57 protein-coding genes and 1 other RNA gene (2 of these 58 cut by a window edge) are annotated in these 57,671 nt (G+C 40.7%); 32 read left to right on the forward strand and 26 right to left on the reverse strand.

What is annotated here, in order from left to right:
* From rseP to lpxA, 6 genes are all read left to right on the forward strand, one after another.
* Positions 1-315 carry the final stretch of an RIP metalloprotease RseP gene (gene rseP / locus AC0KVP_RS06360; RefSeq protein WP_473339708.1) on the forward strand. 1,041 nt of this gene lie to the left of the window's left edge, so the window shows 315 of its 1,356 coding nt (coding positions 1,042-1,356); the start codon falls outside the window, past its left edge; its stop codon occupies positions 313-315.
* Between the two features lie 89 nt (positions 316-404).
* Positions 405-2,894, forward strand: a complete 2,490-nt coding sequence (gene bamA / locus AC0KVP_RS06365; protein ID WP_473340438.1) for an outer membrane protein assembly factor BamA — start codon at positions 405-407, stop codon at positions 2,892-2,894.
* Between the two features lie 33 nt (positions 2,895-2,927).
* Entirely contained in the window at positions 2,928-3,422 is a 495-nt protein-coding gene (locus AC0KVP_RS06370; protein WP_473339710.1) for an OmpH/Skp family outer membrane protein, read from the forward strand.
* 3 nt (positions 3,423-3,425) lie between these two features.
* Positions 3,426-4,493: a UDP-3-O-(3-hydroxymyristoyl)glucosamine N-acyltransferase gene (lpxD, locus tag AC0KVP_RS06375; RefSeq protein ID WP_473339712.1), complete on the forward strand. Its 1,068-nt coding sequence runs from the start codon at positions 3,426-3,428 to the stop codon at positions 4,491-4,493.
* 7 nt (positions 4,494-4,500) lie between these two features.
* Complete coding sequence (gene fabZ / locus AC0KVP_RS06380; RefSeq protein ID WP_010326983.1) at positions 4,501-4,986, forward strand: 3-hydroxyacyl-ACP dehydratase FabZ; 486 nt, start codon at positions 4,501-4,503, stop codon at positions 4,984-4,986.
* A complete protein-coding gene (gene lpxA, locus AC0KVP_RS06385; protein WP_078388772.1) occupies positions 4,983-5,771 on the forward strand; it encodes an acyl-ACP--UDP-N-acetylglucosamine O-acyltransferase in 789 nt (262 codons plus the stop codon). Before fabZ ends, lpxA begins: the two co-directional genes overlap by 4 nt.
* Positions 5,772-5,830: 59 nt before the next feature.
* Here lpxA and AC0KVP_RS06390 read toward each other — a convergent pair whose 3' ends face one another.
* Entirely contained in the window at positions 5,831-6,676 is an 846-nt protein-coding gene (locus AC0KVP_RS06390; protein WP_473339715.1) for a YbgF trimerization domain-containing protein, read from the reverse strand.
* 274 nt (positions 6,677-6,950) lie between these two features.
* Here AC0KVP_RS06390 and ffs point away from each other — a divergent pair.
* The 3 genes from ffs (at position 6,951) to AC0KVP_RS06405 (ending at position 9,343) form a co-directional block, all read left to right on the forward strand.
* Positions 6,951-7,047: signal recognition particle sRNA small type (gene ffs / locus AC0KVP_RS06395), an RNA gene on the forward strand.
* A gap of 314 nt (positions 7,048-7,361) precedes the next feature.
* Positions 7,362-8,294, forward strand: coding sequence for an IS5 family transposase (locus AC0KVP_RS06400; protein ID WP_473336427.1), 933 nt, complete (start codon positions 7,362-7,364; stop codon positions 8,292-8,294).
* Between the two features lie 53 nt (positions 8,295-8,347).
* The gene (locus AC0KVP_RS06405) at positions 8,348-9,343 is read left to right on the forward strand and encodes a hypothetical protein (protein ID WP_473339717.1); all 996 of its coding nucleotides are present in this window, start codon (positions 8,348-8,350) and stop codon (positions 9,341-9,343) included.
* Positions 9,344-9,453: 110 nt separating this feature from the next.
* On the opposite strand, the gene AC0KVP_RS06410 is transcribed toward AC0KVP_RS06405, so the two are convergent.
* The 4 genes from AC0KVP_RS06410 to AC0KVP_RS06425 form a co-directional block, all read right to left on the reverse strand.
* Positions 9,454-10,059 carry a regulatory protein RecX gene (locus tag AC0KVP_RS06410; RefSeq protein ID WP_234963751.1) on the reverse strand — a complete coding sequence of 202 codons (606 nt, stop codon included), beginning with the start codon at positions 10,057-10,059 and terminating at the stop codon, positions 9,454-9,456.
* Positions 10,060-10,165: 106 nt separating this feature from the next.
* The gene (gene recA, locus AC0KVP_RS06415) at positions 10,166-11,209 is read right to left on the reverse strand and encodes a recombinase RecA (protein ID WP_005401034.1); all 1,044 of its coding nucleotides are present in this window, start codon (positions 11,207-11,209) and stop codon (positions 10,166-10,168) included.
* Between the two features lie 114 nt (positions 11,210-11,323).
* Positions 11,324-11,767, reverse strand: a complete 444-nt coding sequence (locus tag AC0KVP_RS06420; RefSeq protein WP_004696588.1) for an RNA-binding S4 domain-containing protein — start codon at positions 11,765-11,767, stop codon at positions 11,324-11,326.
* Complete coding sequence (locus tag AC0KVP_RS06425; RefSeq protein WP_473339724.1) at positions 11,760-12,434, reverse strand: HAD-IA family hydrolase; 675 nt, start codon at positions 12,432-12,434, stop codon at positions 11,760-11,762. The genes AC0KVP_RS06420 and AC0KVP_RS06425 overlap by 8 nt, the downstream gene beginning before the upstream one ends.
* A gap of 671 nt (positions 12,435-13,105) precedes the next feature.
* Here AC0KVP_RS06425 and AC0KVP_RS06430 point away from each other — a divergent pair.
* The 5 genes from AC0KVP_RS06430 to AC0KVP_RS06450 all read left to right on the forward strand — a co-directional run bounded on the left by AC0KVP_RS06430 (position 13,106) and on the right by AC0KVP_RS06450 (position 17,110).
* Positions 13,106-14,038: an IS5 family transposase gene (locus AC0KVP_RS06430; RefSeq protein ID WP_473336427.1), complete on the forward strand. Its 933-nt coding sequence runs from the start codon at positions 13,106-13,108 to the stop codon at positions 14,036-14,038.
* Positions 14,039-14,153: 115 nt separating this feature from the next.
* Positions 14,154-14,399, forward strand: a complete 246-nt coding sequence (locus tag AC0KVP_RS06435) for a hypothetical protein (RefSeq protein WP_004696593.1) — start codon at positions 14,154-14,156, stop codon at positions 14,397-14,399.
* 320 nt (positions 14,400-14,719) lie between these two features.
* A complete protein-coding gene (locus AC0KVP_RS06440) occupies positions 14,720-14,971 on the forward strand; it encodes a hypothetical protein (protein ID WP_473339727.1) in 252 nt (83 codons plus the stop codon).
* A gap of 498 nt (positions 14,972-15,469) precedes the next feature.
* Positions 15,470-16,324, forward strand: a complete 855-nt coding sequence (locus AC0KVP_RS06445; protein ID WP_473339729.1) for a 3'(2'),5'-bisphosphate nucleotidase CysQ family protein — start codon at positions 15,470-15,472, stop codon at positions 16,322-16,324.
* Between the two features lie 54 nt (positions 16,325-16,378).
* Complete coding sequence (locus AC0KVP_RS06450) at positions 16,379-17,110, forward strand: histidine phosphatase family protein (RefSeq protein ID WP_004696597.1); 732 nt, start codon at positions 16,379-16,381, stop codon at positions 17,108-17,110.
* A gap of 139 nt (positions 17,111-17,249) precedes the next feature.
* On the opposite strand, the gene AC0KVP_RS06455 is transcribed toward AC0KVP_RS06450, so the two are convergent.
* Entirely contained in the window at positions 17,250-17,690 is a 441-nt protein-coding gene (locus AC0KVP_RS06455) for a hypothetical protein (RefSeq protein WP_473339731.1), read from the reverse strand.
* 408 nt (positions 17,691-18,098) lie between these two features.
* Between AC0KVP_RS06455 and AC0KVP_RS06460 the strand changes: the two genes are divergently transcribed.
* Positions 18,099-20,777 carry a M66 family metalloprotease gene (locus tag AC0KVP_RS06460; protein WP_473339734.1) on the forward strand — a complete coding sequence of 893 codons (2,679 nt, stop codon included), beginning with the start codon at positions 18,099-18,101 and terminating at the stop codon, positions 20,775-20,777.
* 234 nt (positions 20,778-21,011) lie between these two features.
* Here AC0KVP_RS06460 and rpsT read toward each other — a convergent pair whose 3' ends face one another.
* Entirely contained in the window at positions 21,012-21,278 is a 267-nt protein-coding gene (rpsT, locus tag AC0KVP_RS06465; RefSeq protein ID WP_004696602.1) for a 30S ribosomal protein S20, read from the reverse strand.
* Between the two features lie 213 nt (positions 21,279-21,491).
* Between rpsT and AC0KVP_RS06470 the strand changes: the two genes are divergently transcribed.
* Genes AC0KVP_RS06470 through AC0KVP_RS06480 form a run of 3 tightly spaced genes read left to right on the forward strand, consistent with a single transcriptional unit; the run spans position 21,492 to position 23,507 of the window.
* Positions 21,492-22,157: a Rossmann-fold NAD(P)-binding domain-containing protein gene (locus AC0KVP_RS06470; protein ID WP_062033114.1), complete on the forward strand. Its 666-nt coding sequence runs from the start codon at positions 21,492-21,494 to the stop codon at positions 22,155-22,157.
* Positions 22,158-22,165: 8 nt separating this feature from the next.
* Positions 22,166-22,678, forward strand: a complete 513-nt coding sequence (rraA, locus tag AC0KVP_RS06475) for a ribonuclease E activity regulator RraA (RefSeq protein ID WP_263507357.1) — start codon at positions 22,166-22,168, stop codon at positions 22,676-22,678.
* Between the two features lie 49 nt (positions 22,679-22,727).
* Positions 22,728-23,507, forward strand: coding sequence for a glutathione S-transferase N-terminal domain-containing protein (locus tag AC0KVP_RS06480; RefSeq protein ID WP_473339738.1), 780 nt, complete (start codon positions 22,728-22,730; stop codon positions 23,505-23,507).
* Positions 23,508-23,663: 156 nt separating this feature from the next.
* Here the strand turns inward: AC0KVP_RS06480 and AC0KVP_RS06485 are convergent, their stop codons facing one another.
* Positions 23,664-24,575, reverse strand: a complete 912-nt coding sequence (locus AC0KVP_RS06485; protein ID WP_473339740.1) for an alpha/beta fold hydrolase — start codon at positions 24,573-24,575, stop codon at positions 23,664-23,666.
* 22 nt (positions 24,576-24,597) lie between these two features.
* Entirely contained in the window at positions 24,598-25,137 is a 540-nt protein-coding gene (locus AC0KVP_RS06490; RefSeq protein ID WP_039890479.1) for a PadR family transcriptional regulator, read from the reverse strand.
* 169 nt (positions 25,138-25,306) lie between these two features.
* On the opposite strand from AC0KVP_RS06490, the gene AC0KVP_RS06495 reads away from it, so the two are divergent.
* The 3 genes from AC0KVP_RS06495 to AC0KVP_RS06505 all read left to right on the forward strand — a co-directional run bounded on the left by AC0KVP_RS06495 (position 25,307) and on the right by AC0KVP_RS06505 (position 29,115).
* Positions 25,307-27,331: an oxidoreductase gene (locus AC0KVP_RS06495; protein WP_473339742.1), complete on the forward strand. Its 2,025-nt coding sequence runs from the start codon at positions 25,307-25,309 to the stop codon at positions 27,329-27,331.
* Positions 27,332-27,522: 191 nt separating this feature from the next.
* Complete coding sequence (locus tag AC0KVP_RS06500; protein WP_473339744.1) at positions 27,523-27,936, forward strand: nuclear transport factor 2 family protein; 414 nt, start codon at positions 27,523-27,525, stop codon at positions 27,934-27,936.
* Between the two features lie 81 nt (positions 27,937-28,017).
* Positions 28,018-29,115 carry a YheT family hydrolase gene (locus AC0KVP_RS06505; RefSeq protein ID WP_473339746.1) on the forward strand — a complete coding sequence of 366 codons (1,098 nt, stop codon included), beginning with the start codon at positions 28,018-28,020 and terminating at the stop codon, positions 29,113-29,115.
* A gap of 59 nt (positions 29,116-29,174) precedes the next feature.
* On the opposite strand, the gene AC0KVP_RS06510 is transcribed toward AC0KVP_RS06505, so the two are convergent.
* Both AC0KVP_RS06510 and dkgB read right to left on the reverse strand, forming a co-directional pair.
* The gene (locus AC0KVP_RS06510) at positions 29,175-30,344 is read right to left on the reverse strand and encodes an MFS transporter (protein ID WP_473339748.1); all 1,170 of its coding nucleotides are present in this window, start codon (positions 30,342-30,344) and stop codon (positions 29,175-29,177) included.
* Between the two features lie 8 nt (positions 30,345-30,352).
* Positions 30,353-31,159, reverse strand: a complete 807-nt coding sequence (dkgB, locus tag AC0KVP_RS06515; protein WP_473339750.1) for a 2,5-didehydrogluconate reductase DkgB — start codon at positions 31,157-31,159, stop codon at positions 30,353-30,355.
* Between the two features lie 110 nt (positions 31,160-31,269).
* Between dkgB and AC0KVP_RS06520 the strand changes: the two genes are divergently transcribed.
* Positions 31,270-32,160, forward strand: a complete 891-nt coding sequence (locus AC0KVP_RS06520) for a LysR substrate-binding domain-containing protein (RefSeq protein WP_473339752.1) — start codon at positions 31,270-31,272, stop codon at positions 32,158-32,160.
* A 60-nt stretch (positions 32,161-32,220) separates the two neighbouring features.
* On the opposite strand, the gene AC0KVP_RS06525 is transcribed toward AC0KVP_RS06520, so the two are convergent.
* The gene (locus AC0KVP_RS06525) at positions 32,221-32,622 is read right to left on the reverse strand and encodes a hypothetical protein (protein ID WP_004696625.1); all 402 of its coding nucleotides are present in this window, start codon (positions 32,620-32,622) and stop codon (positions 32,221-32,223) included.
* A 226-nt stretch (positions 32,623-32,848) separates the two neighbouring features.
* On the opposite strand from AC0KVP_RS06525, the gene AC0KVP_RS06530 reads away from it, so the two are divergent.
* The 6 genes from AC0KVP_RS06530 to rodA all read left to right on the forward strand — a co-directional run bounded on the left by AC0KVP_RS06530 (position 32,849) and on the right by rodA (position 39,066).
* Positions 32,849-34,489, forward strand: coding sequence for a CTP synthase (locus AC0KVP_RS06530; protein ID WP_004696627.1), 1,641 nt, complete (start codon positions 32,849-32,851; stop codon positions 34,487-34,489).
* A 31-nt stretch (positions 34,490-34,520) separates the two neighbouring features.
* On the forward strand, positions 34,521-35,378 hold the full coding sequence (gene kdsA / locus AC0KVP_RS06535) for a 3-deoxy-8-phosphooctulonate synthase (protein WP_005401052.1): 858 nt from the start codon (positions 34,521-34,523) through the stop codon (positions 35,376-35,378).
* 60 nt (positions 35,379-35,438) lie between these two features.
* Positions 35,439-36,728 carry a phosphopyruvate hydratase gene (eno, locus tag AC0KVP_RS06540; RefSeq protein ID WP_004696631.1) on the forward strand — a complete coding sequence of 430 codons (1,290 nt, stop codon included), beginning with the start codon at positions 35,439-35,441 and terminating at the stop codon, positions 36,726-36,728.
* Between the two features lie 7 nt (positions 36,729-36,735).
* Complete coding sequence (locus AC0KVP_RS06545; RefSeq protein ID WP_010326966.1) at positions 36,736-37,137, forward strand: septum formation initiator family protein; 402 nt, start codon at positions 36,736-36,738, stop codon at positions 37,135-37,137.
* Positions 37,097-37,816, forward strand: a complete 720-nt coding sequence (gene ispD, locus AC0KVP_RS06550) for a 2-C-methyl-D-erythritol 4-phosphate cytidylyltransferase (RefSeq protein WP_473339755.1) — start codon at positions 37,097-37,099, stop codon at positions 37,814-37,816. The genes AC0KVP_RS06545 and ispD overlap by 41 nt, the downstream gene beginning before the upstream one ends.
* Positions 37,817-37,929: 113 nt before the next feature.
* Positions 37,930-39,066 carry a rod shape-determining protein RodA gene (gene rodA, locus AC0KVP_RS06555; protein WP_005401056.1) on the forward strand — a complete coding sequence of 379 codons (1,137 nt, stop codon included), beginning with the start codon at positions 37,930-37,932 and terminating at the stop codon, positions 39,064-39,066.
* Positions 39,067-39,145: 79 nt separating this feature from the next.
* Here rodA and AC0KVP_RS06560 read toward each other — a convergent pair whose 3' ends face one another.
* The 6 genes from AC0KVP_RS06560 to betI form a co-directional block, all read right to left on the reverse strand.
* Positions 39,146-39,631, reverse strand: a complete 486-nt coding sequence (locus AC0KVP_RS06560; protein ID WP_473339757.1) for a hypothetical protein — start codon at positions 39,629-39,631, stop codon at positions 39,146-39,148.
* A 56-nt stretch (positions 39,632-39,687) separates the two neighbouring features.
* Positions 39,688-40,962 (reverse strand): MFS transporter, encoded by a 1,275-nt coding sequence (locus tag AC0KVP_RS06565; protein WP_473339759.1) that lies wholly within the window; start codon positions 40,960-40,962, stop codon positions 39,688-39,690.
* A 73-nt stretch (positions 40,963-41,035) separates the two neighbouring features.
* The gene (mqo, locus tag AC0KVP_RS06570; RefSeq protein ID WP_348924467.1) at positions 41,036-42,670 is read right to left on the reverse strand and encodes a malate dehydrogenase (quinone); all 1,635 of its coding nucleotides are present in this window, start codon (positions 42,668-42,670) and stop codon (positions 41,036-41,038) included.
* A 496-nt stretch (positions 42,671-43,166) separates the two neighbouring features.
* The gene (gene betA, locus AC0KVP_RS06575) at positions 43,167-44,831 is read right to left on the reverse strand and encodes a choline dehydrogenase (protein ID WP_473339761.1); all 1,665 of its coding nucleotides are present in this window, start codon (positions 44,829-44,831) and stop codon (positions 43,167-43,169) included.
* A gap of 120 nt (positions 44,832-44,951) precedes the next feature.
* Positions 44,952-46,424: a betaine-aldehyde dehydrogenase gene (gene betB, locus AC0KVP_RS06580; protein WP_473339763.1), complete on the reverse strand. Its 1,473-nt coding sequence runs from the start codon at positions 46,422-46,424 to the stop codon at positions 44,952-44,954.
* A complete protein-coding gene (gene betI / locus AC0KVP_RS06585) occupies positions 46,417-47,043 on the reverse strand; it encodes a transcriptional regulator BetI (RefSeq protein WP_473339765.1) in 627 nt (208 codons plus the stop codon). Before betI ends, betB begins: the two co-directional genes overlap by 8 nt.
* Positions 47,044-47,590: 547 nt before the next feature.
* Between betI and AC0KVP_RS06590 the strand changes: the two genes are divergently transcribed.
* Positions 47,591-49,651 (forward strand): choline transporter, encoded by a 2,061-nt coding sequence (locus tag AC0KVP_RS06590; protein WP_473339767.1) that lies wholly within the window; start codon positions 47,591-47,593, stop codon positions 49,649-49,651.
* 12 nt (positions 49,652-49,663) lie between these two features.
* A complete protein-coding gene (locus AC0KVP_RS06595; protein ID WP_004981851.1) occupies positions 49,664-50,278 on the forward strand; it encodes a MarC family protein in 615 nt (204 codons plus the stop codon).
* A 54-nt stretch (positions 50,279-50,332) separates the two neighbouring features.
* On the opposite strand, the gene AC0KVP_RS06600 is transcribed toward AC0KVP_RS06595, so the two are convergent.
* The 8 genes from AC0KVP_RS06600 to AC0KVP_RS06635 all read right to left on the reverse strand — a co-directional run bounded on the left by AC0KVP_RS06600 (position 50,333) and on the right by AC0KVP_RS06635 (position 56,346).
* Entirely contained in the window at positions 50,333-50,635 is a 303-nt protein-coding gene (locus AC0KVP_RS06600) for a cyd operon YbgE family protein (RefSeq protein ID WP_004696655.1), read from the reverse strand.
* A 3-nt stretch (positions 50,636-50,638) separates the two neighbouring features.
* On the reverse strand, positions 50,639-50,740 hold the full coding sequence (gene cydX / locus AC0KVP_RS06605) for a cytochrome bd-I oxidase subunit CydX (RefSeq protein WP_002120988.1): 102 nt from the start codon (positions 50,738-50,740) through the stop codon (positions 50,639-50,641).
* A gap of 24 nt (positions 50,741-50,764) precedes the next feature.
* On the reverse strand, positions 50,765-51,910 hold the full coding sequence (gene cydB, locus AC0KVP_RS06610; RefSeq protein ID WP_234964351.1) for a cytochrome d ubiquinol oxidase subunit II: 1,146 nt from the start codon (positions 51,908-51,910) through the stop codon (positions 50,765-50,767).
* The gene (locus tag AC0KVP_RS06615; protein ID WP_004696658.1) at positions 51,907-53,487 is read right to left on the reverse strand and encodes a cytochrome ubiquinol oxidase subunit I; all 1,581 of its coding nucleotides are present in this window, start codon (positions 53,485-53,487) and stop codon (positions 51,907-51,909) included. Before AC0KVP_RS06615 ends, cydB begins: the two co-directional genes overlap by 4 nt.
* Positions 53,487-53,678, reverse strand: coding sequence for a cytochrome oxidase putative small subunit CydP (cydP, locus tag AC0KVP_RS06620; RefSeq protein ID WP_004696660.1), 192 nt, complete (start codon positions 53,676-53,678; stop codon positions 53,487-53,489). Before cydP ends, AC0KVP_RS06615 begins: the two co-directional genes overlap by 1 nt.
* A gap of 701 nt (positions 53,679-54,379) precedes the next feature.
* Positions 54,380-54,997 (reverse strand): OB-fold-containig protein, encoded by a 618-nt coding sequence (locus AC0KVP_RS06625; RefSeq protein WP_010326962.1) that lies wholly within the window; start codon positions 54,995-54,997, stop codon positions 54,380-54,382.
* 18 nt (positions 54,998-55,015) lie between these two features.
* Positions 55,016-55,327 carry a Rieske (2Fe-2S) protein gene (locus AC0KVP_RS06630; RefSeq protein WP_010326961.1) on the reverse strand — a complete coding sequence of 104 codons (312 nt, stop codon included), beginning with the start codon at positions 55,325-55,327 and terminating at the stop codon, positions 55,016-55,018.
* A 14-nt stretch (positions 55,328-55,341) separates the two neighbouring features.
* Entirely contained in the window at positions 55,342-56,346 is a 1,005-nt protein-coding gene (locus tag AC0KVP_RS06635) for an adenosine kinase (RefSeq protein WP_473339779.1), read from the reverse strand.
* A gap of 139 nt (positions 56,347-56,485) precedes the next feature.
* Between AC0KVP_RS06635 and AC0KVP_RS06640 the strand changes: the two genes are divergently transcribed.
* A complete protein-coding gene (locus AC0KVP_RS06640; RefSeq protein ID WP_004696669.1) occupies positions 56,486-56,935 on the forward strand; it encodes a GNAT family N-acetyltransferase in 450 nt (149 codons plus the stop codon).
* A 158-nt stretch (positions 56,936-57,093) separates the two neighbouring features.
* On the forward strand, positions 57,094-57,671 hold the 5' end (the start) of the coding sequence (locus AC0KVP_RS06645) for an insulinase family protein (RefSeq protein ID WP_473339781.1). Its footprint extends 2,362 nt past the window's final position; only the first 578 of its 2,940 coding nucleotides appear in the window; the start codon lies at positions 57,094-57,096; the stop codon falls past the right edge of the window.

Raw genomic sequence — 57,671 nt, forward strand, 5'->3', positions numbered from 1 at the left:
AAAATGGTGCGTGGTTTGATTGGTCTAGACAACCTATCAGGACCGATCACGATTGCCAAAGTCGCAGGACAAAGTGCGGAAATGGGTTGGCAAACTTTTATCTCATTTATGGCATTGATGAGTGTAAGTTTAGGGATATTAAATTTATTGCCTATTCCTATGCTTGATGGTGGACATTTGGTCTATTATTTTATAGAACTAATACGTGGTAAACCTGTTTCTGAACAAATACAATTGGTTGGTTTAAAAATTGGTATGGTATTGCTCGGAAGTATGATGCTTTTGGCACTATTCAATGATTTTATGCGTTTGTAAAAAAGCGTAGATACGGAATTAAATTTTACATCGGAAAAACTGGCATGCAGCACACACATTTATTTATGCCTTTGGCGCTCATCAGTGCTATGGCAACAGTACAACAAGTATATGCAGCAGAAGATTATATAGTACGTGATATTAAGGTTGATGGACTTGTTCGTTTAACGCCAGCAAATGTCTATGGAATGATTCCGTTGAATAGTGGGGATCGTGTGAGCGATGCAGCACTTGCCAATGCCATTCGTAGTTTATATGCAACAGGTTTGTTTGATGACATTAAAACAGAAAAGCAGGGTGATACGCTGGTTTTCAAAGTTGTTGAACGCCCACTAATTTCTAAAGTTGAATTTAAAGGTAATAAACTCATTCCTAAAGAGGCCTTGGAAGAAGGCTTGAAGAAGATGGGGATTACCGAAGGTGAAGTGCTGAAAAAATCAGCGCTCCAGACGGTTGAGTCTGAGCTTGAACAACAGTATATGCAGCAAGGTCGTTATGATGCTGATGTAAAAGTTGTGACAACAGCGAAGCCGAACAACCGTGTAGATCTTACTATTGAGTTTGTTGAAGGTAAGGCTGCAAAAGTTGTAGATATCAATATTATTGGTAATACGGTATTTAAAGAAAGCGAAATTGAACAAGCGTTTGCGGTAAAAGAGAGTGGTTGGACATCCATTATTTCACGTAATGACCGTTATGCACGTGAAAAGATGGCTGCAAGCTTAGAGTCTTTACGTGCGCTTTATTTAAACAAAGGCTATATCAATTTTAATATCAATCATTCAAGCTTAAATTTAAGTGAAGATAAAAAGAATATTTTTGTTGAAGTTTCGGTGGATGAAGGCGAACAGTTTAAATTTGGCGAAACCAAATTTTTGGGCGATGCTTTATATACCCCAGCAGAGCTGAAAGCTTTGCAAATTTATAAAGATGGCGATATCTATTCACAAGAAAAAGTGAATGCGGTTAAACAGTTGCTTCTACGTAAATACGGTAATGCGGGTTATTACTATGCAGAAGTGAACGTCGTGCCTCAGATTGATAAAGAAACTCATCTGGTGGATTTAAATTATTATGTGAATCCAGGTCAGCAAGTGACTGTGCGTCGTATTAACTTTACTGGCAACACGAAAACTGCGGATGAAGTATTACGTCGTGAAATGCGCCAAATGGAAGGTGCACTCGCAAGTAATGAGAAAATTGATTTATCTAAAGTTCGTTTAGAGCGTACAGGCTTCTTTAAAACTGTAGATATCAAGCCTGCACGTGTTCCGAACACAGCTGACCAAGTTGATTTAAATATTAATGTAGAAGAGCAGCACTCAGGTACCAGTACTTTAGCAGTCGGTTTCTCGCAAAGCGGTGGTATAACTTTCCAAGCGGGTCTAAGTCAAACTAATTTCATGGGTACAGGTAACTCTGTTGCCATTGATTTATCACGCTCAGAAACACAAGATTACTACAACCTAAGTGTAACAGACCCGTACTTTACGATTGATGGTGTACGTCGTGGTTATAACATGTACTACCGTAAAACCAAGTTGGATGAAGACTATAACGTCAACAACTATGTGACGGATAGTTTTGGTGGTGGTATCAATTTCGGTTATCCAATTGATGAAAACCAAAGTATTAGTGCGGGTTTAAACATCGACCAAACTGAAGTCACCACAGGTCCGTATGTATCGACCTATGTACGTGATTACTTGTTGGCGCATGGCGGTAAGGCAACTGGCAAAGCTGAAGATGTTTGTATTGGTACTATAGAAAACTTGTATGAGGATCCTGCTGATCCAACAAAAATAACTGGTACGAAATGTAATGGTCAGACTGTTGATTATGATAATGAATTTAACGGTGATTTCCTAACGTATAATTTAAACTTGGGTTGGTCATATAACACTTTAAACCGTCCGGTGTTCCCTACATCTGGTATGTCGCATCGTGTAAATGGTGAAATTGCATTACCGGGTAGTGATGTTGAATATCAGAAACTGACTTATGATGCTCAAGCTTATTTCCCATTAGGTAAAGACTTCGTACTTCGTGGCTATGGTAAGTTGGGTTATGGTAATGACTTACCATTCTATAAAAACTTCTATGCAGGTGGTTTTGGTTCGGTTCGTGGTTATGACAACAGTACCTTGGGTCCAAAATACCCTGGTGTAACCTATAGTGAATCCCATTCTAAGGATTATGATTTTGAAGAAGTCGGTGGTAACGCGCTGATTCAATTTGGTACAGAATTGGCTTTGCCTTTGCCATTTAAAGGGGATTGGACACGTCAAGTTCGTCCAGTGCTGTTTGCTGAAGGTGCGCAAGTGTTTGATACACAGTGTGATGTACCATCTGGTAAGTTGTATATGTCTGGTGAGGCAAATGACCCAGGTGTAGATGCGAAGCAATACTGTAAAGACAACTTCGGTTTTGAGCTTGATAACATGCGTTATAGTGTGGGCGTAGGCTTTACTTGGATTACGATGATTGGTCCATTGTCTCTCAGCTATGCATATCCATTGAATGATAAAGAAGGCGACGAAACAAAGAACATTCAATTTGAAATCGGTCGTACCTTCTAAGGTCGACCTTTTCTCTACATGAAAGATATAAATATGAAAAAACTTCTTACAGCTTTAACACTTACAACATTAACTACTACAGTGGTGAATGCTGCTGGTTATGGTGTGGTGGATCTTGAGCGTGTTGTTGAAAATAGCAGCTATTTAAAACAGCAAAATTCGAGTTTTCAACAGAAAATTCAACCGCAAAGTACGAAGCTTGATCAACTCAGTAAAGAGCTTCAAGACTTACAACAGCGCTTACAAACAGGTGATAAGCTGAGCGCTGCGGATAAGCAAAAAATGGTGACTCAGTATCAAACCAAAATGAACGAGTTCAATACTTTGCAGCAAACCATGCAAAGCAGTGTACAAAGCTCTATTCAGCAAGTACGTAGTGTATTTGATGGTCGTGTGAAGCAAGTTGCTGAACAATTGCGTAAAGAAAATCAATTAGATGTTGTTTTGAATAAAAACTCAGCACTTGCCTATGACGCTAAGTATGATTTAACTGATAAAATGATTCAAAAGGTTAACGCAATTAAGTAATCAATGAATCCTCAACAGTATCGCTTAGAAGATCTTGCTCGTTTAGTCCAAGGTGAGTGTGTAGGTCAAGCTGATTTAATCCTTAAGGGATTAGCAAGTCTAGATTCGGCAGAATCTAGACATCTTGCATTTGTAAATGGTGAAAAGTACTTAGAGCAAGCACAGCAGTCTAAAGCTGGAGCATTCATTGTTACAGCAGATCTGAAAGATCACTTGGTTGAACATCAAAACTTTATTGTTGTTGCCAATCCTTATTTAGCCTTTGCAATTTTAACCCATGCTTTTGAGGCTAAACACACTGAACAGGGCATTGAAAGCACTGCACAGATACATCCTTCGGCAATCATCTCAGATACTGCTTATATTGGTCATTATGTGGTCATTGGTGAAAATTGCGTTGTTGGCGATGACACGATTATCCATTCACATGTCAGCATACATGATGGGGTTGAAATTGGCCGAGGCGGTTTAATTGAATCGCATGTAAATTTGATGTCATGTAAAATTGGTGATCGTGTTCGTATTCATGCCAATACTGTGATTGGTAGTGAAGGTTTTGGATTTGCCCCTTATCAAGGGAAATGGCATCGAATTGCTCAATTGGGTTCGGTCATCATTGGAAATGATGTACGGATTGGTTCAAATTGTAGTATCGATCGCGGTGCATTGGATGACACAATTTTGGAAGATGGTGTCATTATTGATAACCTTGTGCAAATCGCCCATAACGCTAAAATTGGTGCCAATTCGGCTTTTGCTGCTAATACCGCAATTGCGGGTAGTACAACCATTGGCAAAAATTGCATAGTAGGTGGTGGGTCTGCAATTGCAGGGCACCTAAATATTGTTGATAATGTCACTTTAACTGGAATGTCAATGGTCACAAATAATATTTCTGTGGCTGGAACGTATTCTTCAGGAATTGGACTGTTTGAAAATCAAAAGTGGAAACGCACCGTTGTTCGTTTAAGACAATTAGCAGATGTGCCATTGACCCAATTGGTAAAAAAACTTGATCATATGCAGGCTCAAATCGAGTCCCTTGAATCAACAATTAAATTGCGTAAATAGAAATATGATGACTGAGTCGAATTCTACTAGTTTCACGAAACCTGAATTGCCAATGACGATTCAAACCATTCGTGAGTACTTACCACACCGCTATCCTTTTTTATTGGTCGATCGTGTTGTTGATGTGACTGAAAATGGAATTGTGGCGTATAAAAATGTGTCTATTAATGAAGAGTTCCTTCAAGGCCATTTCCCTAATTATCCAATTATGCCTGGTGTTTTGATTGTCGAAGCATTAGCGCAAGTTTCAGGTATTCTTGGTTTCATCATGAACAATGAGAAACCAAGTGAAGGTTCTTTGTTCTTGTTCGCAGGTGCAGAGAAAGTTCGCTTTAAAAAGCAAGTCGTTGCAGGCGACCAATTGGTGTTAAAATCAGAATTGGTCATGCAGAAACGTGGTATTTACAAATATAATTGTATTGCCACCGTTGACGGTGTAGTAGCAGCATCTGCGGAAATTATGGTTTCGCATCAGAAAATAGAGCAATCATGAGCAATAACGAATTTATTCACCCAACAGCAATCATCGATGCATCTGCCGTGATTGCAGCAGATGCAAAGATTGGACCGTATTGTATTATTGGTCCAAATGTCACCATTGGTGCAGGTACGCAGTTACATTCGCACGTAGTGGTCGGTGGTTATACACGTATTGGAGAGCAAAATGAAATTTTCCAATTCGCAAGCGTGGGTGAGGTCTGTCAAGATTTAAAATACGCAGGTGAAGAGACCTGGTTAGAAATTGGCGACCATAATAAAATTCGTGAACATTGTAGTTTACACCGTGGTACGGTTCAGGATCACGGTATAACCAAGATTGGTAGCCATAATCTTTTAATGGTGAATACGCATATTGCGCACGACTGCGTGGTCGGTGATCATAATATTTTTGCAAACAATGTCGGCGTGGCTGGTCATGTTCATGTAGGTGACTATGTGATTGTCGGCGGTAACTCGGGCATACACCAATTCTGTAAGATTGATTCTTATAGTATGATTGGTGGCGCATCATTGATTGTGAAAGATGTCCCTGCTTATGTGATGGTTTCTGGTAATCCTGCACATGCTTTTGCGATGAATGTTGAAGGCATGCGTCGTAAAGGTTGGTCTAAAAATGTGATTCAAGGTTTACGTACTGCATTTAAATTGATTTATAAAGAAGGCTTAACGACAGAGCAGGCTTTAGAGCGTATCCGTGCAGAAATTTTGCCTGAAGTTGCTGAAGCACAATTGCTCATCGATTCATTAGAGCAATCAGAGCGCGGTATTGTGCGTTAAGCTTATTCTAGATATAAAAAAAGACACTTCGCGTGTCTTTTTTTATATCTCTAGGAAAATTATTTTTTAAAGAAAGAGGCTTCTTCAGACTTGGGATATTGTTTAAGGAGTTTGGCTTTGTATTGATTGGCTTGAGTCGTGTTTTTATCCACTTCTTTGGCAATATTATAGAGTTGATAGACGGCTCGAGGCGCGCGCGAAGAATTAGGATATTGGTTTGCTACAATCCCGTAGTTCTTTTTCGCTTCTGCATAGTTGGTGGGTTCAATCGCTAAATTAAATTCAGCTAACCAGAAATATGCATTGCTGATGTAAACACTGTTAGGATTGTTTTTAATAAAATTTTGCATGGGTGCAATAGCTTTCTTGGCACCCCCTTGCTTATAGGCATCCAATGCGACAGTGTACGCGGCTTTTTCTAGCTCTGATGGTTCTGATGTGTTTTGAGTACTGACCACTATAGGTGCTTTGTTTACTGCGGCTGCGGTTGTGTTACTGCTGGGGTTGGTGATTGTGGTGTTACTGGGAGGAGTATCCTGTTGGTTATCCTCCGTTGTAGTACTCGCTTCGGGATCTACTTTTTGCTGAAGTAACTCTAAGCGTTGATCTAGGTCAGCGTAACGATTTTCCAACTCATGTTTGAGTTGAGCGATCTCGTTGTCTTGCTCTTCAAGTTTACCGCGTAAGCTACGCAAATCACTTTCTAATTGTTGGTTCTTTTGCATGATTTGCCAATTAATATTGGTTGCTGTTGCACTCGCACCTGTGTCTACTGCGACGCTGGTTGGATTGACACTATTGTTCGTTGCTTGGCTTAAGCCGCGAGATTCAATTGGAATATTGGCGAAAACAGGCGTTGTGCAAAGTAGGGTGAGGGCACATAGGCTATGCTTCTTTAGCATCATAAAATATCCGTGTTATAAGGCTTTGATGGGGGGCACATCAAACAAAATTCATTTACCCCATTAAAAACGGCAACGTTATGAATTGCAATAAGCTTTTACATTGTTGTCGTATATTTAGGTAAATGAATGTAGCCTAGTCGTTACCAATAATTGAGCGATTTTTCTTGAGTTTGTTTTATAAATAGTCAATTGAATGAAATGCTTATTGAAAAGTCGTTTATAGGCTTGCAACTTAGGGAAAAATCTCTATACTCTGTTCTTGCAATGGTAGCCCTGCCGGTTACTTCGCAATTGTACTCTACGAACCCCGCCAGGACCGGAAGGTAGCAACGGTAGTAGAAATATGATGTGCCGAAGGCTTGCTGGTAGGGTTACCACCAGTTTTATAAATAAAAAGAATAAAAATGAAAGACTACTATGGCATTGATGCAGGTCTAGTTGTAAGTATTGAATCCTCTGAGAAAGTGAAAAGTATTCTGCTTTTTCTTCTATTTTTTGCAATTACCATTATTTTTATCTATTTCTCAATTCTATATTTTATTTCAAATGGATTCTCAAATTATATTGTCGTAGGTATTTTTATATCTTGTCTCTGTGTTTTATTCTGTATTTTTTATTTGTTGTTGGAAAGGGCTTTGTTGCACAAACCTACCGATAAAGTCTTATTCGGCAATATAATTCGCAAATGAATAAGCCCACACCTAAAATCTATCGTACAACCAATTGGTCTTCTTATAACAGTGCATTAATAAATCGAGGAAATCTCTCAATTTGGTTCGATCCCAAGACTCAATGGTACGCTCAACCCAAAGGTAAACATGGTCGAAATCAAACTTATTCAGATACAGCCATCCAATGCTGTCTGATGATCAAATCCCTATTTCGATTGTCTTTACGCATGGTCACTGGCTTTGTGCAAAGTCTCATTCATCTTTGTAGATTAGATTGGACAGCACCAGACTATTCCACCATCTGCAGAAGACAAAAGCATATTGATATTGCAATTAACTATCAAAAAAGCAGTAATGGTCTCCAGCTACTCGTCGATTCTACTGGCTTAAAGTTTCTAGGCGAAGGTGAATGGAAGCGTAAGAAACACCAACCTGAATATCGTCGCCAATGGCGTAAACTTCATATTGGTATAGATGCTGAAACCCTTCAAATACGCGCTATTCAACTCACTACAAATAATGTGAGTGATTCACAAGTGCTTGGTGATTTACTCGATCAGATTCCACAAGATGATCAGATTGACTCTGTTTATACCGATGGAGCTTATGACACCAAGCAATGCCGTCAGGTCATTGCAGATCGGCAAGCGCATGCGGTGATTCCGCCAAGAAAAAATGCGAAACCTTGGAAAGATACAAAGATCAGCTCGCTAGAGCGAAATGAATTACTTCGAACAGTTAAACGTTTAGGCAGGACACTATGGAAAAAATGGTCAGGCTATCATCGGCGAAGTTTGGTCGAAACTAAGATGCATTGCATCAAATTATTGGGGGATAAACTCAGTTCGAGAAACTTTCAAAGCCAAGTCAATGAGATGCATGCACGTGTAGCAGTATTAAATAAATTCACAGAGTTAGGCCGACCTCACACCCAAGTTGCCACTTAAATTTGAGTAGATATGGGAAATCTTAATTTTTAAATCTTTGTGCAACAAAGCCGTTGGAAAGTATAAATACCGAAATTGTTTTTAATGAAGACCATCTTCTCTATCGTAAAGTTTTTTCAGTCAAAAAAGTACTCTATAGTGAAATAAAAGGCTACCAAATCTTACATTTTAAAAAAAGAAGTCGTCTATTGTTGGTCGATCAGCATCATCAAGTTGTCAATATTAGTTCAGATTTTGAGTCATATAAAAGAATTTGTAATATGTTTATGGCGCATTTTGAAGATATTGAGGCCGTCAATAAGCGAGAGAAAGAACAAAATTTTATACAAGAACATACAAAAAATATTTCCAGTGAACAGCAACAAAAATATTTAAAATATGCATTAAGAATTAGAAAAATTTTAGATGTATTGACGGTTATTATTTTCTTTTTAGCTACTATATTTGATTGGTCAGATTTTTTATTTCATGGTATGGCATTGGTTTATCTATATCTTAGTTATCCAAAGCATCGTAATTTTTATATTGTTTATATGCAAAAGGCTAAAATCTCTAACGAGATGCTGGCTTTTCTAATTATGCTTGCATGCAATATTTTATTTTTACGGGATATTATCCAGCACCACGATTTAGCTTTTTTATTTTATTCATTGATATGTATGAGCTTTCTGCTATCAGCTCTATATGTTGTATTTAAAAAAAAGTTTGCTCAAAAAATGAAGCGGCAAATGATCATGGTGATCGCACTTGCTCTACCTATTGTCGGTATTTATTCTGTGAGTTTGGTGGGTATTGTGAATAGCATAAATGATAACAGTATTTTAAGTTCTCAAGATGTGCAGGTCGTAAATAAGGAGAAGAGTGAGAGCAGCACTAGAAGAAATAGATATGCAAGTTATTATTTGGATGTTCGAATGTTTGATGGTGAGGTGCGACGTCTCAAAGTAAGATCTAGTGAATACTATAATACGAGTGTTGATGGTAGTTATAAGATGACACTACATAAAGGTAACTTAGGCATCACTTGGTCAGCTTATGAGCGGCAGTAAATTAGATTTTTAGCATTTAAGGTTTAATAGCTGATAAGCTTGTTTACGTTTTCTTGATATAGCTAGATGATAGATCAATCATGTGTAGGGTAGTGTAGGTAAATAGCCATTTAATCTTCCACTTTTCTAGAAATCGCTTTCATAATCGCGTCCATTTCAAAGCCACGATACATTAAAAAACGGATTTGCTTGGCTTTTAGTTTTGGATCTGTTGCGACCTCAGTTCCATACTTTCTAACTTTGAGTTGATAGGCTTGTTCGACCCAATCTGTTTCTTTTAGTTCTTCTAAAATTAAACCAGTGTCAATCTTTTTAGTTTTAAGCGCTAGTTTAATGCGATTAGGGCCTTTGCCTTTACGCTTTTGGCTCGATAAAGTGATCTCAGCCACACGTTGATCACTCTGATAGTTTTGTGCTGAAAGCTCTTCAACCAGTGTAATCACTTCTTCGCGGTGCATTGCCCATGTGGCCAATTTTTCAATCAATTCTGCTTTTGAATATTCCTTACGTGTTAATACTGCAAAGGCATAAGAACGTAGACGAGAACCTGTTAAACCTGTGGGTTTGGGTTGATTCTCTTCATCAAAATCTAAAGCATCAACAGTTTCTTGTGTTACTTGTGTGTGGCAGTATTGAGTAGCAGGGGATTCTTCCTCACCAAACTGTTGTTTGAGAGCATCATAGTCAAGAAGTTTGGGGAATTTTGAATTAGGCATAATAGACGATGAAATAGATCTGAATAAACAAAACGCCCCGTAGGGCGTTTCTTAGTGTAAGCCTAAATGTCGTGTAATAACATTTAATCTTTTTCGATACTTTTAATTAAGCATCTAAAAAGTCTGGCTCTTCTTCATTCTCTTCTACAGGCGCAGCGTTTGCAGTCGTCAGTAGTTTTTCTCGAATGATTTTCTCAATGGTTTCAGCCAACTGAGGGTTTTCTTCAAGGTGACGGATCACATTGTTTTTACCTTGACCAATTTTATCACCTTGGTATGAATACCAAGCACCTGCTTTTTGTACGATTTCTTGTTGAACAGCTAAGTCTACGAGTTCGCCCAAGTGGTTGACGCCTTTACCATATAAAATTTGGAAGAGCGCTTCACGGAATGGAGGTGCCATTTTGTTTTTTACAACTTTCACTTTGGTTTCAGAACCAACGATTTCATCGCCTTCTTTGACCTGACCTACGCGGCGAATGTCTAAACGCACAGACGCATAGAATTTCAACGCATTACCACCAGTAGTGGTTTCAGGGCTACCAAACATTACACCAATTTTCATACGAATTTGGTTAATGAAAATCACCATACAGTTTGAGCGTTTTGCATTACCTGTAATTTTACGTAATGCTTGGCTCATTAAACGTGCTTGGAGACCCATGTGTGAGTCGCCCATTTCACCTTCAATTTCAGCACGTGGTGTCAATGCTGCAACAGAGTCGACAACGATGAGGTCAATAGCACCAGAGCGAACTAGCATGTCTGCAATTTCAAGTGCTTGCTCACCATGGTCAGGCTGAGAAACCAGTAGATTGTCAATATCTACGCCAAGTTTACGCGCATACTGTGGGTCTAAAGCGTGTTCTGCATCGATAAATGCACATGTACCACCTGCTTTTTGACATTCGGCAATCGCTTGTAAAGTCATGGTTGTTTTACCTGAAGATTCAGGACCATAAATCTCAACGATACGACCTTTCGGTAAGCCGCCAATGCCTAGAGCAATATCAAGTGTCAAAGAACCCGTTGATACCGCTTCAACAGCTTGTACGGTGTTATCGCCAAGACGCATTACTGTGTTTTTACCAAACTGCTTTTCAATTTGGCTTAGCGCAGCATTGAGCGCCTTGCTTTTATTATCATCCATCTTACAACCTCAAAACGATGTCACGGATATTTACTGAATATGCTCAGTATAGTGACAGATTTAGTCTGTATCTTCTATAAAAGTCAGATCGTGTGCGACACAATATGACGCATGTCATTCATCATCATTATAAGACCAATACTGGTCAAATTGTTGATCATTTTCTTGTCTAAACTTACTGATATCACGTCGGTCTTTTTTACTTGGACGGTGATCAGGTCGAGCTAGATTATGCAACTTTCTTTGGCTTGCAATCAATTCCCGTCGTGTAATACTGACTTCAGTTTCTTCATATAATTTTTGGGCAACAGGAGCAGGGCCACGCACGTCAGAAAGTTCTTTGATCACCACGGTTTTCTTGTCAATGCCTTGTTGTATGGTGAGCTCCATTCCAACTCGAACTTCTCTCGACACTTTGACACGTTCGCCATTGTGGTGAACTTTGCCCCCCTCAATTGCATTTTTGGCAATGGAGCGCGTTTTAAAAAAACGTGCTGCCCATAACCATTTGTCAATGCGCATGCCGACAGCATCTTCCGCTAAAGTGGATTTACGCATATTTGGCAGTGACCTCAGCTTGCTCTAAATAAGGAATTAAATCGGTGAGCTGATTTAAGATCGGATAAGGGCTGGATGTCTTGCTTTGACCTAGTGATGAGGGTTGAGCAATGGTAAATAGGTTTTGAATACCATAACTTTCAGCACCTTTTAAAACTTTTTCAGTATCATCGATAAAGTAACACTGTGTGGCTGCAAAAGGATGGCGTTCATGGAGATGTTGCCAAAACTCAGTAAACTCCTTGGCATGACCGAGAGTTTCACTACTAATAATGACATCGAAATATGAGGCTAGTTTCGTGTGTTCGAGTTTGAACTTGAGTCCCTCACAGTCCGCATTAGTGGCAAGCCAGCAAGGGTAGCCGTTGTTTTTTAAATAGTCGAGAAGTTCAAGGCAGCCTTCACGCAGGCCAACTTTATGCTTAAATTCCTGCTGTAAGGCGAGTGTATCTACGCCGACTTTGGCTGTCCAAAAGCGCGTAGAATACCAATTGAGTGTGTGATTATGGGTTTGATAAAACTGAAACAAGGCCTGAGTACTTTGTTCTAAAGAGCACTGGTGTTGTTCAGCATAACGGATAGGAAGCTGATGATTCCAAATAAAATCATCATAGGCAAGATCCAGTAATGTACCGTCCATATCAAAAATGATAATTGGCTTTTCCACTCAAAAAATCTCCAATGTTTCAAAATTCAGCAATTGCTATAAAAAACAGTTAGCAACTGATCTAGCCGTTTTGCTTTATGCAAATATGGCGTAATTATAGCGTATAGCTGCATAAGCTTACGGACTTGCATACCTCATTGTCAAAAATTGAAGAATATGGGATCTCAATTTTTTAAGTCAGAGTATATAAGATGTGTTAATCGCACATTGATCCACAACAATATTGAACTTCAACATAAGAAATGATTCACCTTATGGAGAAGGAAGAGTTTTTGTAAACATCCGATGAGAACACTTAGAGCAGTCATTATTATAGAAAAACCTCTACTGTTGCTGCTGACCTAAATCAGCCATGGATTACAATGGACTGCATCATTGGTTTTTTCAGCTTTTCAGTACCACTTAGCTATTCGGCTCTCATATCTATCTAATCTATTTCATCAAATGTTCATTTTACATCGATACTATTAACACCACCTGAGGGCGATTTTTTATGTTTGAAGCTAAATTTAAATCACTTCAACTGATGGAGAAAGATTCGTTGTATCCAGCCCAGCGCAATAAAAGTAAGTTTTCTGACAAAAATAAAAAATAAAGTGGTTTTTCTGGTTATTTACGGCTTTGTTGCACAAACCTACCGATAAAGTCTTATTCGGCAATATAATTCGCAAATGAATAAGCCCACACCTAAAATCTATCGTACAACCAATTGGTCTTCTTATAACAGTGCATTAATAAATCGAGGAAATCTCTCAATTTGGTTCGATCCCAAGACTCAATGGTACGCTCAACCCAAAGGTAAACATGGTCGAAATCAAACTTATTCAGATACAGCCATCCAATGCTGTCTGATGATCAAATCCCTATTTCGATTGTCTTTACGCATGGTCACTGGCTTTGTGCAAAGTCTCATTCATCTTTGTAGATTAGATTGGACAGCACCAGACTATTCCACCATCTGCAGAAGACAAAAGCATATTGATATTGCAATTAACTATCAAAAAAGCAGTAATGGTCTCCAGCTACTCGTCGATTCTACTGGCTTAAAGTTTCTAGGCGAAGGTGAATGGAAGCGTAAGAAACACCAACCTGAATATCGTCGCCAATGGCGTAAACTTCATATTGGTATAGATGCTGAAACCCTTCAAATACGCGCTATTCAACTCACTACAAATAATGTGAGTGATTCACAAGTGCTTGGTGATTTACTCGATCAGATTCCACAAGATGATCAGATTGACTCTGTTTATACCGATGGAGCTTATGACACCAAGCAATGCCGTCAGGTCATTGCAGATCGGCAAGCGCATGCGGTGATTCCGCCAAGAAAAAATGCGAAACCTTGGAAAGATACAAAGATCAGCTCGCTAGAGCGAAATGAATTACTTCGAACAGTTAAACGTTTAGGCAGGACACTATGGAAAAAATGGTCAGGCTATCATCGGCGAAGTTTGGTCGAAACTAAGATGCATTGCATCAAATTATTGGGGGATAAACTCAGTTCGAGAAACTTTCAAAGCCAAGTCAATGAGATGCATGCACGTGTAGCAGTATTAAATAAATTCACAGAGTTAGGCCGACCTCACACCCAAGTTGCCACTTAAATTTGAGTAGATATGGGAAATCTTAATTTTTAAATCTTTGTGCAACAAAGCCGTTATTTACACAAGAATCGGTTAAAAAAGATGTGGCGAATGAGAATAAAATAGAGAGGAATGGATGAGTGAATTAAATTTAGATTTTTTAGATGAAACCTTAGATAAATATGAAGCAAAAGGTAAGAAAAAGGCCATTAAAAAAATCCGTATTGGTTATATGCTCTATGCAAAATTTATGTCGAATAAAAAATTTGCAGAAAATGTAATGAGTTCATCTTTAGATCCAAATAAGCGGACTTATCGTAATACCAAGATTAAAATTACGCATGATGAATATGAGTTAACCTTTTTACGTAATGATGATTAAGTATTGAATTGTGTTAAAAAACCTTAAGGTTTCATTTATTTGAAATATTTGAGCTGTAGAGTGTGTGACATAAAGCAATGAAAATATAATGATTAGATGATGTTTGTGCAGTTAAGCCTGTTTATTTGGAGAGAGGTAAACAGGTTTTTTATTATAATAACTTTCTGGTCTGAGTGATTACAGACAAAAAGCCCGATTTGTTTTCATACTGATCGGGCTTTTATTTTTCTATTGAAATGAAAATAGTGAGAAAGATGATTTCTGACATCTTTTGATCATATTATTCATGGATAATCTTTTTTATTTTGAGTTGCTTCGATATGTCAATTGTTACTGCAAATGAACTAGACGATATTCTAAAAGAATTAATTTCCAAAAATAAAAAGCCTGAAAAGATTTTGATTGGTTATAAAGCATATAGCGAGCTTATGAATGACCGAAAGTTTTTGCATGAAGTCGCTAGTTCGGCTATGGATCCGAATAAAAGAAAGTATCAAACGATTAAGATCAAAGTGACGCAGGATGAGTATCAATTAGAAGTGAAGTGTTCAGATAAAAATGAGTCGCTGTAAAGTAATTTAAAAAAACTGGAGAAAGAGTGCATTTTTTAATTGATGTATTTTAAATGCAGGTTTATACTACACTCGAAATTAAAGCGCTGTAGCTTTTCTTGTTTTATATCCCACGCTCCCATGCGTGGGATTTTTTTGCGCGATGATTTTTCATAAAGAAAGCACTTGGATGTACAAAAGCGCTGAAAAGAAATTAAGAATGAGTACAAATTAGAAACGGTCAGCTTGTGACTTTCTCTAGTCTCAATATTTAAGGTGTGGGTAAAGGTAAAGTCAGGTTGATTGGACCACTCAACCCAAAGTCAAAAGAAGAATTGGAATTGAGTGATATTTCCTGAGTGTCTTAGGCGTATAATATTTTTAAGGCAGTGTTGAAAAAGTGTTCGCGTGTTCTCCTCTGAGGTGACTGTATACCGTTGAATACGAGGCGATCAGCATGCTGCTATCCCAATAGATGAACTTCTCGATCTATAACTTAATGAATAAAAAGGCGGTCTCATGTTTAAGCCCACAACTGCACCTCAAGATGCGCTGATATTGCAACTTGTACCGATTGTGACTCAAGCGTGCGAGATTTTACGAGCAGAGTATCAAGCTTATGTTGCAGGTGGTGATTTTACAGTTGAACGAAAATCCGATCATTCACCCGTCACGCAAGCGGACTATCGTGTCAATCAATTTATTACTGATGCTTTAAACAACACCTTTCCTCATTTGCCTGTTCTTTCTGAAGAAGGACAGCATGCGTATAGACAGCAGTGGCAGTCTTTTTGGATGCTTGATCCTTTAGATGGTACCAAAGAATTTTTGCATCAACGTCCTGAATTCACCATTAATCTCAGTCTTATTGAGGGTGCCCATACAACTTTTGCTGTGCTGGCTATTCCTTGTGAACAGCAAATTTACTTCTGTCCACTACAAGGTCAGCCTTTAAAATACAATATTGAAAAAGACGTATGGTCTGTATATGTTCCAGTTGAAAACTACAGTGCAGTTCAAGTCGGCTTAAGTCAAAGTAGTCAGAGTAAGCCGCAGTATCAAGTATATTTAGAGCAGTTGGAAAAACTTACGCCTATTCAAGAGTATCGCGCTGGGAGCGCATATAAGTTCTGTATGGTGTTGGAAGATCGAGTCGATATTTACCCGCGCTTTCACCCAACGAGTGAGTGGGATACCAGTGCTGGACAGTGTTTATTGGAGCGGATCGGTGGTGGTTTGGTTGATTTTCAGGGACGACCATTCGTATATAACCAAAGATTGAGTTTACTGAATGGCGGTTTTATTGCATATCGAAATAACGATATGAAAAAACTGGCATTACAAGCACTTGAACTAATGCCTTCGTCGGCTTGAGCTAAAAACTGAGCGTGCTATAGTGTTTTTTGAATTATTGAGTTGCTAGTGATTATGGCCTTAGAGTTACTCCCACCTAGTATGTTGAAGGCAATTGATTTATTGCCAGATGCAAAAACGCCAGTGACGTTGTTTACACGTCATTCCATTCGTGAAGTTGTTACGGGTCAGGGGCTTGCAGGCTATGATTTACAGTTGACGCATCAAGGGCGAGATTTGGCGGAGGCGTGGGGTTCCTATCTGATCGATAATACGGATCGAGTGATACAACACTGTATTTCTAGCCCAATTCAACGTTGTATTGATACCGCTGCGCTAATGATTCAAGGGGCAGATGGACAAACCCTTGAGCCAAATACCCACCGTATTGAAATTATCGAACAAGGTTTATTGGTTGAGCCAGGCAGTTTTGTTTTGGATATTAAGCAAGCCGGCCCTTATTTTCAGCGTCAAGGCGCTCTAGGATTTATTAATAGCTTTGTGAATAATGCCTTACCCGGTATGAAGCATCCGATTCACGGTGTCGTAGATGTATTGGAGCTTATATATAACACGCATCCGAACAACCCTTATGGTTTGAGCCTTGCGGTCAGTCATGACACGATTTTAGCTGCGATTTTGGCTGTTATTTCAGGGCGTACGATTGTGACCAAAGAAGACTGGCCGAAAATGATGGAAGGTCTTTTTGTGTGGTTTGAGGGGGATGTGTTTTTGGAATCAAAATTGAAATGGATTTGGCGCGGAGAAATGAATGAACTGAATATTCATGAATTTCAAAATCTGTAAGTACTTTTTTTATTAATAAAAAAAAATCAGCTATAAATCTCGTTGATTCATTTAAGCGGTCGTTTGAACGAGAAAAAGAATATACGAGATTTATAGATCGATCATTCGTCAACCTTATTAAATGCTATATCGCATAAGTTTAAATTTTGGCTTTGAGTCGATTGGGAAAATCGAGCAAGTCGATACTCAGGCCTTCATCATTTAAAGGCCATAATGAGGTATTCACTGCTACGCTGTGCTGATGAATGCGATTGTATTTATCTGCAGCAATGAGCGTGGCAATCTCATGATTCGAAAGGGTATATGCATTGACAACATCGGCTGGATATTGAGTACGGTCATAAAACTCAGCTTCGCTTTCCCCTTGGTGTAGTGCAAAAATACGTTCAATTGCAGGCAAATAGACGCCATAGCCTAACCACGCATCAACGCCCTGAGAAGCCTGAATTTCTGCGGTTCCGCGCATATTTGAGATGACTTTGGCGAGTATGTCTTTTTCACCCTTGGCATGAAAATACTCAATATATTGTTGTTCTGTCGGTTGGAATTTTTCAAGTGTTGGAAGAAATTTATTAATCATGCTATTCCCCAGTAGAACATTCTATGTGGTTTCATTATAAGAAAACAGAATACCATAATTTATTTATGGGATTTTAGTCATTTTGGATCTAAAAATTAAAATAAGCTACGTGCTTACAAAGAAAATTAATTGAAATATATTTTTTAAAGAAATTGACTGACAAATATTGGCACTATATTGGTGCAAATTCAAAAGTATAACTCATCATTATTTTTCATAAATTCAAGCCCTGTCACAGAACTTTTACTTTTCGGACTTTAGTTTTAAGGTTTATAAAAAATATGTTCTGAAGTGACAGATTATGTAAATTGAATATGAATAGAAAATAGTGTTAAATAATTAAGTTTTTGATTTATATAAGTTATTAATGATTATTTAATTTTATTTGTGACTATTTTGGGGGAAGATGTGAAAAGTGTGAATGAGTTCTTGTATTGCAAGCTAAGTCTTTGTGTTGTAACGCTGATGCTTGCTGCGTGTGGAGGTGGAGAGAGTGGAACCGAAAACTCTACAACGCCTGTAGTGAAAACCTATGCGGAGCCTACACAGGATGTGGCTGATGTAAATACATTGGGTTATTTTGATTACGATGCAAACTCCAATAGGCGTGTGATACGAAATGACTTAACTGGTAACTTCGAAGCAATGCTGCAATTTGGTCAGAGTCATGTGGTTGATCCAAATGGTAATGAAAGTAAAAAAATGCCGCGTCTGACGATGGAAAAAGAAGCGCTATTGTTAGTTACGCCAACTGATAGCATGGGGAAAATTGATGGTCTGAGTGCTGATATTTACATGAATAATCAGTTGCTCCGCACAGTTACATTTAACGATCCAACTCAGATTCCTCAGTCTGATCAAACCAATACCGATGACCGTCCGCGTGTGCAATATAGTAAGCGTGCGTGGAGTGCTCGACTCAATTGGGATGAAATACGTCCAGGTTTACGTATTCAGCTTAAAGATTCTCTTGGTCGTCAGGGGCAAATCGCGGAGGATAAAATTGATTTTGCCTCTCCGGGAGAGTTGGTCTTAAATAATATTCGTATCGGCATGTTAACGGCTCCTCCTGTTTCCAATGGTCACTATATGCTGAATGATCCTGTTCGGGCAGGTTCAGATTACTTTCAAACGATTCCAGCTGCTGAAATGATCGTTGCAAAATATGATGATATTCAGTTAGATCGCGTCATGATTGCCGACGGGACGATTTACGATACGGCAAGTGCCAGCCAAGGCGGGGTTTATGAGGGTGACATGCGTGAAAACGTGGGTAAGTCGACATTTAGTGTAGGCATTAATCTAGCAAACTGGGGAATTACCAGTGCTTCGATGGCAAATCAAGATCAACCACAATTAACCCAAACCGTAGTTGCACACCATAGCCGTGGAAAATATGCCAATGGCGAAAGTAATCATGGCTTAAGTGGTGGTAACGGCATGCTAACTTTGTATGATTCGGTTGGGAATGAATTTAGTCATGAAATTGGACACCACTATGGATTGGGACATTATCCTGGGCAGGAGAAGGGTAATGATTTCTGGACGTCACATCATGCGAACAGTGGTTGGGGTTATATTCCGTATCGCAATATGATGCGGGGTAATTTGATTTGGAATAATAAGGATTTATGGGCTGCTTCTACACGAATTGCAAATTTCTTGGCTTTATATCCACATAGCCGAGATGCCATGTCTGGTGGTTATGCATCAAGCTCAGTTTCACGTTATACCCACTATACGGGTTACAGCACCTTCGAAAAAATTCAACCTCAATTTAATAAACTCTTAGTGTGGGACAAGACTTCACCGACGGGTTATAAAAAGTGGAATGCTAAGACTAGGCAAATGGAAGTGTTTCAAGAGAAGATGCCCAATTCTTCAGCACCTGTTTGGTATCAACCAAAGCAAAACTATTTACGCCCACGTGTCTTTGGTGAGCCTGTAGTGACCATTTTGGGTGGCTATGACCCTGTTGCAAAGGTTGGGCTACTATATCCTGCGGCACGTTCAAACTGGGGCAATGTCTATGATTTACCCACTGCAAATACGGCGTTAAATCAGGATGCATGTTGGTTAAATGTACAGTATCCAAATACAGTAACCAATATTGCACTGGCTCCGACACGATTAGGTAGTAATGCCAATAAATTACATGTCAATTTAGCGCTTGCAGATCATCCTCAGAAAGTTGATTTATATTGTAAGCAGGTCAATGCTGCTGCCAAATTATTATCGACGACAGTGATTCCCCAATATGCTACGGCTATTACGCCTGCAGTTAAGATTGGTAAAGCACAGGGTTATAAAGCCTTACGCGATGTAGAGTTGCCTCTACTTGAGCGAGAGCTACTGAATCAGGCGGCGAACAATCTTATTGTTTTGTCACCAAACGGTTTAATGCTTTATCAGGCTTATAAATCGTATAAAAATGAGATGAGTTTAGCTGCACAGCAGGTACTTGAGCGTTATGAAGAGCAAGAAACTAGATGGATGCGTTTAAATCGTTGGGTAAATGTTTATTATGATGATTTGGCCAAAGATGTACCTGCTGCGATTGATGCACTCAAGGCTTTTATCAAACAGCTGGGTTTACAACAAGATGACCCACTTGCACAAAGTGGATTGTTAAAAAATAACAAGAATTGCTTAAAAACAGAGCTGGCATCTAACCAAAAAATGGATGTTTACATTAGTGGTCCATCGGCTTGTACTGCTGATGATACGGAGCAGTGGGTTTATGACAGTTTAGGACGTATCCATAGTAAAGCGGCTATGGGACAATGTTTAACGGGTAATGGAGGAAGTGCTAAAGTCACCTTGACTGACTGTGTGGCGAATAATACAGCACAAGTGTGGTCAATGGATGCGACGACGTCTGCTATTAAACAATCAGGACAGTGCTTAGATCTAAACTCGGGTAATTTGGTAAATAACCGTCAGATTGCAATTCGATATGGCTGCTCTGGAAATAATAATCAAAAATGGACAATGCTGAACCAAAATACAAGCTTGATTTTAGCTGGGGCAACATCAAGAAATATTGGTATTTTAGTGAAAAATCTGAAAACTCAATCTTTGAATTAAACCACTGCTCATTTGACAAATGCTTTAACATGAAATGAAAACGAGCTCCCTAAAAGGGGGCTTTTTTTGTAAATAGATGTTCTCGTGGGTGCTAGAGAGCACTTGCTAGATTTTATTTGGGTTTTAAGCTGTATTGTTAAGTAACAGATATATTGGAAAAGGTTTAGGCGTTAGAAGGTTCAAAAATTAGATACAAAAAAAGCCCTTTAAAAAGGGCTTTTTTTAATGCATAAATTAGTTAGCTAAAGCTTTAACTTGTGCATTTAAACGGCTCTTATGACGAGCAGCTTTGTTCTTATGGATGATGCCTTTATCAGCCATACGGTCGATTACTGGTACAGCAGTTTTGTATGCTTCAGAAGCAACTGCGTAATCACCAGCAGCGATAGCAGCTACTGTACGTTTGATGTAAGTACGAACCATAGAACGTAAGCTTGCGTTGTGTTTGCGTGCTTTAACGTTTTGACGAGCACGTTTTTTAGCTTGAGCAGAGTTTGCCACTCGTGCACTCCTTGAAATAGATTGGTCTGGGCGGGCTGAAATTCAAACTGAAAACCACATCAGAAGAACAATCACCAGCCCGTAAACAAGTGGCATATTTTGATTAATATACGCAGTGAAGTCAAGTCTTGACATGCTTTGACTATATTTAAGATACATAAAAATTCTAAAGAAAAGGTAAGATTAGCCATCTGCATGGGAGTTTGTATAAAAATGACACAAAATATAGAACAAGCGATTGTGATTGGAGCAACGGGTTTGGTGGGCTTAAACCTGATTCAACAATTACAACAACTGCCAAGTTGTAGCAAAATACTGGCTGTGGTCAGAAAGCATAATGTGCAGCTCGATCGGTATGACAAAGTTCAGCAACTGGAGCTGGATGATTTTTTATTACTCAACCATGAGGATGTTCAGGGCTACAGTCATGCTTTTAGTTGTTTGGGGACGACTTTAAAGAAAGCTGGCTCAAAAGAGCAGTTTTATGCCATCGACTATGTGGTGAATGCACATTTTGCTGAATTGTTTGTTTTGACCAAAACCCATTATGTGTTGATCAGTGCCTTGGGCGCGCAAGCCAATTCAAAAATTTTCTATAATCGCGTCAAAGGTGAGCTTGAAGAGACCATTCGTGGACTCGATTTATATAAGGTCAGTATTATGCAGCCATCCTTACTGATCGGACAGCGTAATGAAGGTCGCATGTTGGAAGATATATTCCAAAAGGCTTATACCAAACTATCGCATTTTATACCAAAGCATTTTAAATATAAGCCAGTGACAGCAGAACAAGTGGCTCATACTATGGTCGAGGCTGCCCAAACGCAGACCGAGAAATTTGAAATATATGATAATTTACGCATACAAAAGACAAAATGAGGGGAAGTGTGGTGACGACAGCATTTGTGACATGCGATTTATTGGATGATCATCCTGAACTTGATTTACAAGTGGTTAGCCCATCAATGGATGGTAAGTTCTTTAAGAGCTATGGTGCGCGTAAAACCTTTGGTGGTCAGGTGGTTACGGTTAAATGCTTTGAAGATAACTCTCGGGTGAAAGAGCTGTTAGCAACAGATGGTACGGGTAAAGTATTGGTTGTGGATGGTGGCGCTTCGATGCGCTGTGCCTTGATGGGAGACTTAATTGCAGAGTCAGCAGTCAAAAATCACTGGAATGGTGTGGTGATTTATGGCTGTGTCCGTGATGTAGATGCGATTGCTGAACTGGATTTAGGGGTGCATGCTTTAGCCGCCATTCCACAAAAAAGTAACCGTAAGGGTGTAGGGGAAGTTGATATCAGCCTGCATTTTGGTGGTGTCACCATTCAAGCAGGTCATTATCTCTATGCGGATAATAACGGTATTGTCATTGCAAAAGAAAAACTGGTCGATGAATAAGCACCAACCAGACTCATAACAACATAAACAAAAGATATGGACGTGTAATATGGTGAAGCATCAAATTAAAGTGATTCAGGCTCTTTTTTCGGGGCTTGCGCAAGGTGGGCGTGGTGTAACAGGAACGCCGCATCCTAAACAACCTGAGCAACCTTTAAAGCTCTATGAGTTTGAAGGCTCGCCATATTGTCGTCGTGTGCGTGAAGTACTGACTTTGTTGAACTTGGATTATGAAGTGTATCCATGTCCTAAGGGTGGAACTAAATATCGTCCTTTGGTGAAACAGTTGGGTGGGAAAACCCAATTTCCTTTTTTACTCGATGAAAACACCAACACCAAGCTATACGAGTCTGAAGATATTATTCACTACTTGTTTGAACAATATGGTCGCAGTGGTAAAATACCGAAAAAGTATGCACATTATCCCAAAACACCTTATGTTGCTTATGTCGGGACATTGGTAAATGGTGCGAGTGGGGTGTGGATCAACAAGAGTATTAAAGATCGCGTAGCGCCAGAACAGCTGTTACAACTTTGGGGATTTGAAGCCAGTCCTTATACTCGGATTGTCCGTGGTTTACTGACCGAGTTGGAACTCCCTTTTAAGTTTCATAATGTGCCTAAAGAACGTTGGCAAGATCAAGGCCCAGCAGTACTGCGTTTAAAGCCGGGCAAGTATGTACCTTTGGCAGGTGGAAAGCGTGAGCAAGTCATGCAGGTGATGGGGCGTGATATTCAAGTGCCATATTTGGTTGATCCGAATACAGAAACGGCTTTGTTTGAGTCGGCAGATATTGTTGCTTATCTCAAGCAGACCTATGCAGCATAAGAAAAAGGCATCTCTTAGAGATGCCTTTTTTAATTCCTAAACATTGGTGTTTTATCGGGTTGATCTGGTTTTTGTCATTACAATGCAATGATTAAGTGTATATATATTTAGTTTTTATAAAAATATTCATTATTTGATTGATAATACGACATGCATTTAAATATTCGTGGCGTTGAGGAAACGTGTAATTTCTTGGGAGAATTTGTGCGGTTCACTCAATAAAGGCGTATGCCCAGATTTTTTAAAGATCACCGTTTTGGCATGCGGTACGCTTGAGGCAATCAGCTTTTGTCCTTGAGCAGGATAAAGTTTAGAGTCTTCACCAATAAAAAATGTAGCTGGTCGGTCAATCTGACGGAGGGCACTGCGATAGTCTTCTTGATGATCAAGATAATTTTGAATATACCAAGCCATATAGTCTAAACGCTGGATCCGGAGCATGAATTTTTGCAAGTATGGCTGTTGAAATGCTTTTTGAAATAAGGCCGTAGTTCGAGATGGCGTGGCTTGTAGTTGAATAAAAGCCAACCATTGCTTAACCAGTTCTGTACGCATAGACGCTGTTAAGTCTGAGACCAAACGATACTGTGCATTTTGGGCCAATAGGTCTGCAATGTTTTGTAGGATGACTTTGAAGTCAGCATGCTTTTCAGCAAATAAACCATGTGGCCAGTCTGCATCTACGCTAATCTTGGGAGTTTGGTCAATGTGTAAATAGCTACTGATATGGTCTTGAAAGCGACCATATTGCATACCATGCATGGCTGTCGTGGCGCCCATAGAGTAGGCAATCACATGGAATGCTGTATCAGCATATTGATTTAGAAAGCAGTTTAAATCTTGCCAGTGGCTGGAAATTGCATCCAGTGTGGGAATTTTGCACTGTGCTGAACCACCAAAACCCCGCCAGTCAGGAATGTAAAAGCGGTACTTTTTACGGTGTTGATATAAAAAAGGCAGCCATTGCCAACTTTGCATCCCTAAGCCAGATAAAACCAGTACAGGTGTGCCTTGTCCAAATTCTCGAACATAGAGTTTTTCGCCATCTGGCATTAAATAATGTGGCATGGTCCATCCTTTGCGTGGCTTATTATTTTTCGAAGTTTTTAAGCGCTGGAATCATGGTCTCTAGCCACTCAATCCAACCACATTCTAAATTAATTCCAAGTTGTAAAATCATTTTATGAATATATAAGGTACGATCATTTTCTTCAGCATGACCAAAGTCTTTGGCAAAAATACTTTGGTAGATCTGCAATTTTTCTTTGTGTAGGATCAGATGGCGTTCAAGTTCAGGCAAAACTGTATTGCCACCAAGCTGAGCCTCAACACGCAGTCTCACCATCAGTTCTTCACGGAGCTGGGCAGGTGGGCTTTGCTTTACTAACCAGTCCGCAAGTTCTGTACGTCCAAGCTGTTCTGCTTGATAGGTTTTTTTACGCGAGGTAGCACCATCATCTTCTACTGTTGAAATCCAGCCTTTGCTCTGCATAGCGCTAAGTTCTCTATATATCTGTTGATGTGTTGCATTCCAAAAGAAGCCCATTGAACGGTCAAAACGACGCGCTAACTCAATACCTGTGCTTGGTTTTTCAATCAAACTGGTCAATAAAACATGAGCTAATGACATTTCGGTAATATTTCGCAAATAAAATGGACGTAGAGTCATTATGCAACATGTTGCATAAAAAACAAATCTCGATTATAAAGATAAACATTATGCAACTTGTTGCATTAAATAATTTGATCTAACCTTGTATTTAAAATACCAGCCAGCGAAAGCACGCCAAGGAGTACACATGTCTAATTATCCGCATTTACTTGCGCCTTTAGATTTAGGCTTTACCACATTAAAAAACCGCGTATTAATGGGATCTATGCACGTTGGACTTGAAGAAGTTGAAGGTGGTTATGATCGCATGGCGGCATTTTATGCAGAGCGTGCCGCTGGCGGTGTAGGGCTAATCGTAACAGGTGGTATTTCACCGAATGATCATGGTGTGACTTTTCACGGTGGTTCTAAGTTAGATACTTTAGAAGAAGCGGAAAAGCATAAAGTCATCACACAAGCCGTACATGATGCGGGTGGTAAAATTGCATTACAGATTTTACATACAGGTCGTTATTCTTATCAGGCTGAAAACGTTGCACCTTCTGCAATTCAAGCACCGATTAACCCTGTAAAACCACATGCTTTGACTTCTGCTGAAGTGAATCAGACTATTGCGGACTTTGTGAATTGTGCAAAATTGTCACAAGTTGCTGGCTATGATGGTGTTGAAATCATGGGCTCAGAAGGCTACTTAATCAATGAATTCATTGCGGCACGTACCAATCATCGTGATGATGAATGGGGTGGAAGCTATGAAAACCGTATTCGTTTCCCGATTGAAATCGTAAAACGCACTCGTGCAGAAGTGGGTGAAAACTTTATTATTATTTATCGTCTTTCAATGTTGGATTTGGTTGAAGGTGGTTCGACTTTAGAAGAAGTGATTCAGCTTGCCAAAGAAATTGAAAAGGCGGGTGCAACCATTATCAACACAGGTATTGGTTGGCATGAAGCGCGTATTCCAACGATTGCAACCAAAGTGCCACGTGCGGCATTTACATGGGTGACCAAGAAGCTAAAAGGTTCGGTTCATATTCCTTTAGTGACGTCTAACCGTATTAATACCCCTGAAATGGCTGAACATGTTTTGGCTCAGGGTGATGCGGATATGGTGTCGATGGCACGCCCAATGCTTGCAGATGCTGAGTTTGTACTCAAAGCAGAACAAGGCCGTAGTGATGAAATCAATACTTGTATTGGTTGTAACCAAGCCTGTTTAGATCAAATTTTCTCCATGCAAATTGCGACGTGTTTAGTCAATCCGCGTGCATGCTATGAAACTGAACTTATTTTTAAAGAAAGTGCAGTTAAGAAAAATATTGCGGTGATTGGTGCTGGGCCTGCAGGTTTGAGTTTTGCGACTTATGTGGCTGACCGTGGGCATCAAGTGACTGTTTTTGATGCAGCAAGTCAGATTGGTGGTCAGTTTAATATTGCGAAGACTATTCCCGGTAAAGAAGAGTTTTACGAAACACTGCGTTATTTCAAACGTAAAATTGAATTACAACCGAATATTAAATTAGTGCTGAACCATACTGCAAGCTATGAAGAATTAAGCCAGTCTGAGTTTGATGATATTGTGGTTGCAACGGGTGTGACTCCGCGTGAGCTGACTATTGAAGGGATTGATCATCCGAAAGTGTTGAGCTATATCGAAGTTCTACGTGAGCGTAAGCCCGTCGGTAAAAAAGTCGCGATTATTGGTGCGGGTGGTATTGGTTTCGATACAGCAGAATACTTAAGCCATGAAGGTGAAAGCGGTAGTTTAAACCCACAAAAATTCTATGATGAGTGGGGCATCGACACCAGCTATGCACATGTCGGCGGCTTAAAACAGCCAGTCTTGGAGCAGTCAGATCGTGAAATTTACCTCCTACAGCGTAAAGCGAAGGCAGTCGGTGCAAGCTTAGGTAAAACCACGGGTTGGATTCACCGTACGGGACTAAAACATCGAGATGTAAAAATGATTGCAGGTGCAAGCTACGACAAAATTGATGATCAAGGTCTCCACATTACAGTGAATGATCAGCCAACGGTTTTAGAAGTTGATCACGTGATTATCTGTGCAGGACAAGAGTCTTATACTGCAATGTATGACCAATTAAAAGCCGATGGTAAAAATGTGCATTTAATTGGTGGTGCGAAAGAAGCAGGTGAGTTAGATGCGAAGCGTGCGATTCGTCAAGGCGCTGAACTGGCTGCGACCATTTAATCGATAATAATCATTTATCCGCTTAAAATTTGTAATAAAGCTCCCTCTCCTGTGAGGAGAGGGTTTGGAAGAGGTATTTTCTAAAAGATTATCTTTTCCCTCGTGTTGCCTTTTCCATGAAACGTATGTGGTGTAAGAGAAGGTGCCTTTATTGCAGATTTGAGTGGATTCACTTTCATAAGGATATAAGAATGAGTTTAGCAACAACAAAACAAGCATTGGTACGCTGGCATGATATGGTCACGACTCGTGATATGAGCATCTTAAATGAGCTTTTAGCAGAAAATGTCGTGTTCCGTTCACCTGTGGCATTTAACCCTTATCCGGGTAAGCAAGTGGTTTTTTTTATTTTAAGTAATGTGATTCAGGTTTTTGAAAACTTTACTTACCACCGTGAATTTTTTACAGAAGATGGTTTAAGTGTTGTCCTTGAGTTTTCTGCCAATGTCGGCGAAAAAAAGCTCAAAGGGATTGACATGATTCGTTTTAATGAGCAAGGTCAAATTGTAGACTTTGAAGTGATGATCCGTCCTAAATCTGGGCTAGAGGCCTTAGCTGTACAAATGGGACAGCGAATGGCAGCTTTTGCACCTCAAGCTGGATGATAAACGTGTGACTTGTTATTTATAGTTAGGCACGAAAATTGATGCATCACCAAGAAAGATAGGAAAAAAGAAGGTACTGTTATGAATGCTGTGTTCAGTTTGCTAAACCAATTAAGCCAAACGGCGTGGGATCGAGTGACTGGTGCGGAACAACCTAAGCTCTATATTAACTCGCAAGGGCAAATTCAAGAGACTGTTGGGGCGCTTACACAGCTTCAAGAAAAGTACCGACCAACGCCGTGGTTATCCAACACCCATGCTCATCTTTTGTATTTTGATGTGATTCGCAAGCGTCAGATTCAATTGGAATACGATCATTTTGATCAGTTAGAGATGCAAGACGGTGGGGTCACTGGCATCATGTGGTTTGGTTATGATTTGCCTGAAGCGACGCCAACGGTTGTGGTTATGCATACGATTACAGGCTCTCCTGAAAGTATGCGTGAAGTGGTGCGTGACTTAAATCGCTATACGGGTTGGCGTGTTGCACTGTGCTTACGCCGTGGACATGCAGACCTTCCAATGCCTGTACCCAAAATGAATCTTTTTGGTTCAACCGATGATTTACGTGAACAAATTGCGTTTATTCAAAGTACATTTCCAAGTTCAATGTTGTATGCGGTAGGCTCTTCTGCAGGAACGGGGCTTTTGGTGCGTTATTTGGGCGAAGAAGGGAGTCAAACACCTTTTAAGGCGGCCTTTGCCCTGTGTCCGGGTTATAACACGGAGTTAGGTTTTGTAAATGTGCATCCCTTTTATAGTAAAGTCATGACCAAGAAACTGTTTAAGAAATTTATTTTTCCCTACCAGCAAACGTGGCAACAAACAGCGTCTGTGTCGCAGGTCTTAATGACTAAAACCTTGGCTGAGTTTGAGTCGAGTTATTATGAAATGGCGGGTTATGTGGACTATGACAGTTATAACCAAGCCACAAACCCAATCTATGTATTTGAAAATGTCACCATTCCATTGCTGATTTTAAATGCAGAGGATGATCCCGTCTGTCACATTAAAAATTTTGAACCGTATAAAGACATGATCCGTCAAATGCCGAATATTGCGGTAGTGACCACCAAAAAAGGTAGTCATTGTGGCTTCTATGAAGGGGCACTCAATACTGAGTCTTGGGCAACCAAGCTGATTGCGGACTTTTTGAAACTGGAACAACAAAAACACTAAATATAAAAAGACCTACAGCTGTGTAGGTCTTTTTTTGATTGGTTCAGCAGTGTAAAAGCTTAAACGGCTTCACAAGCTTTCTTACTGAGACCAAATTTCATCTGCAGTAAAACTAAGATCAAGGCCATAAAGCTGAGTGCTGCACCTGCATATGAAACCGCTGCATAGCTGAGTTGCATACTCAGTACCGTTGCACCTGCAAAGGCACCTAAGGCATTGCCTAAGTTAAACGCGCCAATGTTAACTGAAGAGGCGAGACCAGGCGCATCTGCTGCGACTGACATGACGCGCATTTGCAGTGGTGGTACTACCGCAAATGCCGCCGCACCCCAAATCACCAAGCCAATCGCTGCACCAACGGTTGTTTGTGCTAATACTGGGAAAACAAGCATCATCACCATTAAAAGTACAAGGGAGCCAATCAGGGTTTTCTCTAAGGATAGATCGGCAAACTTTCCACCCAAATGATTACCAATCGAGAAGCCGATCCCGATTAAAACCAACATCAAGGTGATGGTTTGCGGTGATGCCTGCATAAATACGTGTAGGCTCGGAGCAATGTAGGTATATAAAGCAAACATGGCGCCCGCGCTCATGACTGTGGTTAATAAAGCAAGGACGACAGGCGCACGTGTTAAAACGCGCAACTCCTTCGCCACATTCGGTTTAATCACATCGTGATCTTGCGGGAGTGCTTTCCCTAGTGCCAACATGGTCATAATGCCTAAGATTGAAATCGCAGCAAAAGCCATGCGCCAACTGGTATTTTGACTGAGCCACGTTGCAAGTGGCACACCGCCAATATTGGCAATGGTGAGGCCCATAAACATCATGGCGACTGCACTGGCTTGTTTGTCTTTAGGCACAACACTAGCTGCCACCACCGAACCTAAGCCAAAGAATGCACCATGGTTTAAACTGGTAATTAAACGTGCACCCATTAAGCTCATATAATCAGGTGCAATGGTCGCCAACACATTCCCAATCGTGAAAATAGCCATCAATAGGATTAAAGCTGTTTTCTTAGGAAAGCGTGCCAACCATAAGGTCATGAGCGGAGCCCCAAGCATGACGCCTACAGCATAGGCACTAATTAGCAGTCCGGCTTGTGGAATTGAAACGGACAAATCGTTGGCAATTTCAGGCAAAAATCCCATGGGTGAAAACTCGGTGGTTCCAATGGCAAAAGCACCCACCGCAAGCGCCAAAAGTGGAAAATTAATTTTCATAGCGATGCTCAATCCCAAATCGGTGCTAATCCTTCAGGATTAACTTCACGTTGATTTCGGTCTAATTGCGTAATTGCCATCATTTCTTCACTCGACAGTTGAATCTCTTGTGCCTTTAAGTTGGACATCAAGTGTTCACGTTTGGTTGAAGATGGTATGACTGCAAAACCACGTTGTAAGGCCCAAGCTAGGCTAATTTGTGCCGTCGATACCTGATGTTGCTGCGCGATGTGCATTAAAACAGGATCATTCAAAACCTTACCGTAAGCCAGTGTCATATATGAAGTGACATCAATGTTTTGAGCTTGGAGGAAATCAACCAGTTGATGGTTTTGTAGGTAAGGACTGAGTTCAATTTGGTTAGTCGCGATGTTTTCTAGCCCAACACTCTCAATCGCCTGTTGAATCAGCTCAATATTGAAATTAGAAATACCAATGTTTTCGGTCAAACCTTGTTGTTTCGCCTCCAATAAGTTCTGCATAAGTTCCGTAATGTTCACACCTGTACTTGGGGCAGGCCAGTGGATCAAGGTTAGATTCACTGTATCGGTTTTTAGTTTATGCAAACTTTCTTTTAAGCTTGGAATCAATTTTTCTGCTGAGTAATTTTCCGTCCAAATTTTTGTGGTGATAAAAAGATCTTGACGATTGATACCACTAAGTTCAATGGCTTGACCAACTTCGGCTTCATTACCATAGATTTGAGCAGTATCGACCGCACGATAACCGACTTCTAGTGCAGTTTTCACAGACTCAATGACAGTGTCACCTGTTAAACGGAAAGTGCCTAGGCCGAATTGAGGAATGATATTCATTTTTTACTCGATAACTTGTTTCATGGAATGAGGCTATTTTGTAGAAAAAAGACTTGCTTAAAAACTGGGTAATTTGCAAAATATTATTGACTATTAATCAATAATTACACATGAAATCTACCATAGAAGAATTAACGGCTTTTGTGAGCATTGTTGATAGTGGCTCTATCGTCAAAGCTGCGCAGCAATTGGATCAAACCACATCGGGTGTCAGCCGAGCCTTGCAACGTCTAGAGTCAAAGTTGAATGTGACCTTGCTAGAGCGAACGACACGGAAGCTCAAGTTGACCTATGAAGGGCAGCAGTTTTTGACAAAAGCACGTAAAATTTTACTCGACCTGACCGAAGCTGAAGAAAGTCTGCAAAATAATGATGCTGAGGCGTCTGGTTTAATTCGGATTGATTCGGCAACGCCTTTTGTGCTGCATGTGATAGTGCCGCTGATTGAAGAGTTTATGCAGCACTATCCAAACATTGATATAGAAATTACCAATCATGATCAGGTCATAGATTTACTTGAACATAAAACCGATGTCGCGATTCGGTTTGGTGAGTTGGCGGATTCAAGCTTACATGCCAAGCTGCTGTGTAAAAGCCGGTTATATATTGTGGCAAGTCCTATTTATGCACAAAAACATGGTCTACCTAAAAATGCAGCAGAATTAAGCTCACATACTTTGCTTGGTTTTAGTCAGCCTGCACATTTAAATACGTGGCCTATACAGTTGGAGGATGAACCTTTAACTATTCAGGCCAAAATTAAATGCTCAAATGGAGAAACGGTTCGTCAGTTGGCATTGCAAGGGGCTGGTATTGCCTGTTTGTCACGCTTTATGGTCGAGCAAGATATTCAAGATGGGCAATTCATTGCTTTGTTGGAAGATCAAATTCAGATCAAAGAGCAGAAAATACATGCGGTCTACTATCAACAAAACTATGTGCCAAAGCGTATTCGCTTATTTATTGACTTTCTTGCCGAAAAATTAAAAGCCTATTTATAAGCTAGCAATAAAAAAACCCGATTGATATCGGGTTTTTTTTAATCATCTAAATGGTGATGATTAGTTTTCTAAAGCTGGTGTCGCTGCTGCAATGGCTGCTGCAACGGCATCGTCTTCAGTTTGCGTATTTGGGTTTGTATTACTTGGACGTGCTTGCGTTGGTTTTTCTTCAGCTTTTGGTGCTTCTGCTTTTGGTGCAGGCTGAGCTGCTGGAGCAGGTGCTGGCGTTTCACGACGGATTTCAGTAGTGGTATTCGGCGTTTCTTCGCGAATCACTTCAACTTGCGCTGGAATCTCAGGCTCAGACGCTGCTAAAGGTTGAAGTTCAACAGTTTGTTGCTGCTCTGTAGTGACGACTTCAACTTGTTCTTGTTCATCTTCTTTAGGCGCTTCTTTCTTTACACATGCTGTTAATAGTAAGCCTGCTGCAATGGCACCACAAATTAAAAGTTTTTTATTCATAATTACATAAAATCGAGTGTTTGAAGGATCGCGCCATTATAACAGCAAAATGCAAGATGAAAATCCTATGAACTTAGCTTAATTTTATCTACCAAATGCTGATAGAATATCCAATTGTTTATTGTTCTATGAATTGATGCGGATTGACTTTGCTTTATTGGTACAAGGTAAAGTAAAATTGCGCAACATTGCAGGCCGAATTAGGCTCGATTGTACGAGAAACCCAATGACCCATTTTATTTTCGTGACTGGTGGTGTAGTTTCATCACTAGGTAAAGGTATTTCAGCTGCTTCAGTTGCTGCGCTTTTAGAAGCCCGTGGATTAAAAGTAACCATGGTAAAAATGGATCCATACATTAATGTCGATCCAGGGACTATGAGCCCGTTCCAACATGGTGAAGTTTTTGTCACAGAGGATGGTGCAGAAACCGATTTAGACTTGGGTTATTACGAACGTTTCTTGCGTCGTGCGAAAATGACCAAGTTAAATAACTTTACTTCTGGTCGCGTATACCAAGACGTTTTAAATAAAGAACGCCGTGGTGACTACCTTGGTGGAACTGTTCAAGTTATTCCACATATTACAGACAACATCAAAGAACGTGTACTTCGCGCAGGCGAAGGTTATGACGTTGCGATTGTTGAAATTGGCGGCACAGTAGGTGACATCGAATCTCTCCCATTCATGGAATCTGTACGTCAACTTATGGTTGAACTAGGTCATAAGCGCACTATGCTTATGCACTTAACTTTGCTTCCATATATCAAATCTGCGGCAGAGTTGAAAACTAAACCAACTCAGCACTCGGTAAAAGAATTGTTGTCGATTGGTATTCAGCCTGACATTTTAATTTGTCGTACTGAATATGATGTTGATGCAGACACGACCCGTAAAATTGCCTTGTTCACAAACGTTGAAGCGCGTGCAGTTGTCGTGTGTAAAGATGCGCGCAGCATTTACCAAATTCCGCGTACATTCTATGAACAAAATGTTGACGACTTAATCTGTGAACGTTTTGGTTTCAATGACTTGCCTGAAGCTGATTTAACCGATTGGGACAATGTTGTAGAAGCATTACTTAACCCTGAATACACAGTACGTGTTGCAATGGTTGGTAAGTATGTTGAACTTCCAGATGCATATAAGTCTGTAAATGAAGCACTTTTACATGCGGGTATTCAGAATCGCGTTAAAGTTCAAATTGACTATGTCAATGCTGAAGAACTTGAAAGCCAAGATGTCAATGAAGTATTGAAAGATATGGATGCAATCTTGGTACCGGGTGGTTTTGGTGAACGTGGTACTGAAGGGAAAATGCAAGCGATTAAATTCGCACGTGAAAACGGTGTTCCATTCTTAGGTATCTGTTTAGGTATGCAGTTGGCTGTGATCGAATATGCACGTAATGTCGTGGGTATTAGTGACGCGAGTTCGACTGAATTCAACCGTTCTACTAAGTCTCCATTGATTGGTCTAATCACTGAATGGTTAGATGAGCGTGGTGAAGTTCAACAGCGTAATGTTGACTCTGATCTTGGCGGTACGATGCGTCTTGGTGCTCAAAAATCAGAATTGGTTGAAGGGACTAAAACACGTGAAGTGTATGGTTCAGCAGATATTATTGAACGTCATCGTCACCGTTATGAGATGAATAACCGTTTTATTCCAGCGCTTGAAGAAGCGGGTATGAAAATTTCGGGCTATTCACCTGTACAGCACTTAGTAGAAACAGTTGAAATTCCTCAACATCCTTGGTTTATTGCTGTACAATTCCACCCGGAATTTACAAGTTCACCACGTGATGGACACCCATTATTTGCTAGTTTTATTGATGCTGCGAAAGCACAGTACAAAAAAGCGAAGTAATTTGGGTTAAGCAATAAACTAGGAAGTTTAAATGTCACAATTAAAACCACAAGAAATTGTACGTTTAGGCGATATACAAATGGCAAACCACTTGCCATTTGTACTATTCGGCGGCATGAACGTACTTGAGTCTAAAGATTTGGCTTTTGAAATTGCAGAGACCTATGTCGATATCTGCAAGCGTTTGGAGATTCCTTACGTATTTAAAGCCAGTTTTGATAAGGCCAACCGTTCAAGCTTGAACTCGTTTCGAGGACCAGGCCTAGAAAAAGGGATTGAGTGGTTAGCTGACATTAAAAAACATTTTAATGTACCCATCATTACTGATGTACATGAACCTTACCAAGCTGCCCCTGTAGCGGAAGTTGCGGATATTATTCAACTTCCTGCTTTCCTAAGTCGTCAGACTGATTTGGTTGAAGCGATGGCAAAAACTGATGCCATCATTAACATCAAAAAAGCACAATTCCTTGCACCACATGAAATGCGCCATATTTTGCATAAGTGTTTAGAGGCCGGGAATGACAAGCTCATTATTTGTGAACGTGGTTCGGCATTTGGTTACAACAATTTGGTTGTAGACATGTTGGGCTTTGACATCATGAAAGAAATGAATGTCCCTGTGTTCTTTGATGTGACCCATGCGCTTCAAACTCCGGGTGGTCGTGCGGATTCTGCGGGCGGTCGTCGTGCGCAAATCACGACACTTGCTCGCGCGGGAATGGCAACAGGTTTAGCAGGTCTATTCTTAGAAGCGCATCCAGACCCAGAAAAAGCTAAGTGTGATGGACCATGCGCATTGCGTATGTCTCAACTTGAGCCTTTCTTGGCACAGCTAAAAGAATTGGACACCTTGGTTAAAGGTTTCAAAAAGCTAGATACACACTAAATTATAAACTCATTGATGCCATCTAAAGCATCTCGTTATTAATCAACTGAGGAATTGTTCATGAGCCAAATCGTTGACATCCGTGCACGTGAAATTTTGGACTCTCGTGGTAACCCAACCATCGAAGCAGACGTAATCTTAGCATCTGGCGTAGTTGGCCGTGCATGTGCACCATCTGGTGCTTCAACTGGTTCTCGTGAAGCTTTAGAACTTCGTGATGGCGACAAAGCGCGCTATTTGGGTAAAGGTGTTAAAACTGCGGTTAACAACGTAAACACGATTATCCGTGATGCTTTAGTGGGCAAATCAGTATTTGAACAAAAAGACATCGATAATACGATGATCGAACTTGATGGTACTGAAAACAAAGAAAAATTGGGTGCAAATGCAACTTTAGCTGTTTCGCTCGCTGCTGCACGTGCTGCTGCTGATGAAAAGAAAATTCCTCTTTTCCAATACATTGCAGACTTACGTGGTCAAACCATTTTGACTATGCCTGTACCAATGATGAACATCATCAATGGTGGTTCGCATGCAGACAATAATGTGGATATTCAAGAGTTCATGATTGAGCCTGTGGGCTTCACTTCATTCTCTGAAGCATTACGTGCGGGTGCTGAAATCTTCCATTCTCTAAAATCAGTTTTAAACAAAAAAGGTTTAAATACTGCTGTAGGTGATGAAGGTGGTTTTGCACCGAACTTACGTTCAAACGAAGAAGCAATCACAGTTATTCTTGAAGCGATTGGTCAAACGGGTTACAAAGCAGGTTCTGACATTATGCTTGCGCTTGACTGTGCGTCTTCAGAATTTTACAAAAATGGTCAGTACATTCTTGCAGGTGAAGGCAATAAAGCATTCACAAGCAACCAGTTCTCTGATTATTTAGCAGGTCTTGTAAACCAATATCCAATTATCTCAATTGAAGATGGTTTAGATGAGTCAGATTGGGAAGGTTGGTCTTACTTGACATCTATCCTTGGCGACAAAATCCAGTTGGTGGGTGATGACTTGTTTGTTACAAACCCGAAAATCCTTCAACGTGGTATTAATGAGAAAGTAGGTAACTCTATCTTAATCAAGTACAACCAAATTGGTACGTTGACTGAAACTCTAGATGCAATCTATCTTGCGAAAGAAAATGGTTACTCTACAGTGATTTCACACCGTTCTGGCGAAACTGAAGATTCTACGATTGCAGATCTTGCGGTGGGTACTGCTGCTGGTCAAATCAAGACAGGCTCACTGTGCCGTTCTGACCGTGTTGCGAAATACAACCAATTGCTTCGTATTGAAGAATTGACAAATGCTGCTTACCGCGGTAAAGCTGAGTTTAAAGGTTTAAACTAAGCGACTGATGTCAATGTTCAATGTATTCGACTCGTTGATGAGTAAAGTACTACTAGGCCTTGCGATCATTTTGATCGCAGGGTTTCAGTATTTATACTGGTTTGGTGAGGGTGGTTATCAAGACCATTTACAACTCACACAAAAAATCCAACAACAAACTGAAATTAATAACGACTTAAAAGAACGTAATCGTGTCTTGGCGGCAGAAGTGTATGATTTGAAAAATGGTATTGAAGCCATTGAAGAGCATGCGCGCTTGGACTTGGGTTTAATCAAACCCCGAGAAACGTTTATTCAAATGAGTACCATCAGTACTCAATATAAGCCTGTTTATATTGATCCTAACGCCCAAATTGATTTGCGAACCAATGAAGACGATGAGCCTGAAACCCCTCCAGCTACTCCATAAATTGTGGGCTATTATTCCTGCTGCTGGCTCGGGTAGTCGCTTTTCTAAAACTGAACTAAAACAATATCAAATGATTGGACAAAAGACCGTACTTGAACATACGGTTTTACGTCTTAATCAATTGCCCTTGCAGGGCTATGTTTTGGCGATTGGTTCAGATGATGATGTTGCTCAAAGTTTGCCTTTTACTCACATAGAAAAAGCACATTTCTGTGAAGGTGGTGCTGAGCGTGTAGACTCAGTGCTCAATGCGCTCAATTATCTTTCCACAATCGCTGATGCTGACGACTGGGTCTTTGTCCATGATGCAGCTCGTCCATGTGTCACGCAGGATTGTTTGGTGAGACTGGTTGATACTGCTATTCAGTCCAATACAGGGGCGATTTTAGCTATTCCTGTTAGAGATACTTTAAAGCGTGTAGCCTCAGCGCAAGATATTCAAGAAACCGTTGATCGTTCACAGCTTTGGCAGGCACAAACCCCACAGATTGCTAAACTGGGGATACTAAAAAAAGCAATTGAACATGCGCTAGAGGCACAAGCCTTAATTACTGATGAAGCCAGTGCTTTAGAGTTTGTTGGTGAAAAGGTTCAAGTCGTACAAGGGCGCTCCGATAATATTAAAATTACCTATCCAGATGACCTTGAGCTTGCGCGCCTGATTTTGGTAGCACAATAAAAATTATTTGGATTTATTGGGTTAAAACTACAGAAATATGGGTTTGAATGATGTTATCTAAAACACTTTGAACTTATAATTTGCCCTGTCTTTAGCTCATTCAATTTACGCAAATGATACCATCACAGCAGTATCGTTTTTTACGTCAGTCTTTACGTGACGGTAGAAGCATTAAACATGACTCATCTCGATGGGCTAAATTACATTTAGATCCATGGCTTTTATGCTTTCTGATTTTAAATGCCGTGTTGGGATTGTTGGTTATTTATAGTGCGTCAGCACAAGATATGGGCATGGTATTTCGCCAAGCCACGAGCTTTGCTGTGGGCTTCATTGTGATGATGATCTGTGCGCAAATCCCACCCAAAGTCTATCAGGCCATTAGTCCTTATTTTTTCATCTTCGCTGTGATTTTAATGGTATTGGTCTTGGTGGTGGGCGAAACCCGCATGGGAGCCAGACGTTGGATTAGTCTACCAGGTATTGGTAGCATGCAGCCTTCTGAGTTTATGAAGTTTGCCATGCCTTTGATGATGGCGTGGTACTTTGCAGGCCGCGCATTCCCGCCTAAGTTTATGCATATTGTGATTTCGTTGGGTATCATGATGTTGCCGTTTTTATTGGCAGCTTTACAGCCCGACTTAAACCTAGGTCTCTTGATTCCTGGTGTGTGCGTCATTTTCCTCAGCGGTATCTCTTGGCGGCTCATTGCTTTGGCCTGTGGAGCATTGGCTGTTGTCGCTCCCTTACTTTGGATGTTCTTTTTGCAAGAGTACCAAAAAAAGCGAGTGCTCACTTTATTTGATCCAGAGTCGGATGCATTGGGTGCCGGTTGGAATATTATCCAATCCAAAATTGCCATTGGTTCAGGTGGTTTAATGGGGAAGGGATTCACAGAAGGCACACAGTCACATTTGGGGTATTTGCCTGAGCACCATACCGACTTCATTATGTCAACGTATGCGGAAGAGTTTGGCTTTATTGGGGTGTTCTTGCTGTTTAGTTTGTTTGCGGCCATTATCATTCGTTGTTTGATTATTGGTATGAACAGCTTCCATAATTTTGGGCGTTTATACGCGGGTGCTGTGGGCTTAACGTTCTTCTTCTTTGTATTGTTAAACTCGGGAATGGTGAGCGGGATTTTACCTGTAACAGGTGATCCATTGCCACTGATGAGTTATGGTGGAACCGCGGTGATTACCATGCTAGCGAGCATGGGCATTGTGATGTCAATCCATACTCATCGCTAAAGTCTAAAAGAATTAAGCCAGCGTATTGCTGGCTTTTTTGTGCTTAAAATAACAAGAAAACGCTAACGATTTTTGAGCTTTATAAAGCACCATATTGTTGCCATGTTTCGCCTGTATGCAGGCTATTATAATAGTTTTGTAGAGTATTCAAGTCATGGTATTGCGTATAGGCTAGTACTAAAAGCCCAAAAATTAAAGCCGCCTTCAATAGATTTAAATGCAAGTGCTGCTGTGAAAAATAGCCTAAGCTAAGTGCGGTGAGTATGACTGAGGGAAGAATGGCAATACTTTCAGGCTGAGAAAGAAACATCCAATGATTGAGATAAATCAGAATTAGAATGAGTCCAATCAATCCCATGTAGTTATAGATCTTTTTATTTACAGATGCTTTAAAAACAGTAACTGTTTGAAATATTAAAATCAGACCACTGAAAAGGTACGCACTTTTTCCACCAATAATCACACTATAGATTGCATTGAATAGGCAATAAGCCAACAACACGGATAGTACGAGAGAATAGAGTTTGGCATAGAGTGTGTGTGAAAAGGGGAGAATCTGTTTCATAATTTGCTCTATTGAAAACTCACATCATATTAAAAGAAGATTTGAAGCTTAACATGCTATTCGCTTCTTGCGGCGGTGGCATGTTTTTGTTGTGTTGTAGATGGTTTGAATAAATGTCGCGTACGAGTAGAACTTAGACCACAGATCATTAAACACAGCATCCCGCCAATAAATACTGCTGGCACTACTGAAAAATAACGCGTCATTAGGCTCATGTGTAAGGCACCGAGTTGATTGCCTGAAGTCACTAAGATGCCATTTAAAGCGGCTACACGTCCTAATAGTGCTTTTGGGGGGAGTTGCTGTAATAAAGTTTGTCGAATGACCATGCTGATACTATCAAAGGCGCCAATCAAAACAAGGAAGATGACTGAGAGCCAAATATGAGAGGATAGTGCGAAAGCTAAAGTGCACAAAGCAATTGCAAAACTACTATAGAGCATGTTTCTCCATGCATTTTGCATTGGAGAATAACAGGTCAACATCAACATCATGATACAGGCGCCAATGGCTGGAGCCGCTCTGAGTATACCTAAGCCTTCAACGCCGAGATGAAGGATATCGTGTGCAAAAATAGGCAGTAAGATAATGACACTACAAAAAAGCATGGCGCTGAGATCCAGCAACATACTCCAAAACATCAGTGGATGTTTAAAGATAAACCAATAGGCTTCTTTTAAGCTTTTGCTTAAATGTTGTTTATGCGGGCTTGGGAAGTCGCGAGCGCTTAATCCGAATAAGCAGATGCTACCCACGCAACATAAGAAAAAAACAATCAAGAGGGTTTTTTCAAGCCCAAGTTGGCCAAGTAACAGTCCTGCACATAAGGGTGCTAAAATGCCGCCCATTTGCCAAATGAGAGCAGTCCATGTGGCTGCATTGCTATAGGCTGACTCTGGGGTTAGAAAAGGGCGTAATGAATTAAAAGATGGGCTGTAAATACCTCTAAGTATGCCTAAGCAAAAGATGAGGCTATAAATGCCGCATAAAAGTGTATTTTGTTGAATATGCTGTTGTTGGTACTGAGAAAAAAGAACAATAAATAATAAGGGAATTAGAGTGCTACAGCTAAAACTCCACTGCACAATTTTTTGTCTGTTATAGCGGTCAGCCCAGTCGCCACTAATCAGGGAGAGGCAAATAAAGGGGAGTAACTCAATTAAGGCAATCATGCCAAGGCTGAGTGGATTCTGAGTAAGTTGGTAGACGCTATAGGCAATGACGACTTCTTGAATCATGATGGCTAGAATTAAGCACAACTGATTGACACTCAGAAGTGAAAAATCACGTGAACGAAAAGCCAAAAAAGCGTCGGAATGGAAAAGCGACATAAACAGAATAGTTTCAAATATGAATTAAAAAAAGGATGGCGCAAAGTCCATCCTTTTTAGGGTTTAAAGCAAATTACTGTGCTTTTGCTACCGCAACAGTTTCGTCATTTGCAGCCTTAGCCATAGGTGTATATTTCAAACCCAAAGTTGTGCTGGTGTATTGGCGAACTTGGTCAAGAAGAACAGGATTGGTGCTGAGTTCTTGTTGGTACGATTTTACAATTTCATGTAATTTCGGATTCCATTTACCTTCTACTTGTTGTGGGAATGCTTTCTCAAGCAAGCTCAACATAATGTAAGGAGAGGTCGAAGCACCTGGTGAGGCACCTAATAGGGCAGTCACAGCACCGTCTTGTGATGCAAAAATCTCGGTACCAAATTGCAAGCTTGCAGGTTTGCCTGGTTCTTTCTTAATGATTTGAACACGTTGACCACCTTGATTCATGCGCCAGTCCTCTGGTTTTGCATCAGGATAGTATTTTTTCAACTCATTAAAACGGTCTTCATCGGTCATCATGACTTGGCTAACTAAGTATTTCACCAAATCAAGATTTTCCATACCCACAGCGGTCATTGGTAAAACGTTGTTCTTAGTGGTTGATTTCAATAAATCAAGCTGAGAACCTTGTTTTAAGAACTTGTTTGAATAAGTTGCAAATGGACCAAACAACACATATTTTTTACCGTCGATATAACGTGTATCAATATGTGGAACAGACATTGGAGGAGCGCCTAATTCAGCACGACCATAAACTTTTGCAGTATGGCCTTCAGTGACTTTTGGGTTGTCGGTCATTAAGAACACGCCACCTACAGGGAAGCCAGCATATTGCTTCGCTTCTGGTAAGCCTGTCATTTGTAAAAGTTTAACCGCTGCACCGCCTGCACCAATAAAGACAAAGCGCGTTTTCACATGATCTGTTTTTCCTGTAGTGAGGTTTTTAAATGCAACAGTCCACGTTTTATCATCGTTTTGGCTAATGCCAGTCACTTCAGTCGATGTTTGTAGTTTGAAGTTAGATTGTTTTTTAAGGTGATCGACCAATTGAGTGGTGATCGAACCATAGTTCACATCCGAACCTACATCCATACGTGTTGCAGCTACTTTCTGTGCAGCATCACGGCCATTCATCACCAAAGGCGCCCATTGTTTAATTTCAGCAGGATTCTCAGAGAATTTCATGCCATAGAACATTGGGTTTTTAACCATTGCAGCATAACGTTTTTCGAGGAAATTCACGTTATCGCCCCAAACGAAGGCAATGTGTGGCACAGGATTGATAAAGCTATTTGGTTGACCCAAAACGCCTTCTTTCACCTGATAAGACCAGAACTGTTTTGCAACTTCAAATTGTTCCGCAACGTTCACCGCTTTAGAAATGTCCATTTTTCCATCTTTTTCAGAGGTATAGTTCATTTCCATAAAGCCAGAGTGGCCTGTGCCGGCATTGTTGAAGCCGTTTGAGCTTTCTTGTGCAACATTGTCTAGGCGTTCATACATGCGAATTTGCCAGTTTGGCTCAAGCTCGCTTAGATATGTGCCTAAAGTTGCACTCATGATCCCACCGCCAACTAAGACTGCGTCAACAACAGGCTCATTGCTGGTGGTTTGAATTTTTTTAGACGTGACGGGTCTAAATAAGAAAATTACGACTGCAATAATAAGCAGTACGATCAATACCAAAAGGTATTTTAAAAATTTGTTCATGCGATTATTACCTTGGGGAGCAGGTTTTGGATCGCTTTATAGCGAATAGAATAAAAATAAGAAGAATGATAGAGCTACTTATAAATGATCAGCTTGGTATAGTTGAAGTAATACTTAAAAGCTGAAAAGCGCACAAAAAATATAACTTTTGAGCCTATCACACAGTTCTGATTTATGAATATTTTAGACTAAATATGTATTGACTTAGTAATTTTTATTGTAAATGGGTTGGGTTGAACTATAAATATGAGTGATGTGTAATATTAATCATTGTTTTTATTGGTTTTTATTTTTGTTAAGATTTGATAATTAAGATATTGATGTTTAATATATATACAGGCATTCAATTTTTTAAAAGCTAAAATGTATAAATTGGATGCTAATAGAAATAGCACTGTCTATACAAAACGCAGCGCTATTGCTTAAGAAAAAATGAATAATCACCTGACCTTATTATTTTAAAGATAATTAAAGTCAGGTGTTGAACTATTAAAACTTATTCAGTTCCAGCTTGATAAAAAGGTGCATGAGAACGAGGTAGGGCTGTGTGGCCACGGATTTGATCCGCGATTTTTTCAGCCATCATAATGGTGGTTGCATTTAAGTTACCTGTGATAATCAGCGGCATAATTGATGCATCCACCACACGTAAACTTTGCAGGCCATGCACGCGACCTTGTCCATCGACTACCGCCATATCATCTTCACCCATTTTACAACTACAGGATGGATGATAAGCCGTTTCAGCGTGATTACGCACAAATTCGTCTAATTCAGCATCGCTACTCACATCTTTTCCAGGGCTAATTTCTTCGCCACGGTAAGGATCAAGCGCAGGTTGCTGCATAATTTCACGAGTAATACGGATGGCATCACGAAATTCTTGCCAGTCTTGTTCTGTCGACATGTAGTTAAATAAAATACTTGGATGGTCGAAAGGATTCTTGGATGTCACATGTACTCGACCGCGTGAAGGCGAGCGCATCGAACCGACATGGGCTTGGAAGCCATGCTCTTTGACGGCATTACTGCCATTATAGTTAATTGCAACAGGCAAGAAGTGGTATTGAAGATTTGGCCAAGCAAACTCTTTGGAGGATCGAATAAAGCCACCTGCTTCAAACTGGTTGCTTGCTCCAATCCCTGTTCCGTTAAACAACCACTCTGCACCAATTGCAGGTTGATTTTGCCATTTTAAAGCAGGGTAGAGAGAAACAGGTTGCTTACACTTATATTGTAAGTACATTTCTAAATGGTCTTGCAGGTTTTCACCGACACCCGGTAAGTCATGCACGACTGGAATGTCGAGAGACTGAAGTAAAGTACTTGAACCAACACCTGAACGTTGCAAAATTTGCGGTGATGCTATCGCCCCTGCACAGAGTAGGACTTCTTTATTGGCATAGACCTGAAGCAAGTTGTTTTGATTAGCACCTTGAATATATTCAACACCAATCGCTTGTTTGCCATTGAACAAAATTTGATTGGTCATGGCATGGGTGATAATGGTTAGATTCGCTCGACCTTTGGCCATATCTAAATAGCCACGTGCTGTGCTTGAGCGTCGACCTTTGGGGGTCACGGTTCGATCCATTGGGCCGAAACCTTCTTGTTGATAACCATTTAAATCATCAGTGCGTGGATAGCCTGCTTGCACACCCGCTTCAACCATGGCGTGGAATAAAACATTGTTGTTTGCTTTAGGCGTGGCGACAGAAACAGGGCCAACATCGCCATGATAGTCATTGCCACCGAGATCACGGGTTTCTGCTTTTTTGTAGTAAGGCAGACAGTCGGCATAGCTCCAATTTTCAAGGCCTTTCAAGCTAGCCCATTGTTCTAAGTCCATGGCATTACCACGGATATAGCACATGCCATTAATTAGGGATGAGCCGCCTAAGCCTTTGCCGCGACCACATTCCATGCGGCGGTTATTCATATGAGGTTCTGGGTCGGTTAAATACGCCCAGTTATAACGACGACCTTGCAAGGGATAGGCTAAGGCAGCAGGCATCTGGGTACGGAAGTCGAGACGATAATCAGGACCACCTGCTTCGAGTAACAGTACCGAAACATCGGGGTCTTCTGTTAAACGAGCAGCCAGTACGTTACCCGCAGAACCTGCACCAATAATAATATAATCGTAGTGTTGAGAATGCATAATGATCCTTTTTCTATGGCAGGGCCACGTTGCATGAGAACGTGGCCACATGTTGAGTTGAGGATGAAAAAAAGAATAAATAAAAAGGAAGTAAGGATTTAGATAGTTAAAATTCAGACTTTAAAAAATACTTTGGTATTCACCCAGTTCAACTTGAACCGATTTGATACGGGTATAGTGTTCAAGTGTGGTGATGCCATTTTCACGTCCGACTCCTGACTGTTTATAACCCCCTACAGGCATTTCAGCAGGGGATTCGCCCCATGTATTGATCCAGCAAATACCTGCCTCAAGCTGATGAATAATGCGATGCGCTTGGGAAATATCTTGTGTTACGACACCCGCAGCTAAACCATAACTGGTGTTGTTGGCACGTTGAATAGCTTCTTCAATACTGTCATAGCTTAAAATGCTCATGACCGGACCAAAGATTTCATCTTGCACAATGTGCATGTCGTCATGACAGTCGGTGAACACGGTCGGTAATACATATGCGCCCTGAGCAAGCGCTGCTTCAGTGGCACGTTGTCCACCAGTCAGTAAGGTCGCACCTTGTTGTTTGCCCGACTCAATATAAGACAAGACTTTTTCCATATGGGGAAAGCTGACTAAAGGTCCAAAGTTGGTTTCAGCCTGCATCGGGTCACCTATGCGGATACGTTTTACACGCTCAATCACTGCTTGTTCAAATGCAGCCTTGAGGGTTTGTGGTACAAACACACGGGTGCCATTGGTACATACTTGACCTGAGCTAAAGAAGTTTGCCATCACCGCAATATCGGCTGCGCGGTCAAGGTTGGCGTCGGCACAAATAATCAGAGGTGATTTGCCACCGAGCTCCATGGTGACTTCTTTGAGACTAGAAGCTGCAGCACTGGCCATGACCTTTTTACCCGTTGCCACACCACCTGTGAACGAAATTTTTTGGATATCTGGGTGTTCAGTCAACCATTGACCCACGTCAGCACCAAAACCCTGTACCACGTTGAAAACCCCAGCAGGTACGCCTGCTTCAGTATAGATCTCTGCTAACTTTAAGGCAGTAAGAGGGGTCACTTCGCTCGGTTTAAAAATCATGGCATTCCCAGCAGCAAGGGCCGGAGCTGATTTCCAAAGTGCTATTTGGATTGGATAATTCCAAGCACCAATGCCTGCCACCACACCTAAGGGTTCACGGCGTGTGTAGAAAAAACTACTTTCACGTAGCGGCACTTGTTCACCTTGAATGGCCGTTGCAAGTCCTGCGTAGTACTCTAAAACGTCTGCACCAGTGACAATATCGACGGTAGAGGTTTCACTGAACGCTTTACCTGTATCGAGTGTTTCTAGGCGTGCTAATTCGTCATTACGAGCGCGTAAAATATCGACTGCACGACGTAAAATACGGGCACGTTCGACCGCTGTTTTGGCAGCCCATTCACGCTGCCCTTGTACAGCACTTTGCACGGCTGCATCGACATCAGCTTTAGAGGCTTGCTGAATAGTGGCAATGACCTGACCTGTGGCAGGATTAATACTGTCAAAGGTTTGACCACTGGTGGCATTGAAATATTGTCCGTGAATATAAAGCGAGTGAAGCTGTACATCATTCATTTTGTTGTTCCTGCCGTATCTGTTGAATTAAGCGAAGTTGCATATCGACATAGTCGTATGCAATAGAACGTGCCAAATCACGATCAAATGCTTGATGACCACTTAAACTTCCACGTAACCATAAGCCATCAATCAGTGCTGCTAGCCCTTTAGCGGCTTGGCTTGCTTGGGCCTTTGGCATGAGCTGCAAGAAATGAAACTTCAAATTTGAATAAAGCCGTTGGTCATTAATTCGTTGCAGTCGACCTAAGTCGGGTAGGTGCATACTGGCAGACCAAAAATCCAGCCAAACCCGCATAGCAGTGTTGTTGACCTGACTGATGTCAAAGTTGGCATCAATAATGGCTTTGAGCGAATGTTCTGGACTGGGCTGCGTCACCTTTGCTTTATAGCTCACCGTAGTCTTGGCTAAGACATTGAGCATTTGGCGCATGCAACTGTGAATGAGGCCTTGTTTATCGCCAAAATAATGACTCACAATGCCCGTAGAAAGCTGTGCTTTTTTCGCAATTTGAGCAATAGTGGTGTTGGATAAGCCCACTTCATAAATGACTGCATAGGCAGCATTAATGATTTCTTCACGGCGCTCATGCTCAGGTTTTACTCTACGTTTATTCATGACAATCCAGAACAATTTGCCTTAAATTTAAAGGCGTTAGATTCAATAACTTACATGGAAAGCATCATAGCATTTTTTTATGATACTTTTTATTGATTGAATGTTCAATCAATAAAAAGTACACTTATGGTTAAATTCAAAGCAAAATACTGCTAAATTGCTTTGAGTATTCGACATAACTTTTTATTTATCAAATGGATGTGCCATAAGGGTTTAATCTCAGGACATCTTTCAGAAAAGTGAGCTGATGAGCTATGGGCTTACGGTTTTATACTTTTTTTGAGCTGAGAAAGCTCTTATAGTCATGTTGAAGGGAGATATGTGTAAGATTTCTATCAAAATATCGATGAACAAGGGTGGCTCACATTTCAAAACTGTGTAGCAAATGCACCGTATAAATGATTTAGACTTTCAGGTTTAAAGTAGATAGCGTTTTTATTTTTGATAAAAAAACTGTCGTTTTTCGTTAGTCGATTTTTAAGCTCTCGACCACGAGAAGTTTAAAAATTGGCTTTTGTCTTTTTTTATTTACTTTCTTGAGGATTGTATGGCAACAGATAATCCAAGAGCAGTTGATGATCAAACATTAGCGCCTAAAGACCGTTTAAATGGTGTGGTCTTTTATATTTCAGCTCTCATTATTTTAATTTTTTCTGTTACCACCATTTTGTTTAATGACTTTGCCAATCGAACCTTAAATACAGTCTTGGCGTGGGTGAGTTCAACTTTTAGTTGGTATTACTTACTCGCAGCGACTTTGTATATGGTCTTTGTCATTTTTATTGCCTGTTCTCGCTACGGCAACATTAAATTAGGCCCCAAACATTCCAAGCCAGAATTTAGCCTTTTAAGTTGGTCTGCAATGTTGTTCTCAGCTGGGATCGGCATCGATTTGATGTTTTTCTCGGTAGCGGAACCTTTATCTCACTATATGCATCCACCCGTGGGTGAGGGGCAGACCCTAGAGGCTGCACGTCAAGGCATGGTGTGGACCCTGTTTCACTATGGATTAACGGGATGGTGTATGTATGCCTTGATTGGCATGGCATTGGGATATTTTAGTTATCGCTATAACTTACCACTGACTATTCGCTCTGCTTTATATCCGATTTTTGGGAATAAGATTCATGGGCCGATCGGTCATAGTGTTGATACCGCAGCGGTCATCGGGACTATTTTTGGTATTGCGACGACCTGCGGGATTGGGGTAGTACAGCTGAACTATGGCTTAAATGTGTTGTTTGATTTACCTGAAAACCTTTGGATGCAAACCGCATTAATTGTGGTTGCGGTTGTAATGACCATTATTTCAGTGACTTCAGGGGTGAATAAGGGTCTGCGAGTTCTCTCTGAGATCAATATTTATGTTTCTGTTGGGTTGATGCTGTTTATTTTGTTTTTAGGCAATACCGAATTTTTACTGAATGCTTTTGTGCAAAATATTGGGGACTACATTAACCGTTTTCCAAGTATGACTTTGGAAAGTTTTGCCTTTCAACAACCGAAAGAATGGATGAACAGTTGGACATTATTCTTTTGGGCATGGTGGGTGGCTTGGTCACCATTTGTAGGTTTGTTTTTAGCACGTATTTCACGTGGTCGAACCATTCGTGAGTTTGTTAGTGGAACTCTCATTATTCCTCTGTTTTTCACACTTACGTGGTTATCAATTTTTGGAAATAGTGCACTACATAGTGTGATTTTTGATGGTAATTTAGCCCTTGCACAAAGTGTCATTGCTAACCCAGCACATGGTTTTTATGACTTGCTAGCACAGTATCCATGGTTTCCGTTTATTGCAGGTGTAGCCACAATTACTGGCCTACTGTTTTATGTGACCTCGGCGGACTCTGGTGCACTGGTGTTGGGTAATTTCACCACTCAATTTACCAATGTCGATCATGATGCACCGCGATGGTTGAGTGTATTCTGGGCCATAGCGATTGGTTTATTGACCCTTGCAATGTTGATGGCTAACGGGATTACGGCACTACAAAATGCCACGATTATTATGGGGTTGCCGTTTAGCTTTGTGATGTTCTTGGTGATGGCAGGTTTGTATAAATCACTGCGGTTAGAAGACTATCGACAAGCCAGTAGCAGCTTAAATGCCGCACCCGTGGTGGGCAATGTCGACATCCTCAACTGGAAAAAACGCTTGTCTCGAGTCATGCACCATCCAGGAACAACTGATACTCGGCGTATGCTCGATGACATCTGCCGACCGGCTGTGATGGCGGTTGCCGAAGAAATGCAAAAACGAGGTATCGACATCAGTGTTCAAGAGAGTGCACTAGAAGAAGATCCTAATCTGTATCATTTAGATTTGATGATACATTTGGAAGAAGAACAAAACTTTGTCTATCAAATTTGGCCAGTACGTTATATCGCGCCGACCTTTAGTGAACGTGGCAAACTGGGTAAACGGTTCTACTACCGCCTTGAAACCTATTTGTATGAAGGTTCTCAAGGCAACGACCTTGTTGGTTATACCAAAGAGCAAGTGATTAATGATGTGCTGGATCGTTATGAGCGCCATATGACCTTCTTACATATCAATCGAATCAGTCCAGGGAATCGTCCCTTATTTCCAGACCCTCAAGGATAATTAGGAGGAACCATGTTGACCTCATATTTACATGCTTTTGCTTTGTTTTTCTCATTGCTGAATCCGTTTTTAATGAGTATTTACATGATTGGCATGATTCGGAACTCCGAAGCTAAAGTGTTTAATAAGGCCTTGATTCAGGGTTGTCTCATTGCCTTTATAGTATTTATGCTGTTTGCGTGGGGCGGAGAAGCGATTTTTAGTAAATATTTAAATGTACGCTTTGAAGCCTTTCAAATATTTGGTGGTCTGATCTTCTTAGTGATTGGTTATCGCTACGTGTTTCAGGGGGCAGATACCATTGGTGAAATGCGTGGTGCGCCTGAGCATTTAGCAGGAACCATTGCTATGCCTTTTATGATTGGTCCAGGTACGATTAGTGCTGCTGTGGTGACAGGTATGGCACTGCCAATCAGTGGTGCGGCCATGATTATTTTCCTGACTTTGGCGTTGACCTGTGGCTTGATGATTTTAATGAAATTTGCACATGATCATTTACGCTATAAGCATGCCAAATATATTGACCGTTATGTTGATATTGTCGGGCGACTGTCTGCCTTACTGATTGGAACCATTGCGGTAGATATGATTATTAATGGCATTATTGGTGTCATGGCTGAAATGTAGAATCCAAGCAAAGCGGACCATAAAAAAGCCCTCAGTAAATGAGGGCTTTTTTATTTAACTGAAGAACCAAGTGTAATAACCCCAGATCATCAGTGGCCACGATAGAAACGGGCTAAACAGCCATTTCCAAATCCAGTGGCGTGGCACGAAGCCAACACCGTGGATAAAGCCACCTGAGATACCAATCATGATATACATCAGCGCACTGTGGCTATAGTGACCATTGTCATCCAACATAGCAGCAGGATGCACTAACAACACCGCTGCAAGTGGAAAGGCCAATAGGCAGGAAATTAGCATCGCAAATTTGTTCGGCTTTTTATCTACAGTTTGGTTTTCCATAGCAACGTCTGTCATGGTTTATTCCTCATCAAGGTCTTGATGATGTTCGATATACAAAGCACTGAGTACACCTGCAAAGCAAGCCATCAAAATACCGAGAATCCATGCAAAATACCACATAATTTGATCTCCTTAGACACAACCTTAGTAAAGGCTGTGTGAATTCTCTTTAATGTGTGTGTTGGTAATAACACCCCACATTTTGTAGTAACACCAAGTGGTATAGCACAAAATGAGAGGGACAAAGATACATGCAGCAACTGTCATTACAGTTAACGTCGTTTTACTTGAAACTGCATCCCACATGGTCAAGCTTGCAACAGGTTGAATACTTGACGGCATTAAGAATGGGAACAGCGCAAAACCAGCAGTTAAAATTGCACCAACGACCGCTAAACTTGAACCTAAGAAGCTAAAGCCCGCTTTGTTTTTGCCTGCTGCAAGCACCACAATCAAACCACCTAAAATACCTGCGATAGGCGCAATCATGGTAATTGGGTAAGTCGAGTAGTTGTTCATCCAGCCATGGTTGGCATTGGTCAACACTTCTTTTGCCAATGGGTTAGCAACACCGTTGGTATCAAATGGAGTGACTAAGGTATAACCTTCGATTCCACCAAAGTACAACCAAGCACCAGCGCCTAAGAAACAGATGAGATAAGCAATGCCCATAAGTTTCGTTGCTTGTGCTGAGCGTCTGCGTAAGTCACCATCGGTACGAAGCATTAGCCATGCACCGCCGTGTGCACACAGCATTGATAAGCTAACTAGGCCGCAGACTAAAGCAAATGGGTTGAGTAGAGCAAAGAAGCTCCCTGTATAAGTTGAACGGACGGTATCATCTAAACTAAATGGTACGCCTAAGAACATGTTGCCAAATGCCACACCGAAGACCAGTGCAGGCACAGCACCACCCACGGCTAAACCCCAGTCCCATGATGTACGCCATTTGGTATTTTGCAGTTTAGAGCGGTAGTCAAAACCTACAGGTCGTAAGAATAGGGCAAACAGCACCAACAGTAGCGCCCAATACATGCCTGAGAATGCTGTTGCATAAACCATTGGCCATGCGGCAAACAATGCACCGCCAGCAGTAATGAACCAAACTTGGTTACCGTCCCAGTGCGGAGCGATAGTGTTGATGGCCGCACGGCGTTCTTCATCTGTTTTGCCCACAAATGGCATGATCGCCATAGAGCCCATATCGAAGCCATCGGTGAGAGCAAAGCCAATCAGCAAGACACCGACTAAAACCCACCAAATGATTTTGAGTAATTCATATTCGATCATGCTTGAGTCTCCTCATTACGAGCTGCTTCAAGTTTTTCAAAATGGTATTTACCAGTGTGAAGCGAACTTGGACCAAGACGTGAGAATTTGATCATTAAATACATTTCAATAATCAAAAGAACGGTATAGAACGCAGCTAAGGCAGCGATAGAGCCCCATACATCACCTGTGCTTAAGCTTGATGCTGACAAGTGTGTAGGTAGAACTTCACCAATCGTCCACGGCTGACGACCTACTTCTGCAACATACCAACCTGTTTGTGCAGCAATCCATGGCAGAGGCAGAGCGAAAAGTGCAAACTTCAGTAACCATGGTTTGTTTTCTGCATTGCGTTTTGCCACAGCAAAGGTTGCTAAAGCAAATAACAACAGCATAAGGAAACCAGATACAACCATGGCACGGAATGCCCAGAATAAGCTTGGTACGTGCGGAATCGTGTCTTTTGCAGCAGATTTAATTTGATCTTCAGATGCATCAACTACATTTGGTGTGTATTTTTTCAGCAGTAAGCCATAGCCCAAGTCTTTTTGAGTTTCAGCAAAGGCAGCTTTTAGCTCTGGAGAAGTATCACCCGCGCGTAGTTTTTCCAGTTGTGAGTAAGCCACCATACCGTTACGAATACGATCTTCGTGTTGAACGATCAAATCTTTAATACCGGTCACTTCTTTGTCTAAAGAACGTGTTGCAATAAGACCCATCACATATGGAATTTTCACTGCATAATCTGTAGTCATGGTTTCTTTATTTGGAATACCAAACAAGGTAAAGGGTGCTGGTGCAGGGTGAGTATCCCATTCCGCTTCAATGGCTGCGAGTTTAGTTTTCTGAACATCACCGAGTTCATAACCTGACTCATCGCCCAGTAAAATCACTGAAAGTGTTGAAGCTAAACCAAAAATTGCGGCAATGGCAAATGAACGACGTGCAAACGGAATATCACGTTTTTTCAGTAAGTAGTAGCTTGAAATAGCCAGGACGAAAATAGCGCCTGTCACATAACCCGCAGATACGGTATGTACAAATTTTACCTGCGCAACTGGGTTAAAAATGAGAGCACCAAAATCTACCAGTTCCATGCGCATGGTTTCATAGTTAAATACAGAACCGACAGGGTTTTGCATCCAACCATTTGCAACCAAAATCCATAAGGCAGACATATTAGAACCGAGTGCAACCAGCCATGTCACACATAAGTGCTGCACTTTGGATAAGCGATCCCATCCAAAGAAGAACAGACCAATGAATGTCGATTCTAAGAAGAATGCCATTAATCCTTCAATGGCTAATGGAGCACCGAAAATATCCCCCACATAGTGTGAGTAATATGCCCAGTTAGTCCCGAACTGGAACTCCATGGTTAAGCCAGTAGTGACCCCTAAAGCGAAGTTAATACCGAAGAGTTTCCCCCAAAACTTGGTCATGTCTTTATAAATTTCTTTACCTGAAATCACATAGGTGGTTTCCATAATGGCAAGAATAAAGGCAAGCCCCAGTGTAAGTGGAACAAAAATAAAGTGATACATCGCGGTCATAGCGAACTGGAACCGCGAAAGATCGACCACGCTTTCAGATATCATCAACGTGTCTCCTTGATTGGGGATGGATTGCCTGCAATACGCTCAGCAACTTGATTGTCAAAATTTTTAGGAATAGTCGGGGCGTCAAACCAGATGTTCTTAATGACCATTAAAATAATCACCTTAATGATTAAAATGGCCACAATCTCTCTGGTGACTTTTTGATTGAGATTTTTGGGGACTAAGCTCATTTCACAAAGCCTATTTTTTAACTTGCTTTATATTATTAAACAAAAACATACAAAAGATAAATAGTCTTTAAACTTAAATAAAAAATATATTATTAAGTTGTTTAAATACATGTACTTAAAATAATGATGTGATGAAAAATAAACTAATATTTTTGTATTTTAAAGTTGACCAAATTACTTATGTTTATATTTAAATACCTGACTAAAATACTTGTATATATTTATTTTAAATCCGACTAAAACGCTTATATTTAACGTTCATCGTTATTTTATTGATAATTCGTCTTAAGATAATAAAAGTGATAGGGTTTTTAAATGATGGATTTTAACGGATATGAATCATGGATGATTTGATCTGTCGCATACATCACAAGGAAATTAGGAATTGAAAATCGAATTCATATTAAAAAGTCTTTTATTGTGTCATATAAGCTTGAAGGCAGAGGCGGAGAGTAAAATTCTCATCCTGAGCTTATTCTGGGTAAATTTTCTTAGAATCCAGAAAGCTGGATTGTGAATGAAAGATTGCTTTAAAAAGATTGCGCAACAAGATGAGGCAAGGGCTCGATTGAAACAGCGCGTTGTGAGGCGTTTGTTGGAGGCTGACGCTATCAATATCTTGGTAGGGTAAGGCCATGGCAAAGGATAAACATGCTTATATAGACGTACAGCGTTGAAACGAGGTCAGATTGAGTGCTTGTTTAGCGCGTACTTTCGCCGCTAAAAAGTTGATTGGATTTTGAAATTTTCTTTGCTATGTAATGCGACTTTTTTAGACGAATGAGAATAATTTGTGATTGAAACTCAAGCTCACCAAACTCAGGCTCAACTTGTACATAGTGGAGTTGGCCGTATTCATCGCGAACGCGAGCTTGAGCCGAAAAACCGGGGCGTGCATTCCCGCTGGAGATGGTCGCCAGACGACCCAGTAAGTTGGTTTGTTTTTTATCGGGTCTGGGTTTAATAACTTGATCCAAACAGTGGATCATAAAAACGGTAAAGAAAATTGCAATAATCAGCGCGGGCAAAATCAGATAGTAAGCCGAAGTAAACGCTTGTTCTTTGGCATAGATGCAGAACTGAAGGAAATAACCTGCAACACTAAAATTAAGTAAGAGAAAAACCACAATCAGCACTTTAGAAAACTTAACGTCCAGCAGTGGAGATTCAGTCAGTTTTTGTGGTGAGAGCCTTTTGAGGAAATGACTTGGGCGTGATTTAAAAAAGTAGCCTAAGGTTTCCACCATGCTGAGTATGACTAAAGTCAATAAGCTGAAATGAAAGAGCATCAAGTCAGGGTGATGTAGCAACTCATACATGGTGAACGTCCAGTTTCATTATTCTTCTGTGAGATAAATCCCACCGTCAGAATGCACGGTAATCGCTACTTTTTCAAGTGCTTCGCCTTGACAGGGGCCAGAAATGCATTCACCTGTTTCCACCATAAACAACGCACCATGGGTCGAACATTCAATAAATTCTTGGTCACGGTCTAAAAACTGGTTTTCCAAAAATTCAAGTTCAACTTGCAAATGTGGGCAAATGTTTTGGTAAGCAAAGAAGGCACCGTCACGTTGGGTGATAAAAATCGTATCCCCTTTAGGTGTTTCAAAAGAACGCGCTTCGCGTTCTGGGATGTCTTCTGTCATGCAAATTTTTTGCATCATGCACATTCCTTTTGCAGTTGTTGGAACAATTCAGCGTAATCTGCCACAGCCAAACGAGGGCCAAACTGTGACACCACTTCACTTGAAATCAAAATTGCAAGTTGCGCGGCTGTATGTAAGCCTAAGCCTGCATTCACGGCATAGAGGAAGGCACCAGCAAAGGCATCACCGGCACCATTGGCATCAATAGCGTGTACTTTACGACCCGCGACATTAAATGTTTCCTGTGCATTTGAAATAAGTGCACCTTCAGCGGAAAGAGTAATCACCACATGCTGGCTCAGTGTTTTAAGTTTTGCTAAAGCCGCCTCAACAGTTTCAGTTTCAGTGTACATCATGGCTTCTTGCTGGTTACAGAACAATAAGTCCACACCATCCGCAATCATTTCATCTAGACCATGACGCGCGTATTGCACCATCGCAGGGTCAGATAGGGTTAATGCAATTTTAACACCATGAGCTTTGGCAATTTCACGCGCCTGCTTAACAGCTAAACGTGCGCTATCGCTGGTAGAAAGATAACCTTCGATATAGAGCCATTTCGCTGTTTTTAAGGGTTCAAAGTCAATCTGTTGTTCAGTTAACTCGGCTGTAATACCTAAATAGGTATGCATAGTACGTTCAGAGTCTCCACTGACTAGAACCATACACGTGCCTGTTACGCCTTCACTGATTGATTTTTCAGTGTTTTTAATGCCTGCTTCGTGTAAACCATTGAGGTAAGTTTGCCCTAGTTCATCATTACCCACGCGGCATGCATAAAATGCTGAACCACCCAAGGCACTAAAAGCAACGGTGGTGTTGGCTGCTGAACCACCTGAAGCCTGACCTTTATAGCTTTGTGTTTCTTTTAATTTTTTGTAAAGATCTGCTTGTGTTTCACCATCAGTTAACTGCATAGTGCCTTTTTGCAAATGTTGTTGAATAAGGAAGTCGTCAGAGACTTTAAATTCTTGGTCGATTAGTGCATTACCAATTGCAAAAAGATCAACAGTTGCCATGTCTTTTTTCGTCACGTATTGAAAATAAAGCGACATTTTACACCAATGCTCAAGATTGCTGTAGTTTGTTGAGGAAAATTCATTTTATTTACGTGGCAAATGTAGTGAAATGGCTTTGCTCATATTCAAGGAAGTTTAGATGGAAATTTTAATTCAAGCGGCAGAACAATTACCTCCTCAAATACAAGCTTTGGCACAACTCGCAGCAAAAGAAGGATATGAACCGTTGACCCGCTTGATCGAAGAATATCAAAGTGGAAAAAATCGTTTTGATCAAAAGGGTGAAGTGTTGTTATTGGCCTATGATCAAGACCAATTAATTGCCTGTGGCGGTTTAAATCAACAATGGGGTGAAAATGAAATCGAGGCGCGGATTGGGCGCGTACGCCGTTTTTATGTACATCCTAAATACCGTAAGAGCGGTGTGGGTCGTCAGTTGTTGGCACATTTAGAAAAATGTGCACGTCCGAACTTTTCTGCGCTGTGTTTAAATACCGCGGATTTGTCCGCAGCCAGTTTCTATCAGAAGCAAAACTATGTTTTTGTGGAAAATCACCCGAACTATAATTATTTTAAATATCTCATCTAGTTTTACTTTTGAGAACGCTTCCCTCAAAAAGACTGAAATTTGGAAAGCAGTGAGATGCTTTTCAAATTTCCAGCAAATTACTCGGGTTTTCAGCGTGAAATCTTTTGACAACTAAAGCTATAATGCAGGCAGTGTATTAATTATTGTTAGGAGATCACATGACTGTAGATGTCACTGAAACCATTTCTCAAACTGTACATCCTGCGTTTCAGTTGGTACGTCAACACCATGTTGAAGCTTTAGACATTTTAGTGTCTGAATATAAACATAAAGTCACTGGGGCAGTGCATTATCACTTGGCCACCAATCATGATGAAAATGTATTCTTGGTTGCCTTTCGCACCCAACCTATGGATTCAAAAGGCGAAGCGCATATTTTAGAACACACAGCACTATGTGGTTCGGAAAAATTTCCTGTTCGTGATCCGTTCTTTTTAATGATTCGTCGTTCACTGAACACGTTCATGAATGCTTTTACCGCGGCGGACTGGACAGCGTATCCATTTGCGACTCAGAATAAAAAAGATTTCCAAAATTTACTTGAAGTATATTTAGATGCGGCTTTTGCAGCTAATTTGAATCCGCTGGATTTTGCCCAAGAAGGGATTCGCATTGAGCTTGAAAACGGTGAGCCTGTTTATAAAGGTGTGGTTTTCAACGAAATGAAAGGGGCAATGAGTTCGCCTTCAGACCAGTTGTATCATCAGTTAGCGCATCACTTATTCCCTGAAACCAC

The sequence above is a fragment of the Acinetobacter sp. DL27 genome, from assembly GCF_055810995.1.

Bases quoted from the DNA above. Each gene is read 5' to 3' on its own strand.
- cydP (WP_004696660.1), bottom strand. From the start codon at position 53,678: ATGAGCTTAGTCCCCAAAAATCTCAATCAAAAAGTCACCAGAGAGATT.
- rodA (WP_005401056.1), top strand. From the start codon at position 37,930: ATGATACCATCACAGCAGTATCGTTTTTTACGTCAGTCTTTACGTGAC.
- AC0KVP_RS06600 (WP_004696655.1), bottom strand. From the start codon at position 50,635: ATGACAGACGTTGCTATGGAAAACCAAACTGTAGATAAAAAGCCGAAC.
- fabZ (WP_010326983.1), top strand. From the start codon at position 4,501: ATGACTGAGTCGAATTCTACTAGTTTCACGAAACCTGAATTGCCAATG.
- ispD (WP_473339755.1), top strand. From the start codon at position 37,097: ATGAAGACGATGAGCCTGAAACCCCTCCAGCTACTCCATAAATTGTGG.
- AC0KVP_RS06595 (WP_004981851.1), top strand. From the start codon at position 49,664: ATGTTGACCTCATATTTACATGCTTTTGCTTTGTTTTTCTCATTGCTG.
- AC0KVP_RS06510 (WP_473339748.1), bottom strand. From the start codon at position 30,344: ATGAAAATTAATTTTCCACTTTTGGCGCTTGCGGTGGGTGCTTTTGCC.
- AC0KVP_RS06470 (WP_062033114.1), top strand. From the start codon at position 21,492: ATGACACAAAATATAGAACAAGCGATTGTGATTGGAGCAACGGGTTTG.
- AC0KVP_RS06590 (WP_473339767.1), top strand. From the start codon at position 47,591: ATGGCAACAGATAATCCAAGAGCAGTTGATGATCAAACATTAGCGCCT.
- AC0KVP_RS06565 (WP_473339759.1), bottom strand. From the start codon at position 40,962: ATGTCGCTTTTCCATTCCGACGCTTTTTTGGCTTTTCGTTCACGTGAT.
- eno (WP_004696631.1), top strand. From the start codon at position 35,439: ATGAGCCAAATCGTTGACATCCGTGCACGTGAAATTTTGGACTCTCGT.
- betI (WP_473339765.1), bottom strand. From the start codon at position 47,043: ATGAATAAACGTAGAGTAAAACCTGAGCATGAGCGCCGTGAAGAAATC.
- AC0KVP_RS06485 (WP_473339740.1), bottom strand. From the start codon at position 24,575: ATGCCACATTATTTAATGCCAGATGGCGAAAAACTCTATGTTCGAGAA.
- AC0KVP_RS06435 (WP_004696593.1), top strand. From the start codon at position 14,154: ATGAGTGAATTAAATTTAGATTTTTTAGATGAAACCTTAGATAAATAT.
- AC0KVP_RS06520 (WP_473339752.1), top strand. From the start codon at position 31,270: ATGAAATCTACCATAGAAGAATTAACGGCTTTTGTGAGCATTGTTGAT.
- AC0KVP_RS06495 (WP_473339742.1), top strand. From the start codon at position 25,307: ATGTCTAATTATCCGCATTTACTTGCGCCTTTAGATTTAGGCTTTACC.
- mqo (WP_348924467.1), bottom strand. From the start codon at position 42,670: ATGAACAAATTTTTAAAATACCTTTTGGTATTGATCGTACTGCTTATT.
- AC0KVP_RS06560 (WP_473339757.1), bottom strand. From the start codon at position 39,631: ATGAAACAGATTCTCCCCTTTTCACACACACTCTATGCCAAACTCTAT.
- AC0KVP_RS06410 (WP_234963751.1), bottom strand. From the start codon at position 10,059: ATGCCTAATTCAAAATTCCCCAAACTTCTTGACTATGATGCTCTCAAA.
- recA (WP_005401034.1), bottom strand. From the start codon at position 11,209: ATGGATGATAATAAAAGCAAGGCGCTCAATGCTGCGCTAAGCCAAATT.
- AC0KVP_RS06635 (WP_473339779.1), bottom strand. From the start codon at position 56,346: ATGGCAACTGTTGATCTTTTTGCAATTGGTAATGCACTAATCGACCAA.
- AC0KVP_RS06445 (WP_473339729.1), top strand. From the start codon at position 15,470: ATGTTTAAGCCCACAACTGCACCTCAAGATGCGCTGATATTGCAACTT.
- AC0KVP_RS06390 (WP_473339715.1), bottom strand. From the start codon at position 6,676: ATGATGCTAAAGAAGCATAGCCTATGTGCCCTCACCCTACTTTGCACA.
- AC0KVP_RS06450 (WP_004696597.1), top strand. From the start codon at position 16,379: ATGGCCTTAGAGTTACTCCCACCTAGTATGTTGAAGGCAATTGATTTA.
- AC0KVP_RS06630 (WP_010326961.1), bottom strand. From the start codon at position 55,327: ATGACAGAAGACATCCCAGAACGCGAAGCGCGTTCTTTTGAAACACCT.
- AC0KVP_RS06615 (WP_004696658.1), bottom strand. From the start codon at position 53,487: ATGATATCTGAAAGCGTGGTCGATCTTTCGCGGTTCCAGTTCGCTATG.
- AC0KVP_RS06640 (WP_004696669.1), top strand. From the start codon at position 56,486: ATGGAAATTTTAATTCAAGCGGCAGAACAATTACCTCCTCAAATACAA.
- bamA (WP_473340438.1), top strand. From the start codon at position 405: ATGGCAACAGTACAACAAGTATATGCAGCAGAAGATTATATAGTACGT.
- AC0KVP_RS06430 (WP_473336427.1), top strand. From the start codon at position 13,106: ATGAATAAGCCCACACCTAAAATCTATCGTACAACCAATTGGTCTTCT.
- AC0KVP_RS06505 (WP_473339746.1), top strand. From the start codon at position 28,018: ATGAATGCTGTGTTCAGTTTGCTAAACCAATTAAGCCAAACGGCGTGG.
- cydB (WP_234964351.1), bottom strand. From the start codon at position 51,910: ATGATCGAATATGAATTACTCAAAATCATTTGGTGGGTTTTAGTCGGT.
- AC0KVP_RS06370 (WP_473339710.1), top strand. From the start codon at position 2,928: ATGAAAAAACTTCTTACAGCTTTAACACTTACAACATTAACTACTACA.
- AC0KVP_RS06500 (WP_473339744.1), top strand. From the start codon at position 27,523: ATGAGTTTAGCAACAACAAAACAAGCATTGGTACGCTGGCATGATATG.
- kdsA (WP_005401052.1), top strand. From the start codon at position 34,521: ATGTCACAATTAAAACCACAAGAAATTGTACGTTTAGGCGATATACAA.
- AC0KVP_RS06625 (WP_010326962.1), bottom strand. From the start codon at position 54,997: ATGTATGAGTTGCTACATCACCCTGACTTGATGCTCTTTCATTTCAGC.
- AC0KVP_RS06440 (WP_473339727.1), top strand. From the start codon at position 14,720: ATGTCAATTGTTACTGCAAATGAACTAGACGATATTCTAAAAGAATTA.
- AC0KVP_RS06545 (WP_010326966.1), top strand. From the start codon at position 36,736: ATGTCAATGTTCAATGTATTCGACTCGTTGATGAGTAAAGTACTACTA.
- AC0KVP_RS06525 (WP_004696625.1), bottom strand. From the start codon at position 32,622: ATGAATAAAAAACTTTTAATTTGTGGTGCCATTGCAGCAGGCTTACTA.
- lpxA (WP_078388772.1), top strand. From the start codon at position 4,983: ATGAGCAATAACGAATTTATTCACCCAACAGCAATCATCGATGCATCT.
- AC0KVP_RS06480 (WP_473339738.1), top strand. From the start codon at position 22,728: ATGGTGAAGCATCAAATTAAAGTGATTCAGGCTCTTTTTTCGGGGCTT.
- AC0KVP_RS06400 (WP_473336427.1), top strand. From the start codon at position 7,362: ATGAATAAGCCCACACCTAAAATCTATCGTACAACCAATTGGTCTTCT.
- dkgB (WP_473339750.1), bottom strand. From the start codon at position 31,159: ATGAATATCATTCCTCAATTCGGCCTAGGCACTTTCCGTTTAACAGGT.
- AC0KVP_RS06420 (WP_004696588.1), bottom strand. From the start codon at position 11,767: ATGCGTAAATCCACTTTAGCGGAAGATGCTGTCGGCATGCGCATTGAC.
- betB (WP_473339763.1), bottom strand. From the start codon at position 46,424: ATGAATGATGTACAGCTTCACTCGCTTTATATTCACGGACAATATTTC.
- AC0KVP_RS06490 (WP_039890479.1), bottom strand. From the start codon at position 25,137: ATGTCATTAGCTCATGTTTTATTGACCAGTTTGATTGAAAAACCAAGC.
- AC0KVP_RS06530 (WP_004696627.1), top strand. From the start codon at position 32,849: ATGACCCATTTTATTTTCGTGACTGGTGGTGTAGTTTCATCACTAGGT.
- AC0KVP_RS06455 (WP_473339731.1), bottom strand. From the start codon at position 17,690: ATGATTAATAAATTTCTTCCAACACTTGAAAAATTCCAACCGACAGAA.
- cydX (WP_002120988.1), bottom strand. From the start codon at position 50,740: ATGTGGTATTTTGCATGGATTCTCGGTATTTTGATGGCTTGCTTTGCA.
- betA (WP_473339761.1), bottom strand. From the start codon at position 44,831: ATGCATTCTCAACACTACGATTATATTATTATTGGTGCAGGTTCTGCG.
- lpxD (WP_473339712.1), top strand. From the start codon at position 3,426: ATGAATCCTCAACAGTATCGCTTAGAAGATCTTGCTCGTTTAGTCCAA.